General features: G+C 57.4%; 53 protein-coding genes (2 of these 53 only partly in view). 16 read left to right on the top strand and 37 right to left on the bottom strand.

The genetic code is table 11. The features are described 5' to 3' along the window. The 3 genes from nrdA to yfaE form a co-directional block, all read left to right on the top strand. Positions 1-414 carry the 3' portion of a class 1a ribonucleoside-diphosphate reductase subunit alpha gene (gene nrdA, locus ACOTXL_RS04660; RefSeq protein ID WP_003859415.1) on the top strand. The gene continues 1,872 nt to the left of window position 1, outside the view, so the window shows 414 of its 2,286 coding nt (coding positions 1,873-2,286); the start codon falls outside the window, past its left edge; its stop codon occupies positions 412-414. A 108-nt stretch (positions 415-522) separates the two neighbouring features. Beyond that, on the top strand, positions 523-1,653 hold the full coding sequence (gene nrdB / locus ACOTXL_RS04655; protein ID WP_023314567.1) for a class Ia ribonucleoside-diphosphate reductase subunit beta: 1,131 nt from the start codon (positions 523-525) through the stop codon (positions 1,651-1,653). After that, positions 1,653-1,907 (top strand): class I ribonucleotide reductase maintenance protein YfaE, encoded by a 255-nt coding sequence (gene yfaE, locus ACOTXL_RS04650; protein ID WP_045350231.1) that lies wholly within the window; start codon positions 1,653-1,655, stop codon positions 1,905-1,907. Before nrdB ends, yfaE begins: the two co-directional genes overlap by 1 nt. A 23-nt stretch (positions 1,908-1,930) precedes the next feature. On the opposite strand, the gene glpQ is transcribed toward yfaE, so the two are convergent. Then, positions 1,931-2,983 (bottom strand): glycerophosphodiester phosphodiesterase, encoded by a 1,053-nt coding sequence (gene glpQ, locus ACOTXL_RS04645; protein ID WP_023324988.1) that lies wholly within the window; start codon positions 2,981-2,983, stop codon positions 1,931-1,933. Positions 2,984-2,994: 11 nt separating this feature from the next. Next, positions 2,995-4,347, bottom strand: a complete 1,353-nt coding sequence (gene glpT / locus ACOTXL_RS04640; RefSeq protein ID WP_003859423.1) for a glycerol-3-phosphate transporter — start codon at positions 4,345-4,347, stop codon at positions 2,995-2,997. Positions 4,348-4,597: 250 nt separating this feature from the next. On the opposite strand from glpT, the gene glpA reads away from it, so the two are divergent. From glpA to glpC, 3 genes are read left to right on the top strand one after another with little or no spacing between them, the layout of a single operon-like run. Beyond that, the gene (glpA, locus tag ACOTXL_RS04635; RefSeq protein ID WP_045343024.1) at positions 4,598-6,226 is read left to right on the top strand and encodes an anaerobic glycerol-3-phosphate dehydrogenase subunit A; all 1,629 of its coding nucleotides are present in this window, start codon (positions 4,598-4,600) and stop codon (positions 6,224-6,226) included. Next, on the top strand, positions 6,216-7,433 hold the full coding sequence (gene glpB / locus ACOTXL_RS04630; RefSeq protein WP_045343022.1) for a glycerol-3-phosphate dehydrogenase subunit GlpB: 1,218 nt from the start codon (positions 6,216-6,218) through the stop codon (positions 7,431-7,433). Before glpA ends, glpB begins: the two co-directional genes overlap by 11 nt. Beyond that, a complete protein-coding gene (gene glpC / locus ACOTXL_RS04625; RefSeq protein WP_023324990.1) occupies positions 7,430-8,620 on the top strand; it encodes an anaerobic glycerol-3-phosphate dehydrogenase subunit GlpC in 1,191 nt (396 codons plus the stop codon). Before glpB ends, glpC begins: the two co-directional genes overlap by 4 nt. 31 nt (positions 8,621-8,651) lie before the next feature. Here the strand turns inward: glpC and ACOTXL_RS04620 are convergent, their stop codons facing one another. The 4 genes from ACOTXL_RS04620 to tctD all read right to left on the bottom strand — a co-directional run bounded on the left by ACOTXL_RS04620 (position 8,652) and on the right by tctD (position 12,688). Further along, positions 8,652-9,851, bottom strand: a complete 1,200-nt coding sequence (locus ACOTXL_RS04620) for a nicotinamide mononucleotide deamidase-related protein YfaY (protein WP_045350230.1) — start codon at positions 9,849-9,851, stop codon at positions 8,652-8,654. 94 nt (positions 9,852-9,945) lie between these two features. Further along, positions 9,946-10,488, bottom strand: a complete 543-nt coding sequence (locus ACOTXL_RS04615) for a YfaZ family outer membrane protein (protein ID WP_003859436.1) — start codon at positions 10,486-10,488, stop codon at positions 9,946-9,948. Positions 10,489-10,617: 129 nt separating this feature from the next. Continuing rightward, on the bottom strand, positions 10,618-12,027 hold the full coding sequence (locus ACOTXL_RS04610; protein ID WP_003859438.1) for a sensor histidine kinase: 1,410 nt from the start codon (positions 12,025-12,027) through the stop codon (positions 10,618-10,620). Continuing rightward, positions 12,014-12,688: a transcriptional regulator TctD gene (tctD, locus tag ACOTXL_RS04605; protein WP_017693014.1), complete on the bottom strand. Its 675-nt coding sequence runs from the start codon at positions 12,686-12,688 to the stop codon at positions 12,014-12,016. Before tctD ends, ACOTXL_RS04610 begins: the two co-directional genes overlap by 14 nt. Positions 12,689-12,840: 152 nt before the next feature. On the opposite strand from tctD, the gene ACOTXL_RS04600 reads away from it, so the two are divergent. The 3 genes from ACOTXL_RS04600 to ACOTXL_RS04590 are packed head-to-tail and all read left to right on the top strand — an operon-like array spanning position 12,841 to position 15,790. Continuing rightward, a complete protein-coding gene (locus ACOTXL_RS04600) occupies positions 12,841-13,821 on the top strand; it encodes a Bug family tripartite tricarboxylate transporter substrate binding protein (RefSeq protein ID WP_023314576.1) in 981 nt (326 codons plus the stop codon). Positions 13,822-13,832: 11 nt separating this feature from the next. Then, the gene (locus tag ACOTXL_RS04595; RefSeq protein ID WP_003859443.1) at positions 13,833-14,264 is read left to right on the top strand and encodes a tripartite tricarboxylate transporter TctB family protein; all 432 of its coding nucleotides are present in this window, start codon (positions 13,833-13,835) and stop codon (positions 14,262-14,264) included. 11 nt (positions 14,265-14,275) lie between these two features. Further along, entirely contained in the window at positions 14,276-15,790 is a 1,515-nt protein-coding gene (locus tag ACOTXL_RS04590; protein WP_003859445.1) for a tripartite tricarboxylate transporter permease, read from the top strand. Here the strand turns inward: ACOTXL_RS04590 and menE are convergent, their stop codons facing one another. The 8 genes from menE to ACOTXL_RS04550 all read right to left on the bottom strand — a co-directional run bounded on the left by menE (position 15,791) and on the right by ACOTXL_RS04550 (position 23,702). Then, positions 15,791-17,152, bottom strand: a complete 1,362-nt coding sequence (gene menE, locus ACOTXL_RS04585; protein ID WP_045345843.1) for an o-succinylbenzoate--CoA ligase — start codon at positions 17,150-17,152, stop codon at positions 15,791-15,793. It lies immediately after the preceding gene. Beyond that, the gene (gene menC / locus ACOTXL_RS04580; protein ID WP_045350229.1) at positions 17,149-18,114 is read right to left on the bottom strand and encodes an o-succinylbenzoate synthase; all 966 of its coding nucleotides are present in this window, start codon (positions 18,112-18,114) and stop codon (positions 17,149-17,151) included. Before menC ends, menE begins: the two co-directional genes overlap by 4 nt. Continuing rightward, entirely contained in the window at positions 18,114-18,971 is an 858-nt protein-coding gene (gene menB, locus ACOTXL_RS04575; protein ID WP_023314580.1) for a 1,4-dihydroxy-2-naphthoyl-CoA synthase, read from the bottom strand. Before menB ends, menC begins: the two co-directional genes overlap by 1 nt. Then, positions 18,968-19,744, bottom strand: coding sequence for a 2-succinyl-6-hydroxy-2,4-cyclohexadiene-1-carboxylate synthase (gene menH, locus ACOTXL_RS04570; RefSeq protein WP_045350228.1), 777 nt, complete (start codon positions 19,742-19,744; stop codon positions 18,968-18,970). Before menH ends, menB begins: the two co-directional genes overlap by 4 nt. Further along, a complete protein-coding gene (gene menD / locus ACOTXL_RS04565; RefSeq protein WP_032609736.1) occupies positions 19,741-21,411 on the bottom strand; it encodes a 2-succinyl-5-enolpyruvyl-6-hydroxy-3-cyclohexene-1-carboxylic-acid synthase in 1,671 nt (556 codons plus the stop codon). Before menD ends, menH begins: the two co-directional genes overlap by 4 nt. 88 nt (positions 21,412-21,499) lie before the next feature. Further along, on the bottom strand, positions 21,500-22,795 hold the full coding sequence (gene menF, locus ACOTXL_RS04560) for an isochorismate synthase MenF (protein ID WP_003859458.1): 1,296 nt from the start codon (positions 22,793-22,795) through the stop codon (positions 21,500-21,502). Between the two features lie 86 nt (positions 22,796-22,881). After that, complete coding sequence (elaB, locus tag ACOTXL_RS04555; protein WP_017693006.1) at positions 22,882-23,187, bottom strand: stress response protein ElaB; 306 nt, start codon at positions 23,185-23,187, stop codon at positions 22,882-22,884. Positions 23,188-23,237: 50 nt separating this feature from the next. Next, positions 23,238-23,702 carry a GNAT family N-acetyltransferase gene (locus ACOTXL_RS04550; protein ID WP_023314583.1) on the bottom strand — a complete coding sequence of 155 codons (465 nt, stop codon included), beginning with the start codon at positions 23,700-23,702 and terminating at the stop codon, positions 23,238-23,240. 71 nt (positions 23,703-23,773) lie between these two features. On the opposite strand from ACOTXL_RS04550, the gene rbn reads away from it, so the two are divergent. Together rbn and ACOTXL_RS04540 are read left to right on the top strand one after the other, a co-directional pair. Then, positions 23,774-24,691 (top strand): ribonuclease BN, encoded by a 918-nt coding sequence (rbn, locus tag ACOTXL_RS04545; protein ID WP_045350226.1) that lies wholly within the window; start codon positions 23,774-23,776, stop codon positions 24,689-24,691. A 64-nt stretch (positions 24,692-24,755) separates the two neighbouring features. Further along, positions 24,756-25,760, top strand: a complete 1,005-nt coding sequence (locus ACOTXL_RS04540; RefSeq protein ID WP_003859465.1) for a chemotaxis protein — start codon at positions 24,756-24,758, stop codon at positions 25,758-25,760. Between the two features lie 163 nt (positions 25,761-25,923). Here the strand turns inward: ACOTXL_RS04540 and nuoN are convergent, their stop codons facing one another. From nuoN to lrhA, 14 genes are all read right to left on the bottom strand, one after another. Then, positions 25,924-27,381 (bottom strand): NADH-quinone oxidoreductase subunit NuoN, encoded by a 1,458-nt coding sequence (gene nuoN / locus ACOTXL_RS04535; protein ID WP_003861500.1) that lies wholly within the window; start codon positions 27,379-27,381, stop codon positions 25,924-25,926. Positions 27,382-27,387: 6 nt separating this feature from the next. Continuing rightward, positions 27,388-28,917: an NADH-quinone oxidoreductase subunit M gene (nuoM, locus tag ACOTXL_RS04530; RefSeq protein WP_003861498.1), complete on the bottom strand. Its 1,530-nt coding sequence runs from the start codon at positions 28,915-28,917 to the stop codon at positions 27,388-27,390. 75 nt (positions 28,918-28,992) lie between these two features. Further along, the gene (gene nuoL, locus ACOTXL_RS04525; RefSeq protein ID WP_003861497.1) at positions 28,993-30,834 is read right to left on the bottom strand and encodes an NADH-quinone oxidoreductase subunit L; all 1,842 of its coding nucleotides are present in this window, start codon (positions 30,832-30,834) and stop codon (positions 28,993-28,995) included. Next, complete coding sequence (nuoK, locus tag ACOTXL_RS04520) at positions 30,831-31,133, bottom strand: NADH-quinone oxidoreductase subunit NuoK (RefSeq protein ID WP_003861496.1); 303 nt, start codon at positions 31,131-31,133, stop codon at positions 30,831-30,833. The genes nuoL and nuoK overlap by 4 nt, the downstream gene beginning before the upstream one ends. Beyond that, positions 31,130-31,684, bottom strand: coding sequence for an NADH-quinone oxidoreductase subunit J (nuoJ, locus tag ACOTXL_RS04515; protein ID WP_003861493.1), 555 nt, complete (start codon positions 31,682-31,684; stop codon positions 31,130-31,132). The genes nuoK and nuoJ overlap by 4 nt, the downstream gene beginning before the upstream one ends. Positions 31,685-31,694: 10 nt before the next feature. Beyond that, entirely contained in the window at positions 31,695-32,237 is a 543-nt protein-coding gene (gene nuoI / locus ACOTXL_RS04510) for an NADH-quinone oxidoreductase subunit NuoI (protein WP_003861491.1), read from the bottom strand. A 14-nt stretch (positions 32,238-32,251) separates the two neighbouring features. Then, on the bottom strand, positions 32,252-33,229 hold the full coding sequence (nuoH, locus tag ACOTXL_RS04505) for an NADH-quinone oxidoreductase subunit NuoH (protein ID WP_003861490.1): 978 nt from the start codon (positions 33,227-33,229) through the stop codon (positions 32,252-32,254). Next, a complete protein-coding gene (gene nuoG / locus ACOTXL_RS04500) occupies positions 33,226-35,949 on the bottom strand; it encodes an NADH-quinone oxidoreductase subunit NuoG (RefSeq protein ID WP_045345836.1) in 2,724 nt (907 codons plus the stop codon). Before nuoG ends, nuoH begins: the two co-directional genes overlap by 4 nt. Positions 35,950-36,003: 54 nt before the next feature. Then, entirely contained in the window at positions 36,004-37,341 is a 1,338-nt protein-coding gene (nuoF, locus tag ACOTXL_RS04495) for an NADH-quinone oxidoreductase subunit NuoF (protein ID WP_003861487.1), read from the bottom strand. Further along, positions 37,338-37,838, bottom strand: a complete 501-nt coding sequence (nuoE, locus tag ACOTXL_RS04490; protein ID WP_003861486.1) for an NADH-quinone oxidoreductase subunit NuoE — start codon at positions 37,836-37,838, stop codon at positions 37,338-37,340. The genes nuoF and nuoE overlap by 4 nt, the downstream gene beginning before the upstream one ends. Before the next feature lie 2 nt (positions 37,839-37,840). Next, positions 37,841-39,643, bottom strand: coding sequence for an NADH-quinone oxidoreductase subunit C/D (gene nuoC, locus ACOTXL_RS04485; protein WP_072223371.1), 1,803 nt, complete (start codon positions 39,641-39,643; stop codon positions 37,841-37,843). Between the two features lie 89 nt (positions 39,644-39,732). Next, entirely contained in the window at positions 39,733-40,407 is a 675-nt protein-coding gene (gene nuoB, locus ACOTXL_RS04480) for an NADH-quinone oxidoreductase subunit NuoB (protein WP_003861482.1), read from the bottom strand. Between the two features lie 15 nt (positions 40,408-40,422). Further along, positions 40,423-40,863, bottom strand: a complete 441-nt coding sequence (nuoA, locus tag ACOTXL_RS04475; RefSeq protein WP_003861475.1) for an NADH-quinone oxidoreductase subunit NuoA — start codon at positions 40,861-40,863, stop codon at positions 40,423-40,425. Between the two features lie 631 nt (positions 40,864-41,494). Then, entirely contained in the window at positions 41,495-42,433 is a 939-nt protein-coding gene (gene lrhA / locus ACOTXL_RS04470; RefSeq protein WP_003861473.1) for a transcriptional regulator LrhA, read from the bottom strand. 937 nt (positions 42,434-43,370) lie between these two features. Here lrhA and alaA point away from each other — a divergent pair. Both alaA and yfbR read left to right on the top strand, forming a co-directional pair. Beyond that, a complete protein-coding gene (gene alaA / locus ACOTXL_RS04465; RefSeq protein ID WP_003861471.1) occupies positions 43,371-44,585 on the top strand; it encodes an alanine transaminase AlaA in 1,215 nt (404 codons plus the stop codon). A gap of 117 nt (positions 44,586-44,702) precedes the next feature. Beyond that, positions 44,703-45,302, top strand: coding sequence for a 5'-deoxynucleotidase (gene yfbR / locus ACOTXL_RS04460; RefSeq protein WP_003861468.1), 600 nt, complete (start codon positions 44,703-44,705; stop codon positions 45,300-45,302). A 53-nt stretch (positions 45,303-45,355) separates the two neighbouring features. On the opposite strand, the gene ACOTXL_RS04455 is transcribed toward yfbR, so the two are convergent. The 4 genes from ACOTXL_RS04455 to yfbV all read right to left on the bottom strand — a co-directional run bounded on the left by ACOTXL_RS04455 (position 45,356) and on the right by yfbV (position 48,977). After that, complete coding sequence (locus ACOTXL_RS04455) at positions 45,356-47,188, bottom strand: SLC13 family permease (protein WP_045350222.1); 1,833 nt, start codon at positions 47,186-47,188, stop codon at positions 45,356-45,358. 75 nt (positions 47,189-47,263) lie between these two features. Continuing rightward, positions 47,264-47,923, bottom strand: a complete 660-nt coding sequence (locus tag ACOTXL_RS04450; protein WP_003861463.1) for a sugar phosphatase — start codon at positions 47,921-47,923, stop codon at positions 47,264-47,266. An 11-nt stretch (positions 47,924-47,934) separates the two neighbouring features. Further along, entirely contained in the window at positions 47,935-48,429 is a 495-nt protein-coding gene (locus ACOTXL_RS04445) for a YfbU family protein (protein ID WP_003861461.1), read from the bottom strand. A gap of 92 nt (positions 48,430-48,521) precedes the next feature. After that, positions 48,522-48,977, bottom strand: a complete 456-nt coding sequence (gene yfbV / locus ACOTXL_RS04440; protein WP_045350220.1) for a terminus macrodomain insulation protein YfbV — start codon at positions 48,975-48,977, stop codon at positions 48,522-48,524. A gap of 337 nt (positions 48,978-49,314) precedes the next feature. Between yfbV and ackA the strand changes: the two genes are divergently transcribed. Beyond that, the gene (gene ackA, locus ACOTXL_RS04435) at positions 49,315-50,517 is read left to right on the top strand and encodes an acetate kinase (protein ID WP_015572267.1); all 1,203 of its coding nucleotides are present in this window, start codon (positions 49,315-49,317) and stop codon (positions 50,515-50,517) included. Positions 50,518-50,592: 75 nt separating this feature from the next. After that, a complete protein-coding gene (gene pta / locus ACOTXL_RS04430) occupies positions 50,593-52,734 on the top strand; it encodes a phosphate acetyltransferase (protein ID WP_045350218.1) in 2,142 nt (713 codons plus the stop codon). A gap of 107 nt (positions 52,735-52,841) precedes the next feature. Here pta and ACOTXL_RS04425 read toward each other — a convergent pair whose 3' ends face one another. From ACOTXL_RS04425 to ACOTXL_RS04405, 5 genes are all read right to left on the bottom strand, one after another. Further along, positions 52,842-53,795 carry a transketolase family protein gene (locus ACOTXL_RS04425; RefSeq protein ID WP_003861452.1) on the bottom strand — a complete coding sequence of 318 codons (954 nt, stop codon included), beginning with the start codon at positions 53,793-53,795 and terminating at the stop codon, positions 52,842-52,844. Next, on the bottom strand, positions 53,788-54,618 hold the full coding sequence (locus ACOTXL_RS04420) for a transketolase (RefSeq protein ID WP_045350216.1): 831 nt from the start codon (positions 54,616-54,618) through the stop codon (positions 53,788-53,790). The genes ACOTXL_RS04425 and ACOTXL_RS04420 overlap by 8 nt, the downstream gene beginning before the upstream one ends. Further along, a complete protein-coding gene (locus ACOTXL_RS04415; RefSeq protein WP_022651540.1) occupies positions 54,615-56,006 on the bottom strand; it encodes a PTS ascorbate transporter subunit IIC in 1,392 nt (463 codons plus the stop codon). Before ACOTXL_RS04415 ends, ACOTXL_RS04420 begins: the two co-directional genes overlap by 4 nt. A 21-nt stretch (positions 56,007-56,027) precedes the next feature. Continuing rightward, complete coding sequence (locus ACOTXL_RS04410) at positions 56,028-56,300, bottom strand: PTS sugar transporter subunit IIB (protein WP_003861447.1); 273 nt, start codon at positions 56,298-56,300, stop codon at positions 56,028-56,030. A 79-nt stretch (positions 56,301-56,379) separates the two neighbouring features. Further along, entirely contained in the window at positions 56,380-56,823 is a 444-nt protein-coding gene (locus ACOTXL_RS04405) for a PTS sugar transporter subunit IIA (protein ID WP_022651541.1), read from the bottom strand. 236 nt (positions 56,824-57,059) lie between these two features. On the opposite strand from ACOTXL_RS04405, the gene ACOTXL_RS04400 reads away from it, so the two are divergent. Then, a protein-coding gene (locus ACOTXL_RS04400) for a LacI family DNA-binding transcriptional regulator (RefSeq protein WP_003861441.1) crosses the window boundary here: on the top strand, positions 57,060-57,477 show its 5' portion. 602 nt of this gene lie beyond the right edge of the window; only the first 418 of its 1,020 coding nucleotides appear in the window; the start codon lies at positions 57,060-57,062; its stop codon lies beyond the right edge, outside the window.

Raw genomic sequence — 57,477 nt, 5'->3', positions numbered from 1 at the left:
TCTTCGCAGATCTCCAACGCCACTAACGGTATTGAGCCACCGCGCGGGCACGTCAGCATTAAAGCGTCGAAAGACGGCGTGCTGCGTCAGGTGGTACCGGATTACGAAACGCTGGGTGACAACTACGAGCTGCTGTGGGAAATGCCAAACAACGACGGCTACCTCCAACTGGTGGGTATCATGCAGAAGTTTATCGACCAGTCGATCTCTGCCAATACCAACTACGACCCGACGCGCTTCCCGTCCGGCAAGGTACCGATGCAGCAGCTGCTGAAAGACCTGCTGACCGCCTACAAATTTGGCGTGAAAACGCTGTACTATCACAACACCCGTGATGGTGCGGAAGACGCCCAGGACGACCTGGCGCCGTCAATTCAGGACGATGGCTGCGAAAGCGGCGCATGTAAGATCTAATAAATTCCCTCACCCTAACCCTCTCCCACAGGGAGAGGGAACTCTTTCCCCCTCTCCCTGTGGGAGAGGGCCGGGGTGAGGGGAAATAACACCACAGGACTCACCGCAATGGCATATACCACCTTTTCACAGACGAAAAACGACCAGCTCAAAGAGCCGATGTTCTTCGGCCAGCCGGTCAACGTGGCACGCTACGATCAGCAAAAATATGACATCTTCGAAAAGCTGATTGAAAAGCAACTCTCCTTCTTCTGGCGTCCGGAAGAAGTTGACGTTTCCCGCGACCGTATCGATTTCCAGGCGCTGCCGGAACACGAAAAGCACATCTTCCTCAGCAACCTGAAGTACCAGACGCTGCTGGACTCCATTCAGGGACGTAGTCCGAACGTGGCGCTGCTGCCGCTAATCTCGATTCCTGAGCTGGAAACCTGGGTAGAAACCTGGGCGTTCTCCGAGACGATCCACTCCCGCTCTTACACCCACATCATCCGCAACATTGTGAACGATCCGGCGGTGGTGTTTGACGATATCGTCACCAACGAACAGATCCAGAAGCGCGCCGAAGGCATTGCGCACTACTACGACGAGCTGATCGAGATGACCAGCTACTGGCATCTGCTGGGCGAAGGCACGCATAACGTGAACGGCAAAACCGTTACCGTAAACCTGCGGGCCCTGAAAAAGCAGCTCTATCTGTGCCTGATGAGCGTCAACGCGCTGGAAGCGATCCGCTTCTACGTGAGCTTCGCCTGCTCCTTCGCCTTTGCCGAGCGCAAGCTGATGGAAGGTAACGCCAAAATTATCCGTCTGATCGCCCGTGACGAAGCCCTGCACCTGACCGGCACCCAGCATATGCTAAACCTGCTGCGCAGCGGTGCGGACGACCCGGAGATGGCGGAAATCGCCGAAGAGTGCAAACAGGAGTGCTACGACCTGTTCTTGCAGGCCGCCCAGCAGGAGAAAGAGTGGGCAGACTACCTGTTCCGCGACGGCTCCATGATTGGCCTGAACAAAGACATTCTGTGCCAGTACGTGGAGTACATCACTAACATCCGCATGCAGGCTGTGGGTCTCGATCTGCCATTCCAGACGCGCTCTAACCCAATTCCGTGGATCAATACCTGGCTGGTGTCCGATAACGTGCAGGTTGCGCCGCAGGAAGTGGAAGTGAGCTCTTATCTGGTCGGTCAGATTGATTCTGAAGTCAACACCGACGACCTGAGCGACTTCCAGCTCTGATGTCACGCGTCACGTTAAGTCTTTCCGGCACTGAGGTTCTGTGTCGGGAAGAGCACCCTTCCCTGCTGGTGGCGCTTGAAGCGCATCAGGTGGAGGTAGAGTACCAGTGTCGTGAAGGCTATTGCGGTTCGTGCCGCTGCCGTCTGGTCGCAGGCCAGGTGGACTGGCTGACCGAACCGCTGGCCTTTATCAGTGAAGGGGAAATTTTGCCCTGCTGCTGCCGGGCAAAAGGCGATATTGAGATCGAGATGTAAAAAAGGGCCTTACGGCCCTTTTTCTATTTTAAGAACGTCACCGCTTTATCCGGGAAATCCGTAAACAGCCCGTCCACGTCCGCCTGCTTATACAACACCTCGTAAAGCTGATTCACATCGGTGGCATATGGCGGCAGCTGATCGGCACGCACCGTGTACGGATGCACCTGCATCTTGCTGGCGTGCGCCTCTTTCACCATCGCCGTCAGCTTCACGTGGCCAGGCGTTGAGCCTTCCGCCACCAGCATGTGATAATCCGGCCCGATGCCGTCAGCGTACTGCGCAATCTGCTTCATCGCGCCCGGCTTGAACATCCAGTCGTAGCTGTAATTCATCCACTTCCCGTCCGGCTGTTTCTCCTGGGTTTCATTCCAGTCGGTATAGGCAATCAGCTGCACCAGATTGAGATCCATCCCCATCTTCGGCTCCAGCTCGGTTTTGATGCGCTTCAGCTCGGCGGCGTCAAAACACTGCAGGAAAACCTTATCCTGCTTGCTGGTGTAGCCGTACTTTTTCAGTACCTCCAGCGTCTTCGCGGCAATGTCCTTCCCTTCCTGATGGTGGAACCATGGGGCTTTGATTTCCGGGTAGATGCCGATGTTTTTACCGGTGGAGTGGTTCAGTCCCTGAACAAACTCAATCTCTTCCTGGAAGGTATGGATCCGGAAGTCAGATTTGCCCATCGGGAAACGTCCCGGATAGACCTGCACCTTCTTGCCGTTTTCAATCTCGAAGCCTTCGGTGAACTTCAGGGAGCGGATCTCCGCCAGCGTGAAGTCGATAGCGTAGTAGCGACCATCTTTACGGGCGCGATCCGGGAAACGCTCTGCCACGTCCGTCACGCGGTCAAGATAATGGTCGTGCAGGACGACCAGCTGGTCGTCCTTCGTCATCACCAGATCCTGCTCCAGGTAATCCGCCCCCTGCGCATAGGCCATCGCTTTTGCCGGCAGCGTATGCTCTGGCAGATAGCCGCTCGCACCTCGGTGGGCAATAACGATTTTATCCGCCGCCAGCGCGGAGCCTGTCATCAGGCCCGCCAGCAGCAGGCCGGTTGCTAACTGAGTTAATTTCATCGCAAAGCTCCTTATTGACGACGCGCCAGCACTTCCGCGTGGTGACGTTTTTCACCGATCATCACAACAACCAGCAGCAGTACCGCCAGCACGCTGCCGCCGATCATCACCATAAAGCCGCCGTCCCAGCCGAAGAAGTCAACGGTATAGCCCACGATGGCGCTCGCCGCGACCGAACCGCCGAGGTAGCCGAACAGGCCGGTAAAGCCCGCCGCCGTGCCTGCCGCTTTCTTCGGCGCCAGCTCCAGCGCGTGCAGGCCGATCAGCATAACCGGACCATAAATCAGGAAGCCGATGACGATCATACAGGCCATATCCACACCCGGATTACCCGGCGGGTTAAGCCAGTAAACGACCGTCGCGATGGTCACCAGCGTCATAAAGAACACGCCCGTTGCCCCACGGTTGCCCTTAAACACTTTGTCCGACATCCAGCCGCAGATCAGCGTGCCGGGAATGCCCGCGTATTCATACAGGAAATAGGCCCAGGAAGATTTATCCAGCGCGAAATGCTTCACCTCTTTCAGGTAAGTCGGGGACCAGTCGAGGATGCCGTAACGCAGCAGGTACACAAACACGTTCGCCACCGCGATGTACCACAGCAGCTTGTTCGGCAGCACGTACTTCATGAAGATTTGCTTCGCGGTCAGCTCTTCTTCGTGCTTCTCGCTGTAATCATCCGGATAGTCATTTTTGTACTCTTCAATCGGCGGCAGGCCGCAGGACTGTGGGGTGTCGCGCATCAGAGCGAAGGCGATAATCGCCACCAGAATGGCGCCAAAGGCGGGCATATAGAGCGCCGCGTGCCAGTCGTTGAACCAGGCCATCCCCAGCAGGAACAGCAGCGGCGGAAGCCCGCCCCCGACGTTATGCGCACAGTTCCAGACCGATACAATTCCACCACGCTCTTTCTGTGACCACCAGTGAACCATGGTGCGTCCGCATGGCGGCCATCCCATCCCCTGGAACCAGCCGCAGAGGAACAGCAGCACGAACATGATGGCAATGCTTGAGGTCGCCCACGGCACAAAGCCCATGAACAGCATCACCGCTGCCGCGAGGATCAGACCGGCGGGCAGGAACACGCGCGGATTCGAACGATCCGACACCGACCCCATAATGAACTTTGAAAAACCGTACGCGATGGAGATCCCCGACAGCGCAAATCCCAGATCGCCGCGAGAGAAGCCCTGCTCCACCAGGTACGGCATGGCGAGCGCAAAGTTTTTACGTACCAGATAGTACGCCGCATACCCGAAGAAGATCCCGAGGAAGATTTGCCAACGCAGACGGCGGTAGAGAGGATCAATCTCTGCCTCTGGCAGTCGCGCCCGATGTGGCGCAGGTTTAAAGATACTGAGCATAACAGCCTCCGTGGCCTTTCAAAAAATGACCGGGCATCTCGCGCCCGGCTACAGAGGCGGCGATGTTAAGAAATCACGGTGAATGTTACTGTGAATCAACGCACAGATTGTTACAGAAATATGACAGAATGCGCAAAAAAGCGCATGAAATCACGTTTCACTTTCGAATTTCGCGCGTTTATGTTCGAAATCAAACAAACCACACGATCAATGTGGCTAAATGCAAAAAAACGAACATAGAGGAAAGGCAATGACAATTCACGATCCACGCTTCAGCGATGTGATTATCATTGGCGGTGGCGCGACGGGTGCCGGCATCGCACGCGACTGCGCCCTGCGGGGATTGAGCGTCACGCTTCTGGAACGCCACGATATCGCCACCGGCGCGACGGGACGTAACCACGGTCTGTTGCACAGCGGCGCCCGCTATGCGGTCACTGACGCTGAGTCAGCGCGCGAGTGTATCGCTGAAAACCAGATCCTCAGGCGCATCGCCCGCCACTGCGTTGAACCGACCAACGGTCTTTTTATCACCCTTCCAGAAGACGACCTCGGCTTTCAGCAAACCTTTATCACCGCCTGCACGGCGGCAGGCATTCAGGCCGAGGCGATCGATCCTGCGCAGGCGCGCCGTCTTGAACCCTCGGTAAACCCGGCGTTACTGGGCGCGGTAAAAGTACCGGACGGAACCGTTGATCCTTTCCGCCTGACCGCCGCCAATATGCTCGACGCGCGGGAACATGGCGCCCAGATCCTGACCGGGCATCACGTCACCGGGCTTATTCGCGAAGGGAATACCGTGCGCGGAGTGCGCGTGTTTGATGCGCAGTACAACGAACACCGCGAGCTGTATGCCGCCGTCGTGGTCAACGCGGCGGGGATCTGGGGCCAGCGCATCGCGGAATACGCGGACCTGTCGGTGCGCATGTTCCCGGCGAAAGGCTCGCTGCTGATCCTCGACCACCGCATCAATAACCATGTCATCAACCGCTGCCGTAAACCGTCTGACGCCGATATCCTCGTGCCGGGGGACACCATTTCGTTAATCGGCACGACCTCAATGCATGTGGACTACAGCGAAATTGATTACAACCGCGTCACCGCTGAAGAGGTGGATATCCTGCTGCGCGAAGGGGAAAAGCTGGCCCCGGTGATGGCGCAGACGCGTATTCTGCGTGCCTACGCGGGCGTGCGTCCCCTCGTCGCCAGCGATAACGATCCGAGCGGGCGTAACGTCAGCCGCGGCATCGTACTGCTCGATCACGCCGAACGTGACGGCATGGACGGATTTATCACCATTACCGGCGGCAAGCTGATGACCTACCGGCTGATGGCCCAGTGGGCCACCGATGCCGTCTGCCGTAAGCTCGGCAACACCGCGCCGTGCGTGACGGCGGAACAGGCCCTGCCCGGCTCGCAGCAATCGACAGAAAAAACGCTGCACAAAATCATTTCACTCCCTGCCCCGCTTCGCGGTTCGGCTATTTACCGCCACGGCGACCGCACCCCGATCTGGCTCGGTGAAGGGCGACTCAGCCGCAGCCTGGTGTGCGAATGCGAAGCCGTCACCGCAGGCGAGGTGCAGTATGCCGTGGAAAACCTGACGGTGAACAACCTGCTCGATTTACGCCGCCGCACGCGCGTCGGGATGGGCACCTGTCAGGGGGAGCTGTGCGCCTGCCGTGCCGCCGGGCTGCTGCAACGTTTTCACGCCACCACGTCAACCCGGTCGCTTGCCCAACTCAGCGATTTTTTAAACGAGCGCTGGAAAGGCATTCAGCCCGTCGCCTGGGGCGATGCCCTGCGCGAAAGCGAGTTTACCCGCTGGGTCTATCAGGGGCTTTGCGGTCTGGAGAAGGAGCACAACCATGAAATTTGATACCGTGATTGTGGGTGGGGGGCTGGCGGGCCTGCTGTGCGGCCTCAAACTGACGCAGCGGGGTCTGCGCTGCGCCATTGTCACTCGCGGTCAGAGTGCCCTGCACTTCTCTTCCGGCTCGCTGGATTTACTGGGCGCGCTAACGTTCGCCGATCTGCCGCCTGAACATCCCTACCGCCTGACGGGCGCAGAGAATATGGCCCGCTTTGCCTGCGAAACCGAACACCTGCTCACCACCTGCGGCGCACGCATGCAGGGTGACGCCGAGCAAAATCATCAGCGCGTCACGCCGCTCGGCACCCTGCGCGCCGCCTGGCTTAGCCCGGAAGAGGTGCCTGTCGCCCCCATCGCTGCCGAGCGCGTGCGGGTGGTGGGGATCAGCGGTTTCCTTGATTTCCAGCCACATCTGGCCGCCGCGTCTCTCAGACAGCAGGGTGTTCAGGTGGATACAGCGGAGATTGATCTCCCCGAGCTCGACGTGCTGCGCGAAAACCCCAGCGAGTTTCGTGCGGTGAACATTGCCCGCCTGCTGGATAATGAAAGTTACTGGCCGCAGCTGTACGCGGCGCTTCAACCGCTCGGCGAGACCTGCGACGCCCTGTTTATGCCCGCCTGTTTTGGCTTAACGGACAACCGGCTCTGGCGCTGGCTCTCGGCGCGCCTGCCCTGTACGCTCGGTTTACTGCCGACGCTCCCCCCTTCCGTGCCCGGCATTCGTCTGCATACCCAGCTTCAGCGTCAGTTTGTCGCCCAGGGTGGCGTCTGGATGGCAGGCGACGAAGTGAAAAAAATCACCCTGGTTGAGGGCGCGGTAAGCGATATCTGGACCCGCAACCACGGCGACATCCCGCTTCGCGCACGCTATACGGTGCTGGCAAGCGGCAGTTTCTTCAGTAACGGTCTGCTGAGCAGCCGGGATGGCGTGCGTGAGGCGATCCTCGGTCTGGACGTCCGGCAAAGCGCTTCCCGCGCGGACTGGTATCAAAGCGATTTCTTCACCCCGCAGCCCTGGCAGCAGTTCGGCGTGATCGTCGACAGCCAACTGCGCCCGCGGCTGGGCGGGGAACCGGTTGAAAATCTTTACGCCATCGGCTCGGTTCTGGGCGGGTACGATCCCGTGGCGCAGGGCTGCGGTGGCGGCGTCTGCGCCGTCACTGCGCTGCATGTCGCGGAGCAGATTATCCAGCGCAGGGAGGGAGCACAATGAACGACACCCCATTTGAAAGCTGTATCAAATGCACGGTCTGCACCACGGTTTGCCCGGTCAGCGGCGTCGATCCGCGCTATCCCGGCCCGAAACAGGCCGGTCCCGACGGGGAGCGTCTGCGCCTGAAGGATGGCGCGCTCTACGACGAGGCGCTGAAATACTGCATCAACTGCAAACGCTGCGAAGTTGCCTGCCCGTCGGACGTGAAAATAGGCGATATCATCCAGCGCGCCCGCGCCCGCTACAGTACGCAAAAACCGACGCTGCGTGACGCGATACTGAGCCACACCGATCTAATGGGCAGCCTCTCGACGCCTTTCGCGCCGGTCGTCAATGCCGCCACCGCCCTGAAGCCGGTGCGCAGGCTGCTGGATGCGACGCTCAAAATCGACCATCACCGCAGTCTGCCGAAATATTCTCACGGCACCTTCCGCCGCTGGTATAAATCCGTGGCGGCAGAACAGGCGCAGTTCGCTGAGCAGGTCGCCTTCTTCCACGGCTGCTACGTGAACTACAACCATCCGCAGCTGGGAAAAGACCTGCTGAAAGTGCTGAACGCCATGGGGACGGGCGTTCAGCTGCTGAGCAAAGAAAAGTGCTGCGGCGTTCCGCTGATTGCCAACGGTTTCATCGACAAAGCGCGCAAGCAGGCGAGCAGCAACGTCACCTCTTTACGTGAGGCGATCGTCGACAAAGGGATACCGGTACTGGCGACGTCGTCAACCTGTACCTTCACGCTGCGCGATGAATATCCGCATCTGCTGGATGTGGATAACACCGGCCTGCGCGAGCACATTGAGCTGGCGACCCGTTTTCTCTGGCGCAAACTGGACAGCGGGCAGACGTTACCGCTGGGCAAATTGCCGCTGAAGGTGGTATATCACACGCCATGTCATATGGAGAAGATGGGCTGGTCGATCTATACGCTTGAGCTGCTGCGGCTGATCCCGGGGCTGGAGCTGACGGTGCTGGACTCACGCTGCTGCGGCATCGCTGGCACCTACGGATTCAAGCGTGAAAACTACCCAACGTCACAGGCCATTGGCGCGCCGCTGTTCCGGCAGATTGAAGAGAGCGGCGCAGATATCGTGGTGACGGACTGTGAAACCTGCAAGTGGCAGATCGAGATGTCCACCAGCAAACGCTGTGAACATCCCATTACCTTGCTGGCAAAAGCGCTGGCGTAACCGTTGCCGGGGACACTGCCCCGGCACACTCTCACTCTACGAACAGCGATTCCACGACGTTGATCCAGCCGTGCTCACTGGCGACCTCTTTCCCGTTCAGCCAGCGGCGCAGCATGTTCAGCGCCATCATCGCGCACACCTCCTGACGTACGGCCAGGCTGTGGCGGGTAATGCTCATCCTGACGCGCAGGGCGTGCGTTCCTTCCGGCGTTGCCAGGGCAAAGTTGAGGTGCTCCTCATCCAGCCCGCCCACAAACAGCGCCAGTCCGGCGAAATGCTTCACTCTGCGCTCGGATGCCCAGCGCGCCGTCTGCGCCAGCGTCTCCTGCTGGAACGGCACCACTTCACTGGCCAGCAGCGGCGCACCCGCCCGGGTAAGCTGAAGCGCCAGAAGCCCACCGGTAAACTGCTCGCTTAACGTCACGCTCAGCTGGCGGGACTGCAAATGCGCTGCGATCTGCGCCGGCAGCCCTTTCGTGCCTTCGAAAATCAGGCTTTCCCCGGCGACGCGCCGCACTTCCGGCCACAGTGCCAGCATAGCGGCTTTCTCTGACGCCGGTCCGGTCAGCTTCAGTTCAATAATCGGCATGGAGGAGCGATAGCCCATCGACACGCCGGGAGGCAGTTGCAGGTGATCGAGGCTCTGAGCGAGATCGCTTTCCGAGCGACCAAAGGTGGTCAGACGCAGGCACAGCGGCGGTTCAGGCAGCGTAAAGCGCGCGCGCAGGCGCGGCAGGATCTGCTGCTCGACCATCACTTTAAATTCCGACGGCACGCCCGGAGTGAAGAACATCAGGCAGCGGTTCAACTGAACGGCAAACCCGCAGGCGGTGCCGACCGGGTTATCAATCAGTTCCGCGCTGGCGGGAATTTCAGCCTGCTTGCGGTTGCTGGGGGCCATCACGCGGCCACGCTCGGAGAAAAAGCGCTCCATCTGCGCCAGCCACGCCTCGTGCAGGACCAGGCCTTCGCCTTTGGCCGTGGCGGCGGCCAGCGCGCTGAGATCGTCGCTGGTAGGTCCCAGCCCGCCGTTCACAATCAGCACGTCGCAGCGTTCGCTGCGCTCGCGCAGAACGTTGACCAGCGACTCAAGGTTGTCACCTACGGTGTTGCGGCGCGTTAACGGTAATCCTTGCTCAAAGAAGAGATCGGCGAGCCAGGCGGCATTGGTATCAATGATTTGCCCATGAAGCACTTCGTCGCCAGTGGATAACATTTCCACGTTTATCATTGTGTTCTCCCATTTCAATGGTCAAAACACTATAGCGCAATCAAAGACCGGGGGAAGAGAGAAACTGGCGCGACTGAACGCCGCGCCGAGAGGATTAGAAACCGGCGCTAACGCCAACGTACGGGCCGTCTGCCAGGGCGTTGTCGCGGTTGCCGTCTTTACCGGCCAGGTTCAGATAGCGATAACCCGCTTCGATGGTGATTGGACGCATGATGGTCCAGCGCGCGCCGGCGTTAGCTTCCTGATAGCTGTCGATGCCGCTGGAGAGGGAATCAGGAGAGTAGTAGTACTCACCGAACAGGCCAAAGCTGTCGCCAATTTTCCACTGCAAGCCGCCGCCCACTGCCGCCGCGTAGCCTTCGTCGCCGTCGTTCGGGTTGGTGTAAATGCCTTTACCCCCGACGGTCGCCAGGAAGGGACCCAACGGCACGTTGAAGCCGAGGCCCAGGCTTGCCGCATCGCCGTCGTCGTCGTTATGCGTCCAGCCGCCGGTCATTGCCAGGCCTGCGCTGTCCGTGCCAAGACCGAAGCCCAGATGGGTATAATCTTGTCCCGCCGAGCCGTTGAAGGAAATTGCGTTTGCCGCTGCTGAAACAAACATCAGGCCGCTTAAGCCCATTAATGCCACTTTTTTCATTGTCGTGATCCCGCACAATTTATTCAGAGATGTCCAAAAACCGCGAGATTTTAACCTGCCTGCCTGTGTGATCAATGGACTCCACGTGCGGCAGGCAATTAGTTTGTAACGATTTGATAATATCGGCATTTATATCAGCATCAGAAAGCGCATTTTCACGCTCAGCCCACCCAGATTTTCACTGGGCATCAGCTGAAGATGGCTGCGGTGCAGGCGGGCAATATCGTTAGCCAGCGCCAGGCCAATGCCGGACCCGGCGGCATCACCCACGTTTTCCAGACGATGAAACGGCAGCATGGCCTGGGAGATCTGGTCTTCAGCAATACCCGGTCCGCTGTCCTCCACGCTCAGCTCAACGGCATCGTTAGCCGTGCGCAGGTACACCGTCACGATGCCCTGCTCCGGCGTGTATTTGATCGCGTTCTCCAGCAGGTTGGCGCAGAGTTCACCCAGCAGCACGTCATCACCCTCAATCATTACCGGCTGCTGTACGCCGTCATAACCGAGATCGATACCCTTGCTGCGCGCCTGCGCCAGCCGGGAAAAGCAGCAGTTTTGCACCACCTGCACCAGATCGACAGGGGCAAACTGTCGCTCCCCCTGCTCTTTTCGCTTCACCGCTGAAAGCTGCAACAGCCTTTCTGTCAGCACGATGGTGTTATCCAGCGTGACGTTCATCGCCCGTAAGCTCTCCTGCCACAGGGCCGGATCGTTACGCGTCAGGGCAACCGATACCTGGGTTTTCAGCACCGCCAGCGGCGTTTTGAGCTGGTGTGAGGCGTCAGCATTAAAGCGCGCCTGTCGCGAAAGCACGCCGCGTAACCTGTCGATATAGCGGTTAAATGCCACAATCAGCAGCCGCGTTTCCGACCAGGGCAGCAGCTCCGGCAGCGGAGCCAGCAGCCCGGGCTCACGGCGCACCATCAGCGAAGAGAGCTGCCGCATCGGGCGCAGCACGCGACGCAGCAGCCACGCGGTCAGGACCAGCGTCAGCAGCACCAGCAGCCCCTGCGACACGAGCGAGGAAAACAGCAGCTGAGTGGCCAGATAGCGCCGCGACTGCAACGTTTCGGCGACGTAGATTTCCGCCATGCCGAACACACTGTCCTCGTTAACCGGCTGGAGCAGCTTCGCCACGCGGATCGCCTGCCCGCGATACTCAGTATGATAAAACCACGCCAGCGCCGGATAGTGGGAGGTGCGCGACGTGGAGGGGGGCATATTCGGCAGATCGTCATAGCCGGAGATCGTCCGCCCGTCAGGGTCCACGACCTTGTAGTAGAGGCGATCGTTCATGTTCAGCTCGAAGCTGTCGAGCACGACCCACGGCACGTTCACCTGGAGCTTGCCGTTGTGCACCACCAGCCGCTCTGACACCGTGCGCGCCGAGGATAACAGCGTGCGGTCATAGGCCTGCGTCGCCGCCTGTAGCGCGCTAACGTAGCTGTTAAAGGCTGACAGCCCCCATAACAGCAGCAGCGGCAAACCCAGAAAAAGCAAAAGTTGCAGGTAAAGCGACTGCGGCTTAACCCACTTCATCGCCGCACTCCAGCACGTAGCCCAGCCCCCGGAGGGTGGTGATCCGCACGCCGCTGCCGGTCAGCTTCTTACGCAGGCGGTGAATATAGAGATCGATGCTCTCGGGGCTGACGTCGTCGTTCAGGCTGAACACCTGGTCGAAAAGCTGTTGCCGGGAGACGGGACGGGTCCGACGGTGCATCAGCACCTTCAGCAAAGAGAGTTCGCGCGGCGTGAGGGAAAGGGGTTCATCGCGCAGCAGAAAAAAGCCTTCATCATCGTACTCCAGCTCTCCCAGCCGCTGGCGCTCCTGGGTTCGCCCTTCACTGCGGCGCAGCAGCGCACGCAGGCGGGCATCAAGCTCCTCCAGCTCGAACGGTTTCGGCAGGTAGTCATCCGCCCCGGCATTCAGCCCCTTAACCCTGTCTGCCACGTTGCTGCGGGCGGTAAGAAACAGCACGGGCAACGTCTGCCCGCGCTTTCTCAGCCGATGCACCACCTCCAGCCCGTCGAAACCGGGCATGCCGATATCAAGGATCGCGACGGCATAGTTTTCTCCCTGCAAAAGATGATCGGCCGCCCGTCCATCGTTGACGCAATCCACGGCAAATCCGTTTTGTACCAGCGCTTTTTCCAGCCAGTGAGCCAGCTCACGATTATCTTCCGCCAGTAAGAGACGCATATCACATCCTGTAAAGTTGGTGTCGCAGTGAAAGGGAAATGAAAGGTTATTGTTTTAACAATCACGCAACGGAACCGCTACAAGGTGGTTCACATAATCAGAAAAAAGACACCCGTACCCGTACTCCCGGTTCTCCGGCGTGAGGATAAACGATGAAAAAACAATTACTTTCTACCCTTGCTGCAAGCGTATTGCTGTTGAGTGCCTCTGTCGTCCAGGCGCAGGACGCGCCATCCCGTACCGAATGTATCGCCCCGGCCAAACCCGGCGGCGGCTTCGACCTGACCTGTAAGCTGATTCAGGTCAGCCTGCTGGAGACGAAGGCCATTGAGAAACCGATGCGCGTTACCTACATGCCCGGCGGCGTGGGCGCGGTAGCCTATAACGCCATCGTCGCCCAGCGCCCTGCCGAAGCGGGCACCGTGGTGGCGTTCTCCGGCGGTTCGCTGCTGAACCTGTCACAGGGGAAATTTGGTCGTTATGACGTGAATGACGTGCGCTGGCTCGCCACCGTAGGCACCGATTACGGCATGATCGCCGTGCGCGCGGACTCTCCGTGGAAATCCCTGAAAGATCTGCTGACCGCCATGGAAAAAGATCCGAACAGCGTGGTCATTGGCGCGGGCGCCTCTATTGGCAGCCAGGACTGGATGAAAGCCGCGCTGCTGGCGCAGCAGGCCAAAGTGGATCCGCACAAGATGCGTTACGTGGCCTTTGAAGGCGGCGGCGAGCCGGTGACGGCGCTGATGGGCAATCACGTCCAGGCGGTATCGGGCGATCTCAGCGAAATGGTGCCCTACCTGAGCGGGGATAAGATCCGTGTGCTGGCGGTCTTCTCAGAAAACCGTCTGCCGGGCCAGCTGGCAGACGTCCCAACCGCCAAAGAGCAGGGTTATAACCTGGTCTGGCCGATCATCCGCGGCTTCTTCGTCGGGCCAAAAGTGACCGACGCCGAATACCAGTGGTGGGTGGATACCTTCGCAAAACTTCAGCAAACCGAGGAGTTCAAAAAACAGCGCGATCTGCGCGGGCTGTTTGAGTTCAACCTGAACGGCAAGCAGCTGGACGAGTATGTCAAAAAACAGGTGAATGACTACCGCGTACAGGCGAAAGCCTTTGGTCTGGCGAAATAACCGGAGGCGCTATGAGCGATCGCATTTTTGCCGGGATATGGCTGCTGCTCTGCATTGGCGGCATGTTCGTCGCCTGGCAGATCCACAGCGAATACAGCTATGAACCCGTGGGGCCACGCCCCTTTCCCGTCGGCATTGTCGGCCTGATGCTGCTCTGCTCGGTAGCGCTGCTGCTGCGCCATCCGGATACCGTGGAGTGGCCGCCACGCCGAACGCTGCAACGTCTGCTGGTAATGGTGATTGTCCTGCTGATGTACGCGTGGGGCTTTGAATGGCTCGGCTTCCCGATTGCCACCGCCCTGCTGACGATGGTGATTGGCATACTATTTAACGCCTCGCTGCCTGCGGCGGGGATCTCCGGGGTCGTACTGGGCATTTTACTCTGGTACGCCTTCGACCGCCTGCTGGACGTGACCCTGCCGCTTGGCGCATGGTTTAACTAACGGAGCACGCTATGGATACCTGGATCTATCTCTCTCAGGGGTTCGCGGTAGCGATGACCCCGGAAAACCTGGTGATCGCCCTGATCGGCTGTTTCGTCGGGACCATCGTCGGCCTGCTGCCGGGCCTTGGACCTATCAACGGCGTGGCGATTTTACTGCCGCTGGCCTTTGCGCTGCACCTGCCTGCGGAATCGGCGCTGATCCTGCTGGCGACGGTTTATATCGGCTGCGAATACGGGGGGCGTATTTCCTCGATTCTGCTTAACGTGCCCGGCGATGCCGCCGCCATTATGACCGCGCTGGATGGCTATCCAATGGCGCAGCAGGGACGCGGCGGCGTGGCGCTCTCTATTTCCGCCGTCAGCTCGTTCTTTGGCTCCCTGATCGCCATTGGCGGCATCATCCTCTTCGCCCCGGCGCTGGCCCAGTGGTCGCTGGCGTTTGGTCCGGCCGAGTATTTTGCCCTGATGGTGTTCGCCATCGCCTGTCTCGGCAGCATGATGGCGCAGAATCCGCTGAAGTCGTTTTTGTCTGCGTTGATTGGCCTCAGTCTGGCCACCGTCGGCGTGGATGCCAACACCGGGGTTTATCGTTTTACCTTCGACAGCGTTCATCTCTCCGACGGCGTGCAGTTTATCGTCGTGGTGATTGGTCTGTTCTCTGTCTCAGAAATCTTACTGATGCTGGAACATACCAGCAGCGGGCAGACGCTGGTGCGTAAAACCGGACGTATGCTCTTTAATGCCAAAGAGGGGGCGCAGTGTGTGGGTGCCACCCTGCGTTCGTCGGTGATCGGTTTCTTCGTCGGCATTCTGCCCGGCGCGGGGGCTACTATCGCCAGCGCCATCACCTACATGACCGAGAAAAAGCTGAGCGGTAACAGCGACAGCTTCGGCAAAGGCGATATCCGCGGCGTGGCGGCGCCGGAGGCGGCGAATAACGCCTCGGCCTGCGGCTCGTTTATCCCGATGCTGACCCTCGGCGTGCCGGGCTCCGGCACCACGGCGGTAATGATGGGCGCGCTGACGCTCTATAACATCACCCCGGGTCCGGCGATGTTTACCGAGCAGCCCGATATCGTCTGGGGTTTAATTGCCGCCCTGCTGATCGCCAACGTGATGTTGCTGGTAATGAACATCCCGCTGATCGGCCTGTTCACCCGCATGCTGACCATTCCCCTGTGGTTCCTGGTCCCGGCCATCGCCGCCGTCTCTGCGGTTGGGGTGTACGCGGTGCACAGCACCACCTTCGACCTGGTGTTGATGGTGCTGCTCGGCGTGCTGGGCTACATTCTGCGCAAGATGCACTTCCCGATGTCGCCGCTGATTTTAGGGTTTGTGCTGGGGGAAATGCTGGAGCAGAACCTGCGCCGCGCCCTCTCCATCAGCAACGGCAACATGGGGATCCTGTGGGAGAGCAGCGTAACGAAGATCCTGCTGGCAATGGCGATTATGGTGATTGTCGTGCCGCCGGTGCTGCGCTGGATCCGCCGACGCCAGCACAAACCGCAGCCGGATATCGGCTGATTAGCCCCTCAACAGGGCATTGACCCACTGCTTTAACGCCTGGCGGGAGATTTTAATCCCGCCATTTTTCAGTTCTGACGGCAGCGTCAGCCAGTGTACCGGCTGCTCAAAGCGCGCCAGCCTGCCCTGAACCCACTCCGGCAGCAGCGTGATATCCGTGCCCGGCTCGCATTCCACTACCGCCACCGGACGTTGCCCGTACTCAGCATCATCCAGCGGAACGACAAACGCCTGGCTTACCTGCGGATGCGTGGCGATAACGCGCTCCAGCGCTTCCGGCTGGATCCCTTCTCCGCCGCTGAAAAAGAGATTGTCCATTCGGCCCAGAATGGTCAGGCGTCCGTCATGCCACTCGCCGCGATCGCGGGTGGCGAACCAGCCCTGCGCATTGACCAGCGGCAATAATGCGCCGTCTCGCCAGTAGCCCGCCGCCATGCTTTCCGCCCGGATCCAGACTTCACCGTTTACCACCTGAACGTCTCTGCCCGGCAGCGCGCTGCCCACGTCCGGCGCGCCGTCGGCCTCTTTGGCGCAGACGGTGGAGGCGAACTCGGTCAGACCGTAGCCGCAGAATGTACGGATCCTCTGCTCGCGCGCCTGTTCGGTCAGCGCAACGGGGATTTCCGCCCCGCCGAGCAGCACGGCTTTCAGCGCGACGGGATGGTGTGAATTAAGCAGCCGCCACAGCTGCGTTGGCACCAGCGAGGCGTGGGTACAGCCCTGTAGCGCCTGCTCAAGCGGCTGTTTTTCGCGTACGGTGAGACGGCCTCCGCCCTGTAACCAGCGCCACAAAATCCCCTGACCGGAGACGTGAAACAGCGGCAGAGAGAGCAGCCAGTCGTCGCTATCGCCGTAAGGCATCAGCGCCAGCACCCCTTTTGCGCTGGCAAGGTGGGCGGCACAGGTGTGCACCGCCGCTTTTGGCAAACCGGTGGAGCCGGAGGTGAGCGTCATTGAGGCCAGTCGTTCTGCCCGCCACGTCACGCCCCCCTGCCCCTCGCCCTCTCTTAATGCCAGCGCGGGCAGACCGTCATACTCACCGTTAAGCACCAGCGCAAAACGCAGGGTCATCTGCGGCAGGAGGACGTCCAGCAGCGGACGGGGAAGCTGAGGGTTCACCGGCAAAATGCGGGCGCCGCACTGAAGCAGCGCCAGCCAGGCCAGCAGGGTCTGCGGGTGGTTGTGGGCGAGCAGCATGACGCCGTCACCGTCAGCAACGCCCTGAGACTGAAAACCGGCTGCCAGACGATCGATACGCTTGCCCAGCTGAGTCCAACTGAGCGTTACATCGTCTAAACGCAGCGCGGGTTTATCGGCACGCCGGGTGCGCCAGTGCCGCCACGGCCAGTCGGTAAAACTCATCGCAATGGCTCCAGCGCCCCGACGTCGAGGCACGGCAAGGTGCTGCCAGGCCACTGGCGAATCAGCTGGGCCTGCATCAGGTTTAGCGTATCGAGACCGGGAACGGTGTCCGGCGTTAACCATGCAGCGATGCGCGCCAGCTGCGTCAGGCCGAGGCTGGATTCGATGGATGAACTGATCACCGCCGTCAGCCCTGCGGCATGGGCCGCCGCAACCTGCTCGCGCACCTTGTCGAGGCTGCCGGTCAGCGTTGGCTTAATCACCACGGCCCTGACGCCCGGCTCGGCGGCAAACGCGAAATCGGCTTCGCGCAGGCTCTCATCCCAGGCGATGGCGATGCCGGTTTCCCGGGCGAAGGCGCGAGAGTCGTCGCGCGTTTTGCACGGCTCTTCGAGAAACGCGATGCGGCTGCGGTACGCCGGGTTGACGTACTTCGCAAACTGCTGCGCCCTGAGCGGTGTCCAGGCGCGGTTGGCGTCCAGGCGCAGGTGCAGATCGGGAATGGCTTCCAGTAACAGATTAACCACCATCCCGTCGCGCACCGCTTCGTACAGGCCGACCTTTATTTTCGCCACCTTCTCGCCAGGCATCGCGGAAAGGAGCGCGAAAAGTTCATCCGGATCGCCAGTACAGAGCGGCGCGGCGCGATAGTTCGCCGCCTCCGGCAAACTGCCGTCCAGCTCTGCCAGCGCGCAGCTGATGCCGAACGCGACGGAAGGAACGTCCGGCAGCGCCGGATCTTCTCCCTCGCGCCAGGCGTGCGTCCAGGCCATCAGCGCGGCCTGCGCCTCGTCGAGCGTTTCCAGGCTAAAGCCCGGAAGTGGGGCTATCTCGCCCCACCCTTCCCGCTCGCCCTCCCGGAGGTGCACGAAAAAGCCGTCACGGGTTTTTAACCGCCGTTCACGCAGCACCACGCCCGCGTCCATCGGTATCTGCCAGCGGTAAACCTGCACGCGACGCATTACGGGTTCCGTTTGTATTTGCTGAAGTCTGGCTGGCGTTTTTCGTTGAACGCGTTGCGCCCTTCCTGACCCTCTTCGGTCATATAGAACAGCATGGTGGCGTTACCTGCCAGCTCCTGAAGGCCCGCCTGACCGTCACAGTCGGCGTTGAGGGCCGCTTTCAGGCAGCGCAGCGCCATTGGGCTGTTTTGCAGCATTTCGCGACACCAGCGCACGGTCTCTTTTTCCAGATCGGCGATCGGCACCACGGTGTTAACCAGCCCCATATCCAGCGCTTCCTGCGCATTGTACTGACGGCACAGGAACCAGATTTCGCGGGCTTTTTTCTGGCCGACAATGCGCGCCATATAGGACGCGCCCCAGCCGCCGTCGAAAGAGCCGACTTTCGGGCCAGTCTGACCGAAAATGGCATTTTCCGCCGCGATCGTCAGGTCACACATCATGTGCAGCACGTGACCGCCGCCGATGGAATACCCTGCCACCATCGCGACCACCGGTTTTGGACAGGTGCGGATCTGGCGCTGGAAATCCAGCACGTTCAGGTGGTGCGTGCCCGCATCATCCTGGTATCCGCCGTAGTCACCGCGGACTTTCTGATCGCCGCCGGAGCAGAAGGCTTTCTCCCCTTCCCCGGTGAGGATGATGACGCCGACAGTGTCGTCATAGCGGGCATCCGCCAGCGCCTGGATCATCTCTTTTACGGTCAACGGACGAAACGCGTTGCGCACCTGTGGACGGTTGATGGTGATTTTGGCGATACCATCGGCGGATTTGTGGTAACGAATGTCGGTGTAGCCTTCGGAGCAGTCCTGCCATTCAACCGGCGCGTAAAGCATGTGTTCATCAGGATAGATCATAGCGTGTCCTTTGTTCGATAACGCAGTATCTGAGCCAGACTCGCGGCAACAGCTTCCGGGTTGTCCCGGTGGGCGTTGTGTCCGGCGTGAGGGATAGCATGACGCGTGGCGTTAAGTTCAGTGGCGATAGCTGCAAACTTCCCGTCACGTTCGCCATAGAGATAGTCAAAAGAAAAATCACGCGCGATGAGCGCGGGACGTAAATCAGGCTGAACGGCAAGCGAGGTGGCCTCCAGCATCTCTGCCAGCCTCGGGCCGTTGTTCCGGCTGCGCAGCGCGATCAGCGCCCTGCGCTGATCATCCGTAAGTGAGGCAAAGACCGGCTGTTGATACCAGTCGGCAAAGACGGCCTCCAGCGGCTCACTGCGAAACCGTGACGCCCAGCGGCGGTCAGAGATCAGCCGGGCCTGGCGCGCATCGGCGTCTTGCAGGCCCGGGTGTCCACCTTCCACAATCACCCCGTCTAACCCCGCAGGATGCTGGCAGGCATGGAACATCGCAATGCGGCCGCCGAGGGAGTACCCCACGAGCCAGTATCTTAGTATGTTGTAACTAACAAGGGTATGCGAGAGCAATTCACTTACCTCTGCAAACCCCGTCACGCCCGTATCCGCTGAACCACCGTGCCCGGGCAGGTCAATGTAGAGCCGGGGGTAGTCATGCAGCGACGCCCCGACAGCCTGCCACTCGCGACAGTCGCCGGAAAAACCGTGCAGGAAAACCAGCCAGGGGTAGCCTGGATTTCCTGGCTGGGAGACGCCTGCGAGGATCACAGGTGACTCACCTGCGCAAGCAGATGTTGCAGCTTCTGCGCGCCGTCAGCATCGTTTACCACCAGCTCAATGAGCGTCGCGCCAGGCTGCCGCCAGGCGGTGTTCAGCGCCGTCTCCAGCGCGTCCCAATTTTCCGGGCGATGGTACTTCAGGCTGAACATGGCGGCGGCGTGTTCGAACTGCACGTTTTGCGGCATCAGATAGAAGCGCTCACGCTCGCTTTGCGGCGTCGGCAGCAACGAGAAAATCTGCCCGCCGTTATTGTTCACAATAATCAGCACGAACGGGGCCGACGCCTGACGCAGGAGCGCCAGCGCGTTGAGATCGTAGAGGGCTGAGAGATCCCCCACAATCGCCAGCGTGGATTTCGCGCTGGCCCTCTGTACGCCAGCGGCGGTGGAGATCAGGCCGTCAATGCCGCTCGCGCCCCGGTTGCTGTACACCGGATAACCCGCCGGCAGCTGCGAAAAGGCGTCAATCAGGCGCACCACCAGGCTGTTACCGACAAAAAGTTGTCCCTGCTCGGGAAGATATTTGCGGATACGGTGCGCCAGCCCGGCTTCACTGAACGCCTCGCACTGCGCTTTGGTGAGTTCCCACGCCTGACGTGACAGCGCCGGGATCTCCACCGCCCAGGGTTTGCGTTTTTCCGCCGGATGCAATTCCAGCCAGCTGTTAATATCGCTCACCAGGCGGCGGCCACGATGGTGCGCCGGGTCAAGGCGTCCTTCGAGCGGGTCCACCAGCCAGTACTCTTCAGGCGTACAGGTGGCCTGCCACTGGAGCAGACGCTTCCCCGTCAGGCTCGATCCCAGCTGGACGACAATCTGCGCCTGCGCCAGCTCGGTGACCGCTTTCGCGTTCCCCAGCCAGAGGTCGGCGCAGGGCAGCGGCTGGCCCGTCTGGGAAAGCACGTCACCAATCAGCGGCCAGCCAAGCGTTTGTGCCCACTCCGCCGCAAGCTTACCTTCCGCCGCACTCATCCGCCCGGCTATCACCACGCCGCGCTTCTGACGCCAGAAGAACCAGTCGCGCTGTTTAGCGCTTTCCAGATGCGTCTGCTCGCGCAGCCAGGGTTTTTCGCTCTCCCACCAGTCTCCCAGCTGCTGTTGCCAGACGAGGCCAGTATCGTTCATTTCACCGTACAGCGGCTCGGCAAACGGGCAGTTAATGTGTAGCCCGCCGCTGCGCAGTGCGTTCATGGCGTGGTCGAGGGTTGAGACCAGCCAGCTGGCGGGAATGTCCTGGGTGGGGCGCGGCAACGAGACCGTCTGTGAAGGATGCGAGGCAAAAATGCCAGGCTGACGAATCGCCTGGTTAGCGCCGCAGTCGATAAGTTCCGGGGGACGGTCGGCGGTGAGTAAAATCAGCTTTTCGCCGGTTAATCCCGCTTCTATCAGCGCCGGATAGAGGTTCGCCACCGCCGTGCCGGAGGTGACGATCACCGCCACGGGCGCTTTACTGACTTTCGCAAGCCCGAGCGCCAGATGGCCCAGACCACGCTCATCAAAATGGGTGTGGTGAATAAAAGCCCGGTTTTCCGCGGCAGCAAGGGTGAGCGGCGTGGAGCGAGAGCCCGGGGCAATACACACATGCCTGACACCATGACGGGTCAGGGCTTCAAGGATCACCGCCGCCCAGCGTCGGTTAAAAGAACTTACTGACATGAGATTGTCCAGTATCAAGAATGCGACACAGTATAAATAATAGAAAAAGTCAGAATTTTGATATGAATCGGGATTGCACGAATCAGTATTAATCCCTTAGGAGAAGGGAACGCAGCCCGGCGGCCTTGTTTTCGATCTCCTGCCACTCCTGCTCAGGATCGGAGCCGCTGACGATGCCCGCCCCCGCATAAAGACGCAGCGCAGCGTTGTGAACGCGGGCGGAGCGTAATGCCACACAGAATTCGCTCTGATCGCGCGATAAATAGCCCGCCGAACCGGCGTACCACTCCCGGTCAAACGGCTCGACTTTCGCAATAAATTCTCGGGCCGCCTGTCGCGGCAGCCCGGCCACCGCCGCCGTCGGTTGCAAAATATGCAGACACTGTTCGTCGTCAGGCTGTTTAAGTTCGGTCCAGATACAGCGGCGTAAATGCTGCACCTTGCGCAGACGCAGCACCTGCGCAGGCAGGATCTCCAGCGTCCGGGTATGGTGCTGAAGACGCTGGCAGATATCTTCCACCACCAGCATATTTTCCCGCTGATTTTTATCGTCGTTCATCAGCCAGTCGCCCAGACGCTGGGCCTGCTTATCGTCAGAATGGCTGGCGACGGTGCCTGCCAGCGCTTCAGTGCGCAGCAGCGTGCCGCGTCGCCGCCACAGGCGCTCGGGCGTCGAGCCGAGGAAGGCATTGCTGGCGTCAAAGACCATACAAAAATGATAGCAGTTGAGGTTTAGCGCGCGGCTTGCAGCCATCAGCGCGATGGCGTTCACGGGCTGCTGGCACTGAACGTCTGTAGCACGTGCGAGCACCACTTTCTCAAAATCACCGCGAGCAAGGGTATCCGTCGCCTGACGAATCAACGCCAGCCAGTCCGGTTTTTCCGGATGATGGGTTTCCTGCACAATCTGCACGGACAACGGGCGGATCGGCGCGGCGTCGCGCAGGTTATCGACAAAATTCAGCGCCTCACGGGCATCTTCCCGCAGCGACGTTTCGCTCCACAGTTGCAGACGCAGCGTGGCGACCCCGCCAGACCGTCGCCAGAGAAGGCGCGGTAAAAACAGCTTGCCCTGCGCCGGGTTGAAGGCGTTCAGGCCGCAGATACGGGTGTCATTGGCTACGTCATGGGCATGCAAAAACCGCGAGGCCGAAGCCAGAGAATCAAACTGGGCGAGGCTTCCGAGCGCGGCAAGTTCTTCATCGCCGCTGCGCTGTTGCCAGTAAAACTGAGGATAGCATCGCTGCACACCCAGCCAGGCCAGCGGATCGAAGGCGTCGTTTAACGGGAAAGAGACATCGAAATGGCGTAAACCGGGTATAGCAGGCAATGCTTGCGCAAGCTGAGTGCGCAGGCTTTGCAGCGCGAGGAAAATCGAGTGCACGCGAACCTCTCCCTGTTAAAGCCTTATATTATACGGGGTACTGACGATAAATAGCAGTACCCACGTGTAGGGAGTGGTTTACCGGCTTAACGACGGGCTAACAGCAGACCCAGCACCAGCCCTACGGCCGCACCGACCCCAATGCCCTGCCACGGTTTTTCATGCACATAATCGTCGGCACGATAAACCGCCTGTTTGGCGCGGTAGTAATAATTGTCGGAGGCGTTACTGACGCGGTTTTTCACGTCATGCAGCGCCTGCTCGGCGCGGGCTTTGAGCTCAATGTACTTCTGATCGGCAGGATCGCCTGAAGAGCGCAGCACTTCTTCCAGCGTTTCGCTTAGCAGCGTCAGGTCGTCGTCGACTCGGGTATCCCAGGATTGAAATGACATTTTTTTCTCCATGTTAGTACACCAGTCCGGTAACTATAGACAACGTCTTGCTATTGCGCCTGTTTCGCTTCGCGTGCCATGCCGATGTGTGGGATGCCATCTTCGTCGTAAATGTCCGTGACCGGGGTAAAACCAAAATGGCCATAGAATGATTGCAAATGCGCCTGCGCGCCCAGGTATAACGCCTTGTCCGGCCACTGTTTCTGGCATGCGTCCAGCGTTTTTTCCATCAGCTGATAGCCCAGCTTTTCACCGCGCGCGCGGCCACTGATAATGACGCGCCCAATGACGACAGGGTCAAATTCCTCTTCGCTTTTCAGAATCCTCGCATACGCCACCAGCTCGTTATCGCGCCAGCCGAGGATGTGCCGGTTCTCGCCGACCAGGTCATCGCCGTCGATATCCTGATACGGGCAGGTTTGTTCAACCACGAAGACTTCACAGCGCAGTTTGAGCAGGGCGTAGAGTGACTGCACGGTCAGTTCGCTGTGGTGTAGATCTTGCCACTGGATCATGTGTTTCTCCTTCCTGGGGTTCATCACGTTATACTAAACCCCTTCCCATTCGGCAAAGGGCTGATTGCGTTATGGAACTGATTTTTCTGGGTACGTCCGCCGGGGTGCCAACCCGCTCACGAAACGTGACGGCGATTCTGCTGGATCTTAAGCATCCTACCCGCGGTGGGCTGTGGCTGTTTGACTGCGGCGAGGGTACGCAGCATCAGCTGCTGCATACCTCATACCACCCGGGGAAAGTGGATAAAATATTTATCACCCATCTACACGGCGACCATCTGTTTGGCCTGCCGGGCCTGCTGTGTAGCCGTTCGATGGCCGGTAACGCTAACCCGCTGACCATTTATGGCCCCGCGGGTATTCAGGAATTCGTTGAAACCACGCTGCGCCTGAGCGGCTCGTGGACCGATTATCCGCTGGAGGTGTTAGAGATCGGCGAGGGTCTGGTGTTCGATGACGGAGATTACCTGGTGCGCGCTTACCCGCTTAACCATCCGGTGGAATGCTACGGCTATCGCGTTGAGGAGCATGACAAGCCCGGGGCGCTGAACGCCGCCGCGTTGCAGGCCGATGGAGTGAAACCTGGCCCGCTGTTCCAGCGTCTGAAGCACGGCGAGACCGTCACGCTGGAAGACGGGCGCGTCATCAACGGTCAGGATTACCTCGCCCCACCGCAGCCGGGCAAAAAACTGGCTATTTTTGGGGATACCGCCCCCTGCTCTTCGGCGCTCAGGCTTGCCAGAGGTGTAGATGTGATGGTGCATGAGGCGACGCTGGAAGCGGCGATGGAAGAAAAAGCCAACAGCCGGGGGCACAGCTCAACGCGTCAGGCGGCGCAGCTGGCGCGTGAGGCTGGCGTCCGAAAACTGATTGTTACTCACGTCAGCTCACGCTATGACGTCCGCGGCGCTGAAAGCCTGCTGGCAGAGTGTCGGGAAGTATTTCCGGCATGCGAGCTGGCGGAAGATTTTGCTCAGGTCAGCGTTTAGTCCTTCATTTTTCCCTCAGCGTGCCGATAACGATTAAAAGGCCAGCATTTCTCTTGAGGGTAGAATGGATAATTTCCAGAAAGATATTGATGACAGGGCGAACCTGACCCTGTCCAACCGTTTTGAACTGTTGCTGTTCCGTCTTGGCACCTCTCTGAACGAAAATAAATCCGAGCTGTTCGGCATCAACGTGTTCAAATTGCGCGAAATTGTGCCGATGCCGACCTTCACCAAACCGGCGGGAATGAAGTCTCCGCTGATGGGGATGGTGAACATTCGCGACCAGGTGATCCCGGTGATCGATCTGGCCGCCGTCGCCGGCTGCAAGCCAGCCACCGGGCTGAACATCCTGCTGATCACCGAATATGCCCGCAGCGTGCAGGCGTTTGCTGTGGAATCGGTGGAAAACATCATGCGTCTGGACTGGAAGCAGGTGCATGCTGCGGAAACTGCCGTCAGCGGTCGCTACATTACCAGCATTGCCTGCCTGGACGAGAAGACGGATACCAACGATCTGGCGATGGTGCTGGACGTGGAGCAGATCCTGTACGACATCACCCCGGCGAACCACGATCTGCACGCCACCCATCTGGAAACCACCAAATTTAACATCAAGCCTGGCTCTGTCGCGATTGTTGCAGAAGATTCGAAAGTGGCGCGCTCAATGCTGGAGAAGGGATTGCAGGCGATGGAGATCCCGGCCCAGCTGCATATCACCGGCAAAGACGCGTGGGAGAAAATCACTCAGTTGGCCGCGCAGGCTCAGGCTGAGGGCGTCCCCGTTACCGATAAGATTGCCCTGGTATTGACCGACCTCGAAATGCCGGAGATGGACGGCTTTACGCTGACGCGCAAAATCAAAACCGACCCGGTACTGAAAGATATTCCGGTGGTGATCCACTCGTCTCTTTCCGGCAACGCGAACGAAGATCATATTCGCAAAGTGAAGGCGGACGGCTATGTGGCGAAGTTTGAGCTAAATGAGCTATCGTCGGTGATTGAAGAGGTGCTGGACCGCTCGATGAAGAAGATTGAAGGGCCGCTTATAAGCAGGAAGCAGTTAGCTTAGTCGGGTGGCGCTTCGCTTACCCGACCTACAAGACCCGTAGGCCCTGCAAGCGTAGCGCCCTGGGCATATTTTACTCTGTGCGGGCTGGTGCCCTCACCCCGGCCCTCTCCCACGGGGAGAGGGAGAAAACAATAAAAAACCCGCCGAGGCGGGTTTTTTATTTTTACATCAGCGGCATCGCTCGCTGCACGATATCAATCAGCGGCTGCGGATAGATACCGAAGATCAGCACCAGCAGCGCGGAGATTAGCACCACGATACCGCCGGCGCTGTACTGCCAGTTGGACGGCGCATCGCGGTTGAGCTGCTGAGGCGCGCTCAGGTACAGGCTCACCGCTACGCGCAGGTAGTAGTAGAGACCAATCGCGGAGCCGATAACGACACCCGCCGTCAGCCACCACAGACCCGCCTGCACACCGACGGCCAGCACGTAGAACTTACCGATAAAGCCCAGCGTCATCGGGATACCCGCCAGAGAGAGCATCATCACGGTCATTACCGCAGACAGAATCGGACGGTGCCAGAACAGTCCACGGTAGGAGAACAGGGAATCTGCATCCGGGCCACGGTACGGGCTGGACATCAGGCTCACCACGCCGAACGCGCCGAGGCTGCTGAACAGGTAACCGGCCAGATACACACCCACGGTTTCCATCGACATCTCACCGCTTTGCAGCGCAATCAGCGCCACCAGCAGGTAACCCAGATGGGAGATAGAGGAGTAGCCCAGCAGACGCTTGATGTTGGTCTGGCTCAGCGCCATCAGGTTACCGAAGATGATAGAAACGAACGCGATAATGCCCAGCACCACGCGAACCGCTTCGCTGTCACCCACCGGGGCGTACAGGAACAGACGCATAACCACGCCGAAGATAGCGATTTTACTCGCCGTCGCCAGGAAGGTAGAGACCGGTGCAGGCGCACCCTGGTAGACGTCTGGCGTCCACAGGTGGAACGGAACCAGAGAGAGTTTAAAGCCAAGGCCAACAATCATCATGCCCAGACCCGCCAGCAGCAGCGGCTCATGCATCATGCCGTCGCCGAGGCTCTTACCGATGGCCAGGAAGGAGAGGTTACCCGTCTGTGCATACAGCAGCGCGATACCGAACAGCAGGAACGACGACGCGGCAGCAGACAGAATGGTGTACTTGATAGCCGCTTCCAGAGAGCGCTTCTGACGGAAGGCGTAACCAATCAGGCCGAACAGCGGCAGTGAGATCAACTCAATACCAAGGAACAGCGCGGCCATGTGGTTCGCGTTCGCCAGCAGAATGCCGCCCAGTGCAGCAATCAGTACCAGCAGGTAAAACTCTTCTTTGTTGTCGTTGTATCCTTCGAGCCACGGGTACGCAAAGGTACAGGTTGCCAGGCTCGCCAGCAGCACCAGACCGGTGTAGAGCATGGCGTAGCCGTCAACGCGCATCAGCGGCGTGACGTCCATCGCTCCCGCCTGGCCAACAAACCAGAGGGAGACTAACGCAGCGTTCAGACCCAGAACGGACAGGGTCGCATTCAGGAAGTGATTGCGTCGCCACGCAATGGAGAGCATCACAACCACCACCGTCAATCCGACGATCAGCAGCGGTAGCAGCGCGATCAGTTGTTGTGGAGTTATTGTCATGGCGAATTACGGCCTTGTAGTAGAAGCAGAATTAACAAACCACTGCTGGATGTTACCCATCGCGGAGTGCGAGGTATCCAGAATCGGCTGCGGATAGAAGCCCAACAGCACCAGCAGTACGACCAGCAGCAGGATGATGAACAGCTCTCGCAGCGACATCCCCGGCAATTCTTGTGCAGCAATTTCACTCTTCGCTTTACCGAAGTAAGCGCGGTGCAGCATCGCCAGCGAGTACACGGAGGCAAACACCAGACCAAAGGTGGAGATGACGGTGATCGTCGGTACCACGTTGAAGCTGCCGAACAGGATCATAAACTCGCCGACGAAGTTACCGGTACCCGGCATACCCAGAGTCGCCACCGCGAAGAACATGGAGAGCGCCGGCAGCCATTTCATTTTGCCCCACAGACCGCCCATCATACGCATGTCGCGGGTATGGAGACGTTCGTACAGCTGACCACACAGGATGAAGAGACCGGCAGCGGACAGGCCGTGCGCAATCATCTGGATAACCGCGCCCTGGTACGCCAGCTGGCTGCCGGTGTAGATGGCAATCAGCACGAAGCCCATGTGGGAAACGGAGGTGTAAGCAATCAGACGTTTGATGTCGTACTGCGTGAAGGCCATCCATGCACCGTAGAAGATACCGATCACGCCCAGCCACATGGCAATCGGCGCGAACTCTGCGGAGGCGTTCGGGAACAGCGGCAGGGAGAAACGCAGCAGACCGTAAGCCGCGGTTTTCAGCAAGATGCCCGCCAGGTCAACGGAACCTGCCGTTGGCGCCTGAGAGTGCGCGTCTGGCAGCCAGCCATGCAGCGGAACCACCGGCATTTTAACCGCGAAGGCGATAAAGAAGCCCAGCATCAGCAGGTATTCCACGCCGTGGGACATCGGGGTCTTCAGCAGGTCTTCGTAGTTGAAGGTCCAGACACCGGTCGCGTTGTAATGCACAAACACCAGCGCCAGGATGGCAATCAGCATCACCAGACCACTCGCCTGGGTATAGATGAAGAACTTGGTGGCCGCCGTGATACGCGTTTTACCGTCGGATGCCTTGTGACCCCACAGCGCGATCAGGAAGTACATCGGCACCAGCATCATCTCCCAGAAGAAGAAGAACAGGAACATGTCGATGGCCAGGAACACGCCGATCACGCCGCCCAGGATCCACATCAGGTTCAGGTGGAAGAAGCCCTGGTATTTTTCGATTTCTCGCCAGGAGCAAAGTACCGCCAGAACGCCGAGCAGACCGGTCAGCACCACCATCAGCAGCGACAGACCGTCAATCGCGAGGTGGATCGTGATACCGAAACGTGGGATCCACGGCAGGATAAACTCAGACTGCCACTGCGGAAGGCCCGCAGACTGGGTCAGTGAGTAGCCACCCTGCAACCACAGTTGCAGGCCAAGCGCGAGCGTCAATCCCATGGTGATCAGCGCGATCCAGCGCGGCATCTTCACGCCAAAGCGTTCGGTCTGCCAGCACAGGAAGCCGCCGATGAAGGGAATTAATATTAGCCAGGGTAGTAACATGGCGATTTACATTCCTTTTTAAGGCCCCCAGCAGGGGCCTGATTTTCAACGAATCGAATAAAATTCACTTTACGATCAACGCAACACCATCAGCAGCGCCAGCACGACAACCGCACCGATGCTCATGGACGCCACATACCAGCGCAGATAACCGTTCTCGCTAAACAGCAGGCCTTTACCTGCAAAGCGAGAGAGGATCGCCGGGATATTCATCAGGCTGTTCAGTGGATCGCGCTTCAGCAGCCACGCAATGCCCAGGAACGGCTTCACGAAGATCATGTCGTACAGCCAGTCGAAGCCCCACGCGTTGTACCACCAGGTGCCCAGCAGACGGCCCGGCGCGCTGTTGGCAACGGCAGTTACCAGCGTGCGTTTGCCCAGCCACAGCCATGCGGCAATCAGGATGCCCGCTATAGCCACTACGCCGGAGGTGATTTCAAGCGTCAGAACGCGACCGTGCTCAAGCTCGGTTGTTGCCGGCAGTACACCCTGCAACGGTGGCACAATCATCGCGCCAACGAAGGTGGACAGGACCAGCAGAACAATCAGCGGCAGGTGGTGGGTAATCCCCTTCCCTGCGTGAGCGTGAATTTGTTCTTTACCGTGGAAGACGATGAAAATCATACGGAAGGTGTACAGGGAGGTCATGAACGCACCGACCAGACCCGCAACCATCAGATTGATATGACCATTCGCCATGGCGCCCGCAAGGATTTCGTCCTTACTGAAGAAGCCCGCGGTAATCAGCGGCAGTGCCGCCAGCGCCGCGCCGCCCACCAGGAAGCAGACATAGACCAGCGGGATGGACTTACGCAGTCCGCCCATTTTGAAGATGTTCTGCTCGTGGTGGCAGGCCAGGATCACCGAACCGGATGAGAGGAACAGCAGCGCTTTAAAGAACGCGTGCGTCATCAGGTGGAAAATGGCTGCGTCCCACGCCTGAACGCCCAGCGCCAGGAACATGTAACCAATCTGGCTCATGGTGGAGTACGCGAGAACGCGTTTGATGTCGGTCTGCACCAGCGCGGCAAAGCCTGCCAGCACCAGCGTAACCGCACCGACAATACCCACCAGATGCAGAATTTCCGGGGTCATCAGGAACAGGCCATGGGTACGCGCAATCAGGTAGACACCGGCGGTAACCATGGTCGCGGCGTGGATCAGCGCGGAGACAGGGGTTGGACCCGCCATCGCGTCGGCCAGCCATGTCTGCAACGGCAGCTGCGCGGATTTACCCACGGCGCCACCCAGCAGCATCAGCGTTGCCCACCACAGCATGTTGTTGCCTGCTTCGAAGTGCGCCGGCGCCAGTTCCACCATTTCGCGGAAGTTCAGCGTGCCCAGTTCGTTGTAGAGAATGAACAGCGCGAAAGCGAGGAAGACGTCACCCACGCGGGTCACGACGAACGCTTTCATGGCCGCTGCGCCATTCTTCGGATCGGTGTAGTAGAAACCGATCAGCAGGTAAGAGCACAGACCCACGCCTTCCCAGCCCAGATACATCAGCAGCAGGTTATCGGCCAGCACCAGAACCACCATGCTGGCGATAAACAGGTTGGTGTAGGCGAAGAAGCGGGAGTATCCCTCTTCACCGCGCATGTACCAGGAGGCGAACATGTGGATCAGGAAGCCGACGCCGGTGACCACGGAGAGCATGGTCAGAGACAGACCATCCAGCACCAGGTTGAAACCGATGTTGAAGTTACCGACCGACATCCAGTTCCACAGCGGTACGCTGTAGGCCTGACGTCCATTGTTAAAGAAGTCGATACCCGCATACGCTGTGACCAGCGCAGCCAGGCCGATAGAGCCAATGCCCACGGTGGCAGACAGATTCTCAGACCAGCGGCCGCGAGAAAACGCCAGCAGCACGAAGCCAATCAGCGGAAAAATAATGGTTAAGGCAAGCATGTTCATCCACGCAACTCACTTACTGAATCGATGTTCAGGTTCTGGCGGCGACGATGGAGCTGTAGCAACAGCGCCAGGCCAATACTCGCTTCAGCAGCCGCGAGGCTGATGGCGAGAATGTACATCACCTGACCATCGGTCTGGCCCCAGTAGCTGCCGGCGACCACAAAGGCCAGCGCGGAAGCGTTGATCATGATTTCCAGACCGATCAGCATAAACAGCAGATTGCGGCGGATAACCAGACCGGTTAAGCCCAGAACGAATAAAATCGCAGCGAGGATCAGTCCATGTGTTAAGGGGATCATGCGCGTTCCTCCGTTTTTCTTTTCGCGCGGTCGTCAGTGCGGTTGCTCAGCACCTCGCCGACACGCTCTTCGCGGCCAACGTGGAAGGCCACAACCAGACCCGCCAGCAGCAGCATCGAGGCCAGCTCAACCGCCAGAACGTACGGACCAAACAGGGTGATACCCACGGCTTTCGCGCTGATTGGCGTCCCGTCGATACCCTGGTCGTTGACGCCCAGAATGGCGTAAACAATCACCGCCAGCATGATGGCCGACAGAATCGCCGGGCCAATCCACACCTGCGGTTTTAACCACTGACGTTCCTGCTCAATTTCAGAGCCGCCCAGGTTGAGCATCATCACCACGAACACGAACAGCACCATGATGGCCCCGGCGTAGACGATGATTTCCAGCGCACCGGCGAAGTGCGCGCCCAGCGCAAAGAACACCCCGGAAATAGCCAGCAGCGAGATGATTAAATACAGCAGCGCATGCACCGGATTGGTGTGCGTGATCACTCGCAGCGTAGCCAGGATGGCGATAAGGCCACAGATATAAAAAGCGAATTCCATTGCCCTCTCCTTACGGTAACAGGCTCTTGACGTCGATAGGCTTGGCTTCGTTCTCTGCTTCGCCCTTATCTTTGCCGTCGATTGCCATACCCGCCATCCGGTAGAAGTTATATTCCGGGTATTTGCCCGGACCGGAAATCAGCAGATCCTCTTTCTCGTACACCAGGTCCTGACGCTTGTACTCACCCAGCTCAAAGTCTGGAGTCAGCTGAATCGCCGTGGTTGGGCACGCTTCTTCACACAGACCGCAGAAAATGCAGCGTGAGAAGTTGATGCGGAAGAACTCAGGATACCAGCGGCCGTCTACCGTCTCTGCTTTTTGCAGAGAGATACAGCCCACCGGACACGCTACCGCACACAGGTTACAGGCAACGCAACGCTCGGAACCGTCCGGGTCGCGCGTCAGCACGATACGTCCACGGTAGCGCGGCGGCAGATATACCGGCTCTTCCGGGTACATCCGGGTTTCGCGTTTGGCAAACGCATGCAGGCCGATCATCCAGATACTGCGTACCTGGGTGCCGAAACCTACCAATAATTCTTTTAAGGTCATGATCTCAAAGCCCCTTATGGCTGCTGCCAGAGAATGACAGCCGCCGTTACCAACAAGTTGACGAGCGTCAGCGGCAGGCACACTTTCCAGCCGAAGGACATTACCTGGTCATAACGCGGACGCGGTAACGCTGCGCGAATCAAAATGAACATCATCATGAAGAACGCGGTTTTCAGCGCGAACCAGATGAACGGCGGTAAGAACGGGCCATGCCAGCCACCAAAGAACAGCGTTACCATCAACGCCGAAATGGTGACGATACCGATGTACTCGCCCACGAAGAACAGACCGAACTTCATACCGGAATATTCAATGTGGTAACCGTCGGCCAGTTCCTGTTCGGCTTCTGGCTGGTCAAACGGGTGACGGTGACACACCGCCACGCCCGCGATGGCAAAGGTAATAAACCCAAAGAACTGCGGGATAACGTTCCAGATGTCGGCCTGGTTGTTGACGATGTCGGTCATGTTAAATGAACCGGCCTGCGCCACCACGCCCATCAGGGAGAGACCCAGGAACACTTCGTAGCTCAGCGTCTGCGCGGAAGCACGCATCGCACCCAGCAGCGAGTATTTGTTGTTACTGGACCAGCCTGCGAACAGCACCGCGTAGACCGCGAGGCCTGCCATCATCAGGAAGAACAGAATGCCGATGTTCAGGTCAGCGACCACCCAGGTCGGGCTGACCGGAACGATAGCAAACGCCAGCAGCAGCGAGGTGAAGGCGATCATCGGCGCCAGCGTAAAGATCACGCGGTCCGAGAAGCGCGGAACCCAGTCCTCTTTAAAGAACATCTTGATCATGTCCGCCACCAGCTGGAGTGAACCACCCCAGCCCACGCGGTTCGGTCCGTAACGGTTCTGGAACAGACCGAGCAGACGACGTTCACCAAAGCTCATGAACGCGCCGCAGGTGACCACCACCAGCAGAATCACAACCGCTTTCAGAATGCTCAGCAGGATGTCGATAAGATCCGGCGTTAACCAACTCATGCTTTTGCCTCCTGAAGGTTATCAAGATGCGCACCCGCCAGGACCGGCGCGATGCCAGGCATACCCATCGGCAGACCCACCTGCCCTGCTGACAGGCGTTCAGAAATAATCAGCGGCAGGCTGATTGTCTGGCCGTCGTAGCTAAAGGCAATGTTCGCACCCGCGTTAACGCCAAGCTTCGCGGCATCCGCCGGGTTGAGCTTGATGTACGGCTGCGGCATACGCTGCTGGAATACCGGAGAACGCTGGGACATTTCGTCGCTACCGAACAGATGGTAGTACGGTGCAATGCGCCAGTGACCTTCCTGCGCCTGGAAGCTCGCCGGAACGGTGGTGAAGAAGTCCAGACCGGTTTCGGAGGCTTCAATCAGACGCACGCCTGGATCGCCGTGGCGCAGGTGACCGCCCACTTCAGCCTGGAATTTGTTCCATGCCTGCGGGGAGTTCCAGCCCGGTGCCCATGCAAACGGGATTTGCGAACGCGGCGCAGACGGCTGGTTGTTCCCTTCCATCGAGAAGGCGAACATGGTGTCTTTATCCTGCGGCTGACGCGGTTCGTGCACGCTGATGTTGGCGCGCATCGCGGTACGACCGCTGTAGCGGTGCGGCTCACGCGCCAGTTTCTGGCCGCGAATGCGGAAGCTTGCGTCCGGCGCGGCATCTTTAATACCCGCCAGCTGAGGCAGTTTCTCAACAACCGCGTCGATAACGTGGTCGAGCTGCGTCCAGTCCACTTCACGGCTCTGCACGGTGCTGTGCAGAGAGTGCAGCCAGCGCCAGCTTTCCAGCATCACGGTGTTGCTGTCGTAGTAGGCCGGGTCATAAACCTGGAAGAAACGCTGTGCGCGGCCTTCGTTGTTGATCACCGTCCCGTCACTTTCTGCGAAGCTTGCCGCAGAGAGTACGAGATGCGCTTTGTCCATGATCGCGGTGCGCTGATGGTCGATAACCATCACCAGCGGCGCTCTGGAGAGCGCGGCGTCAACACGCGCGGCGGAAGCGTGGCGATGCAGGTCATTTTCCAGCACCACAACGGCGTCAGCGGCACCGGATTCCAGTTCGCTTAACGCGTCTTCCAGCGAGCCGCCGCCAATCATACCCAGACCGATGCTGTTCACCGCACGGGCAATCATGGTCACACCAACGTCAGCGCCGCGTCCCTTCAGGGCTTTGGCAACGTTCGCTGCGGCCTGAATGATTTCAGCGCTACCGGCGTTGGTACCGGAAATAATCAGAGGTTTCTTCGCCCCCGCCAGCGCCTGAACAATCACGTCGACCTTGTTTTGCAGGTCGCGATCCAGCTCAACGGCCGGTGAGTTGTTGTCCAGCGCGTGGGCAATGGCAAAGCCAAGACGCGCCTGATCTTCAACCGGCGCGCAGTAGGTCCACGCCGCAATATCGTCCAGACGGGTGTTGTCGACGTTAGTCACAAACAGAGGATGCTTCGCGCGCTGACCAATGTTGAGAATGGCCGCAATCTGCCAGTCAGCCACTTTCTGCGCCGCTGCCATTTCACGTGCTTTGCCTTTCACCGCCTGACGAACCGCCAGGGCCGCGCGTGCACCGGTCTGCGTCAGGTCTTCCCCGAGCACCAGAACCGCATCATAGGATTCGATTTCGCGCAGCGCAGGCGTGTGAACACCGCCTTCACGCAGCACTTTCAGCACCAGCTGGAGACGTTCCTGCTCGCCCTGGGCGATACCGGTGTAGAAGTTTTCCGCTCCAACCAGCTCGCGCAGCGCGAAGTTGCTTTCGATGCTGGCACGCGGGGAGCCAATGCCGATCACTTTCTTCGACTGACGCAGAATATCTGCCGCGCCCTGCATCGCCTGCTCAGCGTTGAGGGTAATGACGTCATCGCCACGGCGCTGAACCGGCTGACGCGGACGGTCTTTCAGGTTCACATAGCCATAGCCGAAACGACCGCGGTCGCAGAGGAAGTAGTGGTTAACGGTACCGTTGTAACGGTTTTCGATACGACGCAGTTCGCCGTAACGTTCACCCGGGCTGGTGTTACAGCCAAGGGAGCACTGCTGGCAGATGCTTGGCGCAAACTGCATGTCCCATTTACGGTTGTAACGTTCAGAGTGGGTTTTATCCGTGAATACGCCGGTCGGACAGATTTCTACCAGGTTACCGGAGAATTCACTTTCAAGCGTACCGTCTTCCGGACGACCGAAGTAGACGTTGTCATGCGCGCCATACACGCCCAGATCCTGACCGTCTGCATAATCTTTGTAGTAACGCACGCAGCGGTAGCAGGCGATGCAGCGGTTCATTTCGTGAGAGATGAACGGCCCCAGATCCTGGTTACGGTGGGTACGTTTGGTAAAGCGATAGCGACGGAAGCTGTGACCGGTCATGACGGTCATATCCTGAAGGTGGCAGTTACCGCCCTCCTCACACACCGGACAGTCGTGCGGGTGGTTGGTCATCAACCACTCCACCACGCTTTCACGGAACTGTTTGGCTTCTTCGTCATCAATCGAAATAAAGGTGCCTTCGGCGGCTGGCGTCATACAGGACATCACCAGGCGACCACGCGTGTCTTCCGCGTTTTGATATTGCTTCACCGCACACTGGCGGCAAGCACCGACGCTGCCCAGCGCCGGATGCCAGCAAAAGTACGGAATATCGAGGCCAAGAGACAGACAAGCTTCCAGCAGGTTGTCCGCCCCGTTGACTTCGTATTCTTTGCCGTCTACATGAATCGTAGCCATTAGCATGCTTCCAGTTGGCTCGGCCGAAACCGAGCGTTAATCAAAATTCTGTTTTTACCAGCGCGCTTTCAGCAGGTTCGGCTGAATACCATTGATCGAATGGGTATTGCTGAACGGCTGCTTGATGCCTGCTTCGAATTCGTCGCGGAAATATTTAATCGCGCTTTGCAGCGGCTCGACGGCGCCCGGTGCGTGGGCACAGAAGGTTTTACCCGGTCCTAAGAATCGACACAGTTGCTCAAGTGTCTCGATATCGCCAGGCTGGCCTTCGCCACGTTCGATAGCACGCAGGATCTTCACGCTCCACGGCAGACCATCACGGCACGGTGTGCACCAGCCGCAGGACTCGCGGGCGAAGAACTCTTCCAGGTTACGCACCAGGGATACCATGCCGATCTCGTGGTCGACGGCCATCGCCAGCGCGGTACCCAGACGGCTACCTGCTTTACCAATGCTTTCGAACTCCATTGGCAGGTCAAGGTGGGCTTCGGTCAGGAAGTCCGTCCCTGCCCCACCCGGCTGCCAGGCTTTGAATTTCAGGCCATCGCGCATGCCGCCGGCGTAGTCTTCAAGAATTTCGCGTGCGGTGGTGCCGAACGGCAGCTCCCAGACGCCAGGGTTCTTCACGCGACCGGAGAAGCCCATCAGCTTGGTACCGGCATCTTTGCTTGAGGAGATGCCCTGATACCACTCCACGCCGTTCGCAAGGATCGCCGGGACGTTACACAGGGTTTCGACGTTGTTGACGCAGGTCGGTTTACCCCACACGCCGGAGCTTGCCGGGAACGGTGGCTTGGAGCGCGGGTTCGCGCGGCGGCCTTCCAGGGAGTTAATCAGCGCGGTTTCTTCACCGCAGATATAACGCCCGGCACCGGTGTGCACGAACAGCTCGAAGTCAAACCCGGTGCCCAGGATGTTTTTACCCAGCAGTCCCGCTTCGGTGGCTTCGGCAATCGCGCGACGCAGGTTTTCCGCCGCTTCGATGTATTCGCCGCGCAGGAAGATGTAGCCACGGTACGCTTTCAGCGCGAACGCGGAGATCAGCATTCCTTCCACCAGCAGGTGCGGCAGCTGTTCCATCAGCAGACGGTCTTTATAGGTACCCGGCTCCATTTCATCGGCGTTACACAGCAGGTAACGGATGTTCATGGATTCATCTTTCGGCATCAGGCTCCACTTCAGACCGGTGGAGAAGCCCGCACCACCGCGGCCTTTCAGGCCAGACTCTTTCACCGCGTTAACGATGTCGTCCGGCGCCATGCCGCCAAGGGCTTTACGCGCACCGGCATAGCCGTTTTTGCTCTGATATTCGTCGAGCCATACCGGCTGTTTGTCATCACGCAGACGCCAGGTCAGCGGATGCGTCTCAGCAGTACGAATTACAGTTTTCATTTGTACTGCTCCAGCAGGTCAGGAATCGCTTCCGGCGTCAGATGGCTGTGAGTGTCCTCATCAATCATCATGGTCGGCCCCTTGTCGCAGTTACCCAGGCAGCAGGTTGGCAGCAGAGTAAAACGTCCGTCGAAGGTGGTCTGGCCCGGCTTAATATTGAGTTTCTTCTCAATCGCAGCCTGAATGCCCTGATAACCGGTGATGTGGCAGACCACGCTGTCACAGTAGCGGATCACATGGCGGCCTACCGGCTGACGGAAAATCTGGCTGTAGAACGTGGCTACGCCTTCTACGTCACTTGCCGGAATGCCCAGCACTTCTGCGATCGCATAGATCGCCCCATCTGGCACCCAACCACGCTGTTTCTGTACGATTTTCAGCGCTTCAATGGACGCCGCACGCGGGTCTTCGTAGTGGTGCATCTCGTGCTCAATGGCGGCACGCTCTGCTTCACTCAGCTCAAAAGCCTCGGTTTGTGGTTGTTGATTCTCGTGCATAATTAGCGGTCCACATCTGACATAACAAAATCGATACTACCCAGATACACAATCAGGTCGGAGACCAGACTGCCGCGAATGGCGGCCGGGATCTGCTGCAAGTGCGCGAAGCTTGGCGTACGCACGCGGGTGCGGTAGCTCATGGTGCTGCCGTCGCTGGTGAGGTAGTAGCTGTTGATACCCTTGGTCGCTTCAATCATCTGGAAGGATTCCTGTGCCGGCATGACCGGGCCCCAGGAAACTTGCAGGAAGTGGGTGATCAGGGTCTCGATATGTTGCAGCGTGCGCTCTTTCGGTGGCGGCGTCGTCAGCGGGTGATCCGCCTTGAACGGGCCTTCCGGCATGTTGTTGAGGCACTGCTCAAGGATGCGCAGGCTCTGGCGCAGCTCTTCCACTTTCAACATCACGCGGGTGTAGCAGTCGGAAACACCGCCGCCAACCGGGACTTCAAAGTCGAAGTTCTCGTAACCAGAGTAAGGACGCGCTTTACGCACGTCGAAATCAATCCCGGTCGCACGCAGGCCAGCACCGGTAGTCCCCCACTCCAGCGCTTCTTTCGCGCCGTAGGCAGCAACGCCCTGGGAACGGCCTTTCAGGATGGAGTTACGCAGCGCGGCTTTCTCGTAAGACGCCAGACGTTTCGGCATCCAGTCGAGGAATTCACGCAGCAGACGGTCCCAACCGCGCGGCAGATCGTGCGCCACACCACCGATGCGGAACCAGGCTGGGTGCATACGGAAACCGGTAATCGCTTCCACCAGATCGTAGATTTTCTGACGGTCGGTAAAGGCGAAGAAGACCGGCGTCATCGCGCCGACGTCCTGAATGAACGTGGAGATGTACAGCAGGTGGCTGTTAATACGGAACAGTTCAGACAGCATTACGCGAATCACGTTAACGCGATCCGGGACGGTGATGCCTGCCAGTTTCTCAACGGCCAGCACGTATGGCATTTCGTTCACGCAGCCGCCGAGGTATTCGATACGGTCGGTATACGGAATGTAGCTGTGCCAGGACTGACGTTCGCCCATCTTCTCGGCACCACGATGGTGGTAGCCGATGTCAGGCACGCAGTCGACAATCTCTTCGCCATCAAGCTGAAGAATAATACGGAAAGCACCGTGCGCAGACGGGTGGTTCGGACCGAGGTTGAGGAACATGAAGTCCTCGTTTTCGGTGCCGCGCTTCATGCCCCAGTCTTCCGGCTTGAAGGTCAGCGCTTCCATCTCCAGATCCTGCTTGGCTTTGGTCAGCTCAAACGGGTCGAATTCGGTGGCGCGTGCCGGGTAGTCTTTACGCAGCGGGTGGCCGGTCCAGGTCTGCGGCATCATGATGCGCGTCAGATGCGGGTGGCCGTCGAAGGTCATGCCGAACATTTCCCAGGTTTCACGCTCGTACCAGTTGGCGTTCGGGAAAAGTTTGGTGATCGTCGGCAGATGCATGTCGTTTTCAGACAATGCCACCTTGAGCATGATATCCGTGTTGCGGTCTATTGAGATCAGGTGGTAGAAAACGGAAAAATCCGCGGCAGGGAGACCCTGGCGGTGCGTTCTCAGACGTTCGTCCATGCCGTGTAAGTCAAACAGCATGACGTAAGGTTTTGGCAATTTCTTGAGGAAATCGACAACTTCCAGTAATTGCTCACGCTTCACCCAAACAACGGGTACCCCGGTGCGGGTGGCCTGAACAGTAAAGGCATCCGGCCCAAAACGGTTGCGCAGTTCGCCAATGATCGGGTCATCGAGATGATCCCGAGTCTGCCAGGCGGCTTCTTGCGCGGTTAAGTCGGTCATATTGTTCACCATTGCAAATGGTCCGTGGTGACTGTTAAGCCTGGCTTCGCGCTATTTGAGTAGTGATATGCGAAGGTGTTCTCCAGGCCCACAGGCGCAAATTAAATTTCGTCAGGCGTACGCAGGTTGGTGACGGCAATACGTTCACCACGTTTACGCTCGCGCTCAGACTGCATGTTCGCGCGATAGACACCCTGATCGCCAACAACCCATGAAAGCGGGCGGCGTTCTTTACCAATTGACTCCTGGAGCAGCATCAGCGCCTGCATATAGGCCTCTGGACGCGGCGGGCAACCCGGGATGTACACATCCACCGGAATGAACTTATCAACGCCCTGCACAACGGAATAAATGTCGTACATACCGCCGGAGTTTGCACATGCGCCCATGGAGATAACCCATTTTGGCTCCAGCATCTGGTCATAAAGACGCTGAATAACCGGTGCCATCTTGGTAAAGCAGGTCCCTGCCACCACCATCAGGTCAGCCTGACGCGGAGAAGCACGCAGTACCTCGGCCCCAAAACGCGCAACGTCATGCACCGCAGTGAATGACGTCACCATTTCAACGTAGCAGCAAGAAAGGCCAAAGTTGTATGGCCAGATGGAGTTCTTACGACCCCAGTTGACCATGTCGTGCATGGCATGTTCGAGCTTGCCCATGTACACGCTTTTGTTGACTTCTTGCTCCAGGGGGTCGGTTACGATCTCCTGTTTTTGCAGGGGGTAACGGTCATTCTCACCGTTAGGATCTATGCGGGTGAGCGTATAATCCATCTTATTGCCTCGCTGTTACTGCTGACGATTAGAGATACTGTTTTCCGGGTTGATGTGTTCACGGCGTGAACGCACAGGTGTCCAGTCCAGCGCGCCGATACGCACCAGATAAACCAGACCGGCCAGTAACACTAAAATGAAAATTGCGGCCTCGACAAAGCCCACCCAACCACTTTCGCGAATGGAGGTAGACCACGCGAAGAGGTAAAGCGCTTCCACGTCAAAAATGACGAAGAACATGGCTACCAGGTAAAACTTGGCAGACAGGCGTAAGCGAGCGGTACCTACTGAATCAATACCTGATTCGAAAGGTGTGTTTTTGTGCCTTGCGCGGGCGCGACCGCCCAGGAACCAGCCGCCGACTAACATCAGGCAGCACAGGCCAATGGCTACAATAAGAAAGATTGCGAATGCCCAGTGATGAGCGATGACTTCTGTGGATGTTGACATACTCATTGCTTACTCATCAAAAGTGATACCGACGACACTGCTCTTGCTGGCAGATGGGCATCACATCGATTCATGGGGAGGAACAAAATAACCTTACACTAACTGTCAGAAATGAGACATAGACAGCAAAATGATGGGGTTTTTTACTCCTTTCTATAACCTTTTGTCAACTTTAACAAAGGTTTCTTCACATTAAATTACAACGTGCGATTCTCATTAACATTTGGTGCCCTTTAACCCTGGTGGGTACATGACTTTCCGTCAAATGCATCTTGTTGAATCGTGTCCGTTTTGGAAGTAAAAAAAATAACCCTCCTATTTTGACAGGATTTGCCAACGATTCCTCCCCCCAAATGGGAGTATTTTCTTGATCTGAGACACGCTTTTGTTAATTCAATCAAAAAAACAGCAACATATTTCCTGTTTTTTTAACATCGGTGGGGTATGAGGTAAGTTAGAACAGGTCTTGTTTACATCTTAATCAAAAGCATTTTCTGCATTGATAAATAAGCGGTATTTGCTTTATCCCTGCTCCGCCCGCGGTTATGAATAGCAAAAAAAACCACTCGCAGGAAAAAATCATGCGAGTGGCTCTTTTTTGCACTTACATTTTGTTACGAGAATTTTGAGGGAATGATCACTCAAAATCCCCTTCCACAATCAGGGAGTCATCCCCTCCTTCGGGAGTAACAGCCGCGTACTGCCATGGATTGTGGTAGTTTTCCATTGCCTCGAATACCACTTTTGCCAGCTCGTTGTTGCTGGCGGCGTTATGGCACAGCAGGTACTCCGTATCCGGCAACGACGGGAGTCCCTCGGATTGACCCAGCACACGCAGATCGGGGCTCATCATTTCCACCGGACGGGCCGTTACGCCAAGCCCAGCCTTCACCGCCGCTCGCACTGCGGGCAAGGTTGACGCCACGTACGCCAGGCGCCATGGAATACTGGCTTCGTTGAGCGCTGCCAGCACCATATCGCGGAACGGACTGGGATCATCCAGCAGGACCAGGGGTATCGGCTCACCTTTCTGCAATACATACTCCGCGGCACAGTACCAGTGCGTTGGAGAAGTACGCAGCGTCAGGCTGTCAAACTGGCCAGGTCGATGCGTGGTGACCACCAGGTCAACCTCGTTTTCTGTCAGCATCTCAACCATGAAGGCATTGCGTTTAACGCTAACGTCCAGGGCAAGCTTCGGATAAACCGAGCTAATTCGGTTGAGAAGGAAGGGTAAAATGGTATCTGCTGATTCATCTGACGCCCCTAATGTTAACACTCCCTGAAGGTTGCTAAACATTAATGACATACAGGCTTCATCATTAAAGCGCAGTATCTTTCTGGCATAACCCAGAAGCTGAATACCATGTTCTGTTAAAAGCTTATTACGCCCATGACGCGCAAAAAGCTCTTTACCAACCAGTTGTTCCAGCCGCTGCATTTGCTGACTCACGGCGGACTGGGTACGGCAAACGGCGGCAGCAGCTGCTGCAAAAGTGTTGAGATCGGCGACCGCAACAAACGTTCTCAGCAGATCGAGGTCGAGATTCATTATCGGACGATTTGCATTTATCATATCTTTTCACTTTCAGGTTGCTCGTGCGGAGCTGCCCGGGTTGAAGCTGTGTGTAACAGTTAAGCAATTCCTTCTGAAGAGTTTCCCTCGCATCCCGGCCCGGCAGACTGCCTGACAGATAGTTATTGTACTGCGGTATATCACCAGTCAGAAATCACGTTTCATGACGTTATTTTTATTCTCTTGCGTCCAGGATATTTCTTTGTTTGCAGGTCGATGTAAATACCATAAAGAGTAAGACATGTTTTCTGCCATCTATATCGCAGCGTTGCCAGCGTAGCAAGATGTGACTTACCCAATCAGCCAGAGATAACTTTAGCAATAACAATCGATTAATACAGAAAAGCAGAAGCCGATATACGTAACAGGCCTATCGCTATGCTGCATTCCCGAAACACATCTTAACCCAAATCCACTATATTTATAAGTCTTATTGCAATATTAAGGAGTTACCGCCAATGATAAGCAACTACACTCTTTTTATTAAAATTAACGAAAGTTGCATTTTCGTCGTTAATAATAAATAAAGTTTAATTTAGATTCAGGCCATTCATTAATAACCCTTAACATTAATTTCACATGAGTAACTTTTAGCCTGGCTTTGCTAATATGGCAATCGGTATCTCAGCATTCAGGTTTTACGAATGATCACTCAGGGGGACTAATGCATCAGCCCGAATCGTCTTTTTATTTACACCAGAATAAAATTCATAGTTACATGCAATTTTTAGCATAAAAAACCCATTAATAACCTTTATTACGATAAATTCAGGCACAAAATCACTCCCTCGTTAGAGTAAGCGATCACAGCGACATTCCCCGGTGGAACGAAATCTTCTTCTGTGCGCCCTTCAAAACGAAGCGCGGGGGGAGTACATTGTTCCGTGCACACTTCCACGGCAGGAAGTTGCAATAATAGCGAAAAGGTTAAAGGTTCATGTCCCCTATCGAAAAATCCAGCAAGCTCGACAACGTCTGTTACGACATCCGTGGCCCGGTACTCAAAGAGGCAAAACGCCTTGAAGAGGAAGGCAATAAGGTTCTGAAACTCAACATCGGCAACCCCGCGCCATTTGGTTTTGAAGCGCCGGATGAGATCCTGGTGGATGTGATCCGTAACCTGCCCACTGCACAAGGCTACTGCGATTCAAAAGGGCTTTACTCCGCCCGTAAAGCCATCATGCAGCACTATCAGGCTCGCGGTATGCGCGACGTCACCGTTGAAGATATCTACATTGGCAACGGTGTCTCGGAACTGATCGTTCAGGCGATGCAGGCGCTCCTGAACAGCGGCGATGAAATGCTGGTTCCTGCCCCAGATTATCCGCTGTGGACGGCTGCGGTGTCCCTGTCCAGCGGTAAAGCGGTGCACTACCTGTGCGACGAATCCTCTGACTGGTTCCCGGATCTGGATGATATTCGCGCCAAAATTACCCCGCGCACCCGGGGTATCGTGATCATTAACCCGAATAACCCGACGGGCGCGGTCTATTCAAAAGAGCTGCTGATGGAGATCGTCGAGATCGCCCGCCAGCACAACCTGATCATCTTTGCCGACGAGATTTACGACAAGATCCTGTACGACGCGGCGCAGCACCACTCTATCGCCGCGCTAGCACCCGATCTGCTAACGGTCACCTTTAACGGACTGTCTAAAACTTACCGCGTTGCCGGTTTCCGTCAGGGCTGGATGGTACTGAACGGTCCGAAAAAACATGCGAAAGGCTACATTGAAGGGCTGGAGATGCTGGCATCCATGCGTCTGTGCGCCAACGTACCGGCGCAACATGCGATCCAGACAGCACTCGGCGGCTATCAAAGCATCAGCGAGTTTATCGTCCCAGGCGGCCGCCTGTATGAACAGCGCAACCGTGCATGGGAATTGATTAATGATATTCCGGGCGTCTCCTGCGTGAAGCCTAACGGCGCGCTGTACATGTTCCCGAAAATCGACGCGAAGCGCTTTAATATTCACGACGACCAGAAAATGGTGCTCGACTTCCTGTTGCAGGAAAAAGTGCTGCTGGTTCAGGGTACGGCGTTTAACTGGCCGTGGCCGGATCACGTGCGTATCGTCACCCTGCCGCGCGAAGACGATCTCGAAATGGCCATCAGCCGCTTCGGGCGCTTCCTCTCCGGGTACCATCAGTAGCGCTGACTATCCGCCGGGTAGCACTGCGCTTACCCGGCCTGCAACATCCGCAAATTTGCATCTTCCCTCCCCTCCCCGCACAATGAAGTCTGTCGCAGTGAAGACATAAGGTAACCTATGAGTCAGAGTCATTTCTTTGCCCACCTCTCCCGCCTGAAACTCATCAACCGCTGGCCGCTGATGCGCAACGTGCGCACTGAAAATGTGTCTGAGCACAGTTTACAGGTTGCCATGGTCGCGCACGCGCTGGCCGCGATTAAAAACCGCAAATTCAACGGGCAGGTGAATGCCGAACGTATCGCCCTGCTGGCGATGTACCACGATGCATCGGAAGTGCTGACCGGGGATCTGCCTACGCCGGTGAAATATTTCAACTCGCAGATTGCCCAGGAATATAAAGCTATTGAGAAGATTGCCCAGCAGAAGCTGATCGACATGGTGCCTGAAGAGCTGCGCGATATCTTCGGGCCGCTCATCGACGAGCATCAGTATACGGAAGAGGAGAAATCCCTGGTTAAGCAGGCCGATGCGCTGTGCGCCTACCTGAAGTGTCTGGAAGAGCTGTCCGCCGGGAATAACGAATTTTTACTGGCAAAAACGCGTCTGGAAAAAACGCTGGAATCTCGTCGCAGCGAAGAGATGGACTACTTTATGCGCGTGTTTGTGCCGAGCTTCCATTTGTCACTGGATGAGATTAGCCAGGATTCGCCGCTGTAGTTTTTTGCCGGGTGGCGGCTCCGCCTTACCCGGCCTACGTTTCTGCACTCACGCTAAAACGGGAATAACACCGGAATTAACACCACGCACACCACCATCACCAGCACGGTGAACGGCACACCCAGCTTCACGAAATCACTGAACCTATAATTCCCGGGCCCCAGCACCAGCGTATTGACCGGGGAAGAGACCGGCGTCATAAATGCCGCGGACGCCGCCATCGCAACCATCATCGCAAACGGATACGGCGAAACACCCATCGATTTTGCCATCGCCAGTGCAATGGGCGCCATCAGCACCGCCGTTGCGGTATTGGAGATGAACAAACCAATGGTGGCGCACATGACGAACAGGCAAACCATCATCAGGTACGGACCATATCCCCCGCCCGCGTCCATTAAGCCTTTTACGATCAAATCCACCCCGCCGGTTTTCTGTAGCGCCAGGGCGAAGGGCATCATCCCGACGATGAGAATAATGCTCGGCCAGTGAATCGCTTTGTAAGCGCTTTCGGCGTCGATACAGCGGAATTTGCCCATTAACAGACAGGCGATTATTGCCGCCACCGGGTTAGGGATCTCGTCCGTCAGCATCAGGGCAACCATCAATACCAGGCAAAAAATTGCATGGGGCGCCTGGCTGTGCGCCGGTGATGCATCGCTCTCTTCAATCGGCATATTTAGCACCACAAAATCGCGGCCTTTCTGCCCGAGCTGGCTAATCAGTTTCCAGTTGCCGACCACGAGGAAGATATCCCCCAGCAGGATCGGCTCATCCACCACCGCCCCTTCAAGGGCTACGCCATCGCGCTTCAGGCCTACCACGTTGAGGCCATAGCGGGTACGAAAGCCGATTTCACGCACGGTTTTGCCCAATAACTCCGATTCCGGGATCAGCGACACCTCGGCCATTCCCACATCCAGCGCCTGGTCAGAGAAATACTCGCCGCGCAGGACCATCGGCTCCAGCAGCTGCTCACTACAAAACTCCCGCAGATCCACGTCTGCGGTGGACATATCAATCAGCAGGACGTCACGTGCGCGAAACTCTGACACCCCGTTCACGTTAACGATCACCCGACGAAAACGACGCCAGCGCTCAACCCCGATGACGTTCGCGCCATAGCGTTCGCGTAGCTTAAGGTCATCCAGCCTCTGCCCCACCATAGGCGACCCCGGGCGGATAGCCAGACGTCGGGCACGCCCGGTCAGACGATACTCTTTAATCAGATCGCGGAAAGAGCGCCGCTTCCAGCCCTCTTTGGCTTTATCCTGCTTCTCCCCTTTCAGCGCAAAACGGGTCAATAGCATATAGATAATGCCCATCACCAGTACCACCAGCCCGATCGGCGTAACGCTGAAAAAGCTAAACCCCTCAAGCCCCTCACGGATCAGTTCGCTGTTCACGACGAGGTTCGGCGGCGTCGCGACCAGCGTCATCATGCCGCTGATGAGCCCGGCGAAGCTCAACGGCATCATCAGCCGCGACGGGGAGATCTGCATCCTCATGCAGACGCTCAGCACGACCGGAATAAAGATGGCCACGACGCCCGTAGAGCTCATAAACGCGCCCAGCCCGGCGACCGTCAGCATCAGGTAAATCAGCATTTTGGTTTCGCTGCTGCCCGCCACTTTCACCAGCCACGACCCCATCATCGTCGCCACGCCGGTGCGTACCAGCCCGTCGCCAATAATAAACAGAGCGGCAATCAAAATAACGTTGGGATCGCTAAACCCGGAAAAGGCTTCCGGCAGGGAAAGGGTACCGCTCAGAACGAATGCGACAATCACAAACAGGGCGACGGCATCCATGCGCACCTTGCCCGTGGCAAAAAGAATGATGGCGATTAACAGCAGGCTCAGGACCCAAATCAGTTCACCGTTCACAACATGTCCTTGTCAGTGGAGGAGAAGCAATTCTGCCATAAAAAAGCCCCGGTAATGCGGGGCTATATCATGGGATTACATTTTTAGCGAGACGGTTACAACTCCGTCTGACGCCTTCGAGACGTCGATGGCGGTCAGGGTGTTAAGCACGAAATCCGCCTCCTCCAGCCGGGGGGAACCCGCCGGGACGTTAACGGCAATGACGTGGCTGCCGGCGTTCAGCCCGGCCAGCACGCCTGCCGCCGCGTCTTCCACCACCACGCACTCTGCTGGCGCAAGGCCGAGCAGTTCAGCGCCGAGCAGGAACGCATCCGGTTCAGGCTTGCCGCGCTTCACGCGCTCAGCGGTAATGAAGACGTCCGGCGTCGGCAAACCTGCCGCCTTATGGCGTGCATGCGCGACGGGAACCGAGCCGGAGGTGACGATAGCCCACGGGATCTGCGCTTCATTCAGGTGCTCAAGCAGTTCGCGCGCACCGGGCAGCGCGGTGATACCCTCGGTATCGGTAGCTTCAATCTGCTCAAGATAGCGGAACTCCGCCTGAATCTCTTCCTCAGAACGTCCCGCAAGGAAGTGCCGCAATGAGGTAATGGCCTGTTTGCCATGGATGAAATTTAGTACGTCCTGATGGTCAATGCCGTGCCGGTCGGCCCAGTGGCACCACGAGCGCTCCACCACCGGCAGCGAATCCACCAGCGTACCGTCCAGATCAAACAGAAAACCTTTACACTGCACACGCACCTCCGTCAGGCATTAATGATTTGTTGAATTTCGTTGCTGCTTAAATGGTACTGGCGCGGACAGGCGTGCCACGCGCTCAGCATACGTTGATACTTATCCCACATCGGGGTCTGGGCGTTGAAGCCGTGCGTACCCGCATCAAAATGGGTGTAGCGCCCTTCGGTATTCACCATAAAGCGTACATAGCTCAGATAGCGCGCTTCCGTCGCAGCATCAAAGCCCAGGAACGTCACGCGGCGCTCGTCAATGGTCTGCTGGTCCTTCAGATTGGTCCAGGACACATGCAGCGCATGGTACATCTCCATGATGTCGATAACGATACGGCAGGTTTCCTCTTTCAGTTCGCCAAATTCGCGATCCAGTTCGCGCATCTGCAAGCCAAAACCACGTTCAACAATGGTTTGCAGGCGGCTGTAGCGCGCAGCGTTATCGGGATCAAGCATAGTCATCATCTTGTACTGGTTAGACAAAATCAGACGTTGAGCATGGGTCATTTCCATCTTTCGACTCCTGTAGCGCATTGCACTGTAAAAAAAAGACACGGTAACTGATTGTTACTGTGCCTTCTTTTGGTCGTCGTTTCGATGATCAATCACAAGTCATCGAGGAATGTTTTATCAAGCTGTTTAAACGCACGCTTGAGGGTATCCGCCAGCGCCTGATAGTCCGGCTTACCTTCAACCGGTGCCAGCGCCTGGCCAGCCTCTTCCAGTTTTCCACGCACTTCATAAAACCAGTGGGAAATAGAAGGCGGAAGTGGCGTGACGGAACGTTTACCTAACCACCATAGCCCCTGCATCGGCAGGCTTAACGCAAAGAGCGCCGTCGCGACGGCAGGGCCAAGCTGTCCACCTAACGCTATCTGCCAGCACAGGGTAAAAACGGCAATCGGGGGCATAAAGCGAATCGCATAGCGCGTGGCGCGAATAGTGCGATTTTCAATAAACATGGGCGCGAGGCGCTTTTCCATCGGCCATGTCTTTGCGTAATGCTGTCCCCGACGAAACAGACTAAAAAAGTTCACGGACGGGATTTCGGGTGTCGACATGGCTGTACCTCAACTTCACGTATAAAAATTAAAATTTTCGTGCAAAACCACAACAGGCTATGACAACGTTCAAAATATTTTGTCATCGCTACCCCGTATCGGGTATCCTGTGCCAGCCTGATAGGGCCGTAGACGATAAGCGTTAACTCGTCAAATTATCGCATATTATGCCATTGTCTGAAAAATGTTCAAAATGGCTTAAAATCATAGGTATTTCTTTCATCCTGCCAGAATGTTCGTTTGGCATGATGTTAATCATAAATGTCTGGGTCAGCATGCGTTACGCTTTTAGACTCACTGACGTTTTTTTAGCCACGTATCAATAATAGGTACTTCCATGTCGAGTAAGTTAGTACTGGTTCTGAACTGCGGTAGCTCCTCACTGAAATTCGCCATCATCGATGCGCTCAACGGTGACGAGTACCTCTCTGGTTTGGCCGAATGTTTCCATCTGCCTGAAGCACGTATCAAGTGGAAGATGGACGGCAGCAAACAAGAAGCGGCTTTAGGTGCAGGCGCCGCTCACAGTGAAGCGCTGAACTTTATCGTTAACACTATTCTGGCACAAAAACCAGAACTGTCTGCTCAGCTGACCGCAATTGGTCACCGTATCGTCCACGGCGGCGAAAAATACACCAGTTCCGTGGTAATCGACGACTCCGTGATTCAGGGTATCAAAGACTCTGCGTCTTTCGCACCGCTGCATAACCCGGCTCACCTGATCGGTATCGCTGAAGCACTGAAATCCTTCCCGAGTCTGAAAGACAAAAACGTGGCCGTGTTTGATACTGCGTTCCATCAGACCATGCCGGAAGAGTCTTACCTCTATGCCCTGCCATACAGCCTGTACAAAGAGCACGGCGTCCGTCGTTACGGCGCTCACGGTACCAGCCACTTCTATGTGACTCAGGAAGCCGCAAAAGTGCTGAACAAGCCGGTTGAAGAAGTCAACATTATCACCTGCCACCTGGGCAACGGTGGTTCTGTTTCCGCTATCCGCAACGGTAAGTGTGTTGACACCTCTATGGGTCTGACCCCGCTGGAAGGTCTGGTGATGGGTACCCGTTCCGGTGATATCGACCCGGCGATCATCTTCCACCTGCACGACACCCTGGGCATGAGCGTTGACGACATCAACAAAATGCTGACCAAAGAGTCTGGCCTGCTGGGCCTGACCGAGGTCACCAGCGACTGCCGTTACGTTGAAGACAACTACGCAGAAAAAGCTGACGCTAAACGTGCAATGGACGTTTATTGCCACCGCCTGGCGAAGTACATCGGTTCTTACACCGCGCTGATGGAAGGCCGTCTGGATGCTGTTATCTTCACCGGTGGTATCGGTGAGAACGCGGCAATGGTACGTGAACTGTCCCTGGGCAAACTGGGCGTTCTGGGCTTCGAAGTTGATCATGAGCGTAACCTGGCTGCCCGCTTCGGCAAGTCTGGCTTCATCAACAAAGAAGGCACCCGCCCTGCTATCGTTATTCCAACTAACGAAGAGCTGGTCATCGCGCAAGACGCACACCGCCTGACTGCCTGATTCCACACCGCCAGCAATGCTGGCGGTGCTGTTTTGTAACCCGCCCAACGCGGCGGTAACGAAAGAGGATAAACCGTGTCCCGTACTATTATGCTGATCCCTACCGGAACCAGCGTCGGCCTGACCAGCGTCAGCCTCGGCGTGATCCGCGCTATGGAACGCAAAGGCGTTCGTCTGAGCGTCTTTAAGCCTATCGCCCAGCCACGTGCCGGTGGCGATGCGCCAGACCAGACCACCACCATCGTTCGCAAGAACTCCAATCTGCCAGCGGCTGAACCGTTGAAGATGAGCCACGTTGAATCTCTGCTCTCCAGCAACCAGAAAGACGTGCTGATGGAAGAGATCATTGCCAACTACCACGCAAACGCGCAGGACGCGGAAGTGGTGCTGGTTGAAGGCCTGGTCCCGACCCGTAAACACCAGTTTGCCCAGTCTCTGAACTTTGAAATCGCGAAAACCCTGAACGCAGAGATCGTTTTTGTGATGTCTCAGGGCACGGATACCCCAGAGCAGCTGAAAGAGCGTATCGAACTGACGCGCAGCAGCTTCGGCGGTGCGAAAAACACCAGCATCACCGGCGTGATTGTTAACAAGCTGAACGCGCCAGTAGATGAGCAGGGCCGTACGCGTCCTGACCTGTCCGAAATTTTTGACGACTCCTCCAAAGCGAAAGTCATCAAAGTTGACCCGGCTAAGTTGCAGGATTCCAGCCCGCTGCCTGTTCTGGGCGCGGTGCCATGGAGCTTCGATCTGATTGCCACCCGTGCAATCGATATGGCGCGTCACCTGAACGCCACCGTGATCAACGAAGGCGATATCAACACCCGCCGCGTGAAGTCCGTAACCTTCTGCGCACGTAGCATTCCACACATGCTGGAACACTTCCGCGCAGGTTCCCTGCTGGTGACCTCTGCTGACCGTCCAGACGTGCTGGTTGCAGCGTGCCTGGCTGCGATGAACGGCGTGGAAATCGGTGCAATTCTGCTGACCGGCGGCTATGAAATGGACGCGCGTATCAGCAAGCTGTGCGAACGTGCGTTCGCCACTGGCCTGCCAGTCTTCATGGTGAACACCAACACCTGGCAGACCTCCCTGAGCCTGCAAAGCTTCAACCTCGAAGTGCCGGTTGATGACCACGAGCGTATCGAGAAAGTTCAGGAATACGTTGCGGGCTACATCAATGCGGACTGGATCGAATCCCTGACGGCGACCTCCGAGCGCAGCCGTCGTCTGTCTCCTCCAGCCTTCCGTTACCAGCTGACCGAGCTGGCGCGTAAAGCGGGCAAACGCGTGGTTCTGCCAGAAGGCGACGAACCACGTACCGTTAAAGCGGCAGCCATCTGTGCAGAACGCGGTATCGCGACCTGTGTGCTGCTGGGTAACCCGGATGAGATCAACCGCGTTGCGGCGTCTCAGGGCGTTGAGCTGGGCGCTGGCATTGAGATCATTGACCCGGAAGTGGTTCGCGAAAGCTACGTTGCTCGCCTGGTTGAACTGCGTAAGAACAAGGGCATGACCGAAGCCGTTGCGCGCGAGCAGCTGGAAGACAACGTCGTGCTGGGTACGCTGATGCTGGAGCAGGACGAAGTTGACGGTCTGGTTTCCGGTGCGGTTCACACCACCGCGAACACCATCCGTCCACCGTTGCAGTTGATCAAAACCGCACCGGGCAGCTCTCTGGTCTCCTCCGTGTTCTTCATGCTGCTGCCTGAACAGGTTTATGTTTACGGCGACTGCGCGATCAACCCGGATCCAACCGCAGAGCAGCTGGCAGAAATCGCTATCCAGTCTGCGGACTCCGCGATTGCCTTCGGTATCGAACCGCGCGTCGCGATGCTCTCATACTCCACCGGTACCTCTGGTGCAGGCAGTGACGTAGAGAAAGTCCGTGAAGCGACCCGCATTGCGCAGGAAAAACGTCCGGATCTGATGATCGACGGCCCGCTCCAGTACGATGCCGCGGTAATGGCTGACGTGGCGAAATCCAAAGCGCCAAACTCGCCGGTTGCAGGTCGTGCTACCGTGTTCATCTTCCCGGATCTGAACACCGGTAACACCACCTATAAAGCGGTACAGCGTTCAGCAGACCTGATCTCCATCGGGCCAATGCTGCAAGGCATGCGCAAACCTGTGAACGACCTGTCCCGTGGTGCGCTGGTTGACGATATCGTCTACACCATCGCGCTGACGGCGATCCAGTCTTCGCAACAGCAGTAATGTTTTGCCGGATGGCGCTTCGCTTATCCGGCCTACAGGACCGTAGGCCCGGTAAGCGCCAGCGCCACCGGGCAACAAAAAGGCGACCACACGGTCGCCTTTTTTTATTACAACAGCTCCCGCGCCGCCGACACAATGTCATGTGCCGTCAGGCCATACTCCTTTTGCAAGAAGTCCTGCGTGCCCACCTGACCATATCGTTCCTTCACCCCCACCCGACGCAGGGGCACCGGACAGGTTTCCACCAGCACTTCCGCCACCGCCGACCCCAGCCCGTTGTGAATGCTGTGGTTTTCGCAGGTCACAATACGCCCGGTTTTCTCGGCATAGTTTTTCACCAGCATCCGATCGATAGGCTTCAGGGTAAACATGTCGATGACCGCTGCGCTTACCCCCTCCTGCTCCAGCTGGCGCGCCGCCTCCAGCGCTTCCGCCACCATAATGCCGTTAGCAATCAAGGTAATATCGGTTCCCTCGCGCAGCACGTTGCCCTTGCCGATGGTGAAGGTTGACCCCGGGGCATACACGCTCGGGGCCTGTTTACGGATGGTCCTCACCCAGTAGAAGCCTTCCAAGTCGATAAGCTGACGCAGCACATCTTCGAACATCACCGCATCGGTCACCTCCAGCACCACTGAATGCGCCAGACCGCGCACGATGCCCATGTCCTCGAACGACATATGCGTCCCGCCGTTGTGGCAGGCCGTCACGCCCGCATCCGAGGCAATCACCTTCACGTTATTGCGCTGGTAGTCCAGGGACATAAACAGCTGGTCGAAGCAGCGACGGCTGGCAAAGGCGGTAAAGGTATGGACGAACGGCTTACGTCCGGTGAGCGACAGCCCGGCGGCCGTCCCAATCACGTTAGCCTCCATAATGCCGCAGTTGATGACGTGCTGTGGATAATCACGCGCTACGCCGTCCATCGCCATCGAACTCATCAGATCCGCTTCGAGCGCAATAATCTCGCTCCCGGCCTCAATCTGTTTTGCCACAAAACCCGCGTAGACCTTACGCATCTCAACGGCATCTTTCTGTCCTGTCGGTGCAACCTTAATCATGTGAAGCCTCCAGTTGGCGAATCGTCTCGTTGAGCGCCGCTTTGCTCTCCTCAGTTAATCGCAGGTGATGCGAGTTGCTGAGCTGTTCCAGGTATGGCACCCCCTGCCCTTTGATGCTGTCGAGGATCACCACCCGCGGACGCGCATCGGCCGCAGCGATCGGCGCGGTCACCTCCAGCAGCGCCGGAATGTCATCCCCTTTCACCGTTACCACGTCAAAACCAAAGGCGCGGAATTTGCCTTCCAGGTCGAAGGCGCTGATGATTTCGTCCAGCTCGCCGTCGAGCTGCTGTTTGTTCCAGTCCACGAATACCGTCAGGTTGTTCAGTCGATGGTGAGCAATAAACTGGAAGGCTTCCCAGCACTGTCCTTCGTTCAGCTCCCCGTCACCGACGATGCAGAACACCCGGTTTGGCCTTCCTGCCAGCTTGTGCGACAGCGCCATGCCGCCAGCAATGGAGATCCCCTGCCCCAGTGATCCGGTGGTGGCATCCACGCCGCGTGTTTTCAGGCGATCCGGGTGACTTGGCAGACGCGTCCCGTTCTGGTTCAGCGTGCTCAGCTCGTCAATCGGGAAGTAGCCCTTAATCGCCAGCGTACTGTACAGCGCCGGGCCCGCATGGCCTTTCGACAGCACAAAGTAATCGCGCTCTGGCCAGTCCGGATCGGCCGGGTCAATTTTCATCACCGCGCCGTACAGCACCGCCAGCGTTTCAACGACTGACATGCTGCCGCCGTAGTGCCCAAAACCCAGCTGCGTAAGGGATTTCAGCGTCTCAAGGCGAATCTGACGCGCCAGTTCGGTTATTTCATTCTCATTCATGATTTGGCTCCGGGGTTTTCCTGCGCGTTACCGCTGGCAGGTTTGTTTTTAGCGAAGACGTTGTAGGCCACCAGCAGCGCGAACAACACAACAACCAGTCCGGTGATGGCAAACGGCGACAGGAAGCGCGCCAGGTTGCCCAGCACAATCCCGACCGCACCAAAATCAGCGTCCGAGAAGGTCGTATTCGCAAAGCCAATTGCGCCCAGAACAGGCAGCAGCAGGACCGGGAGGAAGGTGATCAGCAGGCCGTTAGCAAAGGCGCCAATCATTGCCCCGCGGCGTCCACCGGTGGCGTTACCAAACACGCCCGCCGTTGCACCGGTGAAGAAATGCGGCACGACGCCCGGCAGGATCAGCACCCAGCTAAACTGACCGCAGATGAACAAGCCCACAATCCCGCCGAGGAAACTAAACAGGAAGCCAATCAGCACCGCGTTTGGCGCATACGGGTAGACTACCGGGCAGTCCAGCGCAGGCCGCGCATTGGGCACCAGTTTTTCCGAGAAGCCAGTAAAGGCCGGGACGATTTCCGCCAGAATCAGGCGCACGCCCTGCAAGATGATGAACACGCCTGCCGCGAAGGTGATGGCCATAATGATGGCGTACACCAGGTAGTTTTGGCCGCCGCTGAAGGTGGCCTCCACGTACTCACGTCCGGCGCTCACCGCCATGATCAGGTAGATAATCATCATGGTCAGGGAGATGGAGATTGAACTGTCACGCAGGAAGCTAAGGTTCTTCGGCAGGTTCATCTCTTCGGTGGAGCGCGAACCTTTACCGACCTTGCTGCCAATCCAGCCGGACAGCACGTAGCCCAGCGTGCCGAAATGACCGAAGGCGATCTCATCGTTGCCGGTAATACGCTTCATATAGCGCTGCGCAATCGCCGGGAAGAAGGCCATAATCAGGCCGAGGATCAACGAGCCGGTAAAGACCAGCCCGACCCCCTCGAAGCCTGCAACCGTCAGGATCACGCCAATCATGCATGCCATGTAGAAGGTGTGATGCCCGGTGAGGAAGATGTATTTCAGGCGGGTAAAGCGCGCAACAATAATATTCGCCACCATCCCGAAGGCCATAATGAGCGCGGTGGAAGCGCCATATTTTTCCAGGGCAATCGACACAATAGCTTCATTGTTGGGAATAATGCCCTGAATATTAAAGGCGTGCTCAAACATACCGCCGAGCGGATTTAATGAGCCCACCAGCACGGTTGCGCCGCCGCCCAGTACAATAAAGCCGAGAATGGTTTTAATTGTGCCTTTTACCACATCCGAAAAGGCTTTTTTCTGCGCCACAAGACCAATCAGGGCAATTAAACCGACCAGCACTGAAGGGACTTTTAAAATATCAACAACGAAGTTCAGCGTTTCAAGGATAAACATATCCACCTCGCCTTATCAGGATTATTGTCTTTCGAACCAGGCGCGCAACTGCGCTTCGAGTTCGTTAATATCGATGATATTGTTGATCACCACCAGCTGGCTTTCCGGCACGCTGGCGCTTGCGGCAATGTCTTTCGCCATTACAAACAGGTCCGCCGCGCCCGGCGTAGCCGAGGAGAGATCGGAGTGTTCAACCTCGGCCTCAATTTCCAGTTTTTTGAGCACCTTTTTAATATTCATTTCGACCATAAAACTGCTGCCCAGGCCGGAGCCGCAAATAGCCATGATTTTCATTGTTATCCCCTTTTTTGAGTAGAGTACGCCCCATCACGCTGACGCGTAATGTTGAGATGAATCGAATTAAATAATTAAATCAGAAGCGATCGATGATGGTTTTTATCTCCTCCAGCGTATTCGCCCGATGTAATTCAGCCATATCTTCGTCGCTGGAAAATAATTCCGCTAAGGCTGAGATCATTTCGATATGGCTATGCTTGTCCGGCGCCGCCAGCATCACAATCACATCGACGGGGTCAAACTCACCGGCACCAAAAGAGACACCCTGTTTCAGTTTTAATAATGACAGGCCAAGTCCTTTCGCCCCTTCTTCCGGTCGCGCATGGGGCATTGCCAGCCCTGGAGCCAGCACATAGTAGGGACCTAACGTGTGATGCTGCTCGATGATAGCCGTGACATATTCCGGCGCAATGACCTGCAAATCCAGCAGCGGTTTCGCGCACAGTTCCAGCGCCTGGGGCCAGCTTTCAACGCTATCCTGTAGGATGATGGTTGTATCATATATCCACTTTTTGAGCATTTTTCACTCCCGCTAAAGACCAGACATGGGCAAACTCTATTCAACCCATCAATTAATGACTGCGATCGCGATCACAAAGATAGCGCTACCAACAACTAACATGCAGAACTGTGATAGCGCTATCAAATTACTATCATGGTGCGAAATCACAGCAAAAAAAGGGATTTAAGGCGTATACTGCCTGTCACGTAAAATGAAGGATGAAACTGAATCGCGTCCTGTCAGCAGGAAGATGTATGTCTTTAACCCGAAAACGGCGCAGTACCGGAAAAGTAACGCTCGCGGATGTCGCGCAGCTTGCCGGCGTAGGCACGATGACTGTTTCCCGTGCCCTCCGCACGCCCGAACAGGTTTCCGATAAACTGCGTGAAAAAATTGAAGCCGCGGTGCAGGAGCTGGGATACATGCCCAATCTTGCCGCCAGCGCACTGGCATCGGCATCGTCATGGACGATTGCGATGGTTGTACCCAATCTTTCCGAAGCTGGCTGTTCCGAGATGTTCGCCGGGCTACAGCAGGTGCTCCAGCCAGCCGGATATCAGATCATGCTGGCGGAATCTCAGCATCGTCTTGAACAGGAAGAGAAACTGCTTGAAACGCTGTTGGCCTCGAACATCGCCGCGGCGATACTGCTCAGCGTCGAGCACTCCGATA

This window comes from Enterobacter cloacae complex sp. IR5402, from assembly GCF_049238125.1.
Lineage (GTDB): Bacteria > Pseudomonadota > Gammaproteobacteria > Enterobacterales > Enterobacteriaceae > Enterobacter > Enterobacter hormaechei_C.
This window is presented reverse-complemented; position numbering and strand designations above follow the sequence as displayed.

Coding starts and splice junctions, on each gene's coding strand:
- nrdB (WP_023314567.1), top strand. CDS start 523: ATGGCATATACCACCTTTTCACAGACGAAAAACGACCAGCTCAAAGAG.
- yfaE (WP_045350231.1), top strand. CDS start 1,653: ATGTCACGCGTCACGTTAAGTCTTTCCGGCACTGAGGTTCTGTGTCGG.
- glpQ (WP_023324988.1), bottom strand. CDS start 2,983: ATGAAATTAACTCAGTTAGCAACCGGCCTGCTGCTGGCGGGCCTGATG.
- glpT (WP_003859423.1), bottom strand. CDS start 4,347: ATGCTCAGTATCTTTAAACCTGCGCCACATCGGGCGCGACTGCCAGAG.
- glpA (WP_045343024.1), top strand. CDS start 4,598: ATGACAATTCACGATCCACGCTTCAGCGATGTGATTATCATTGGCGGT.
- glpB (WP_045343022.1), top strand. CDS start 6,216: ATGAAATTTGATACCGTGATTGTGGGTGGGGGGCTGGCGGGCCTGCTG.
- glpC (WP_023324990.1), top strand. CDS start 7,430: ATGAACGACACCCCATTTGAAAGCTGTATCAAATGCACGGTCTGCACC.
- ACOTXL_RS04620 (WP_045350230.1), bottom strand. CDS start 9,851: ATGATAAACGTGGAAATGTTATCCACTGGCGACGAAGTGCTTCATGGG.
- ACOTXL_RS04615 (WP_003859436.1), bottom strand. CDS start 10,488: ATGAAAAAAGTGGCATTAATGGGCTTAAGCGGCCTGATGTTTGTTTCA.
- ACOTXL_RS04610 (WP_003859438.1), bottom strand. CDS start 12,027: ATGAAGTGGGTTAAGCCGCAGTCGCTTTACCTGCAACTTTTGCTTTTT.
- tctD (WP_017693014.1), bottom strand. CDS start 12,688: ATGCGTCTCTTACTGGCGGAAGATAATCGTGAGCTGGCTCACTGGCTG.
- ACOTXL_RS04600 (WP_023314576.1), top strand. CDS start 12,841: ATGAAAAAACAATTACTTTCTACCCTTGCTGCAAGCGTATTGCTGTTG.
- ACOTXL_RS04595 (WP_003859443.1), top strand. CDS start 13,833: ATGAGCGATCGCATTTTTGCCGGGATATGGCTGCTGCTCTGCATTGGC.
- ACOTXL_RS04590 (WP_003859445.1), top strand. CDS start 14,276: ATGGATACCTGGATCTATCTCTCTCAGGGGTTCGCGGTAGCGATGACC.
- menE (WP_045345843.1), bottom strand. CDS start 17,152: ATGAGTTTTACCGACTGGCCGTGGCGGCACTGGCGCACCCGGCGTGCC.
- menC (WP_045350229.1), bottom strand. CDS start 18,114: ATGCGTCGCGTGCAGGTTTACCGCTGGCAGATACCGATGGACGCGGGC.
- menB (WP_023314580.1), bottom strand. CDS start 18,971: ATGATCTATCCTGATGAACACATGCTTTACGCGCCGGTTGAATGGCAG.
- menD (WP_032609736.1), bottom strand. CDS start 21,411: ATGTCAGTAAGTTCTTTTAACCGACGCTGGGCGGCGGTGATCCTTGAA.
- elaB (WP_017693006.1), bottom strand. CDS start 23,187: ATGTCATTTCAATCCTGGGATACCCGAGTCGACGACGACCTGACGCTG.
- ACOTXL_RS04550 (WP_023314583.1), bottom strand. CDS start 23,702: ATGATCCAGTGGCAAGATCTACACCACAGCGAACTGACCGTGCAGTCA.
- rbn (WP_045350226.1), top strand. CDS start 23,774: ATGGAACTGATTTTTCTGGGTACGTCCGCCGGGGTGCCAACCCGCTCA.
- ACOTXL_RS04540 (WP_003859465.1), top strand. CDS start 24,756: ATGGATAATTTCCAGAAAGATATTGATGACAGGGCGAACCTGACCCTG.
- nuoN (WP_003861500.1), bottom strand. CDS start 27,381: ATGACAATAACTCCACAACAACTGATCGCGCTGCTACCGCTGCTGATC.
- nuoM (WP_003861498.1), bottom strand. CDS start 28,917: ATGTTACTACCCTGGCTAATATTAATTCCCTTCATCGGCGGCTTCCTG.
- nuoL (WP_003861497.1), bottom strand. CDS start 30,834: ATGAACATGCTTGCCTTAACCATTATTTTTCCGCTGATTGGCTTCGTG.
- nuoK (WP_003861496.1), bottom strand. CDS start 31,133: ATGATCCCCTTAACACATGGACTGATCCTCGCTGCGATTTTATTCGTT.
- nuoJ (WP_003861493.1), bottom strand. CDS start 31,684: ATGGAATTCGCTTTTTATATCTGTGGCCTTATCGCCATCCTGGCTACG.
- nuoI (WP_003861491.1), bottom strand. CDS start 32,237: ATGACCTTAAAAGAATTATTGGTAGGTTTCGGCACCCAGGTACGCAGT.
- nuoH (WP_003861490.1), bottom strand. CDS start 33,229: ATGAGTTGGTTAACGCCGGATCTTATCGACATCCTGCTGAGCATTCTG.
- nuoG (WP_045345836.1), bottom strand. CDS start 35,949: ATGGCTACGATTCATGTAGACGGCAAAGAATACGAAGTCAACGGGGCG.
- nuoF (WP_003861487.1), bottom strand. CDS start 37,341: ATGAAAACTGTAATTCGTACTGCTGAGACGCATCCGCTGACCTGGCGT.
- nuoE (WP_003861486.1), bottom strand. CDS start 37,838: ATGCACGAGAATCAACAACCACAAACCGAGGCTTTTGAGCTGAGTGAA.
- nuoC (WP_072223371.1), bottom strand. CDS start 39,643: ATGGTGAACAATATGACCGACTTAACCGCGCAAGAAGCCGCCTGGCAG.
- nuoB (WP_003861482.1), bottom strand. CDS start 40,407: ATGGATTATACGCTCACCCGCATAGATCCTAACGGTGAGAATGACCGT.
- nuoA (WP_003861475.1), bottom strand. CDS start 40,863: ATGAGTATGTCAACATCCACAGAAGTCATCGCTCATCACTGGGCATTC.
- lrhA (WP_003861473.1), bottom strand. CDS start 42,433: ATGATAAATGCAAATCGTCCGATAATGAATCTCGACCTCGATCTGCTG.
- alaA (WP_003861471.1), top strand. CDS start 43,371: ATGTCCCCTATCGAAAAATCCAGCAAGCTCGACAACGTCTGTTACGAC.
- yfbR (WP_003861468.1), top strand. CDS start 44,703: ATGAGTCAGAGTCATTTCTTTGCCCACCTCTCCCGCCTGAAACTCATC.
- ACOTXL_RS04445 (WP_003861461.1), bottom strand. CDS start 48,429: ATGGAAATGACCCATGCTCAACGTCTGATTTTGTCTAACCAGTACAAG.
- yfbV (WP_045350220.1), bottom strand. CDS start 48,977: ATGTCGACACCCGAAATCCCGTCCGTGAACTTTTTTAGTCTGTTTCGT.
- ackA (WP_015572267.1), top strand. CDS start 49,315: ATGTCGAGTAAGTTAGTACTGGTTCTGAACTGCGGTAGCTCCTCACTG.
- ACOTXL_RS04425 (WP_003861452.1), bottom strand. CDS start 53,795: ATGATTAAGGTTGCACCGACAGGACAGAAAGATGCCGTTGAGATGCGT.
- ACOTXL_RS04420 (WP_045350216.1), bottom strand. CDS start 54,618: ATGAATGAGAATGAAATAACCGAACTGGCGCGTCAGATTCGCCTTGAG.
- ACOTXL_RS04415 (WP_022651540.1), bottom strand. CDS start 56,006: ATGTTTATCCTTGAAACGCTGAACTTCGTTGTTGATATTTTAAAAGTC.
- ACOTXL_RS04410 (WP_003861447.1), bottom strand. CDS start 56,300: ATGAAAATCATGGCTATTTGCGGCTCCGGCCTGGGCAGCAGTTTTATG.
- ACOTXL_RS04405 (WP_022651541.1), bottom strand. CDS start 56,823: ATGCTCAAAAAGTGGATATATGATACAACCATCATCCTACAGGATAGC.